Annotated in this window: 56 protein-coding genes, 2 tRNA genes and 1 pseudogene (2 of these 59 cut by a window edge); 29 read left to right on the top strand and 30 right to left on the bottom strand. The window is 71.3% G+C overall.

Annotation, left to right across the window (positions count from 1 at the left end):
* Positions 1-35, bottom strand: partial view of a GntR family transcriptional regulator gene (locus ARTHRO9V_RS01620; protein ID WP_056260688.1) — the 5' portion only. It extends 661 nt beyond the left edge of the window; 35 of the gene's 696 nt are visible here — the first part of the coding sequence; the start codon lies at positions 33-35; its stop codon lies off the left edge, out of view.
* A 90-nt stretch (positions 36-125) separates the two neighbouring features.
* Here ARTHRO9V_RS01620 and ARTHRO9V_RS01615 point away from each other — a divergent pair, with 90 nt between their 5' ends.
* Both ARTHRO9V_RS01615 and ARTHRO9V_RS01610 read left to right on the top strand, forming a co-directional pair.
* Positions 126-1,355: an MFS transporter gene (locus ARTHRO9V_RS01615; RefSeq protein ID WP_146900986.1), complete on the top strand. Its 1,230-nt coding sequence runs from the start codon at positions 126-128 to the stop codon at positions 1,353-1,355.
* A gap of 58 nt (positions 1,356-1,413) precedes the next feature.
* On the top strand, positions 1,414-1,977 hold the full coding sequence (locus ARTHRO9V_RS01610) for an SMI1/KNR4 family protein (RefSeq protein WP_159825149.1): 564 nt from the start codon (positions 1,414-1,416) through the stop codon (positions 1,975-1,977).
* 54 nt (positions 1,978-2,031) lie between these two features.
* Here ARTHRO9V_RS01610 and ARTHRO9V_RS01605 read toward each other — a convergent pair whose 3' ends face one another.
* Entirely contained in the window at positions 2,032-2,457 is a 426-nt protein-coding gene (locus ARTHRO9V_RS01605) for an ADP-ribosylation/crystallin J1 (RefSeq protein WP_159825147.1), read from the bottom strand.
* Between the two features lie 151 nt (positions 2,458-2,608).
* On the opposite strand from ARTHRO9V_RS01605, the gene ARTHRO9V_RS01600 reads away from it, so the two are divergent.
* Positions 2,609-3,115: a GNAT family N-acetyltransferase gene (locus tag ARTHRO9V_RS01600; protein WP_159825145.1), complete on the top strand. Its 507-nt coding sequence runs from the start codon at positions 2,609-2,611 to the stop codon at positions 3,113-3,115.
* A gap of 171 nt (positions 3,116-3,286) precedes the next feature.
* Here ARTHRO9V_RS01600 and ARTHRO9V_RS01595 read toward each other — a convergent pair whose 3' ends face one another.
* The 4 genes from ARTHRO9V_RS01595 to ARTHRO9V_RS01580 all read right to left on the bottom strand — a co-directional run bounded on the left by ARTHRO9V_RS01595 (position 3,287) and on the right by ARTHRO9V_RS01580 (position 5,315).
* Entirely contained in the window at positions 3,287-3,556 is a 270-nt protein-coding gene (locus ARTHRO9V_RS01595) for a DUF4190 domain-containing protein (protein WP_159825143.1), read from the bottom strand.
* A gap of 177 nt (positions 3,557-3,733) precedes the next feature.
* Positions 3,734-4,270, bottom strand: a complete 537-nt coding sequence (locus ARTHRO9V_RS01590; RefSeq protein WP_159825141.1) for a hypothetical protein — start codon at positions 4,268-4,270, stop codon at positions 3,734-3,736.
* Positions 4,271-4,340: 70 nt separating this feature from the next.
* The gene (locus ARTHRO9V_RS01585; RefSeq protein WP_159825139.1) at positions 4,341-4,802 is read right to left on the bottom strand and encodes a hypothetical protein; all 462 of its coding nucleotides are present in this window, start codon (positions 4,800-4,802) and stop codon (positions 4,341-4,343) included.
* A 156-nt stretch (positions 4,803-4,958) separates the two neighbouring features.
* A complete protein-coding gene (locus tag ARTHRO9V_RS01580) occupies positions 4,959-5,315 on the bottom strand; it encodes a putative quinol monooxygenase (RefSeq protein ID WP_159825137.1) in 357 nt (118 codons plus the stop codon).
* 168 nt (positions 5,316-5,483) lie between these two features.
* On the opposite strand from ARTHRO9V_RS01580, the gene ARTHRO9V_RS01575 reads away from it, so the two are divergent.
* The 5 genes from ARTHRO9V_RS01575 (at position 5,484) to ARTHRO9V_RS01555 (ending at position 8,077) form a co-directional block, all read left to right on the top strand.
* Complete coding sequence (locus ARTHRO9V_RS01575; protein ID WP_159825135.1) at positions 5,484-6,428, top strand: AraC family transcriptional regulator; 945 nt, start codon at positions 5,484-5,486, stop codon at positions 6,426-6,428.
* 133 nt (positions 6,429-6,561) lie between these two features.
* On the top strand, positions 6,562-7,137 hold the full coding sequence (locus ARTHRO9V_RS01570; RefSeq protein WP_159825133.1) for a uridine kinase: 576 nt from the start codon (positions 6,562-6,564) through the stop codon (positions 7,135-7,137).
* Between the two features lie 39 nt (positions 7,138-7,176).
* Positions 7,177-7,548 (top strand): ASCH domain-containing protein, encoded by a 372-nt coding sequence (locus ARTHRO9V_RS01565; RefSeq protein WP_159825131.1) that lies wholly within the window; start codon positions 7,177-7,179, stop codon positions 7,546-7,548.
* Positions 7,549-7,561: 13 nt separating this feature from the next.
* Complete coding sequence (locus tag ARTHRO9V_RS01560; protein ID WP_159825129.1) at positions 7,562-7,777, top strand: hypothetical protein; 216 nt, start codon at positions 7,562-7,564, stop codon at positions 7,775-7,777.
* Between the two features lie 93 nt (positions 7,778-7,870).
* A complete protein-coding gene (locus ARTHRO9V_RS01555; RefSeq protein WP_159825127.1) occupies positions 7,871-8,077 on the top strand; it encodes a hypothetical protein in 207 nt (68 codons plus the stop codon).
* A gap of 72 nt (positions 8,078-8,149) precedes the next feature.
* Here the strand turns inward: ARTHRO9V_RS01555 and ARTHRO9V_RS01550 are convergent, their stop codons facing one another.
* Together ARTHRO9V_RS01550 and ARTHRO9V_RS01545 are read right to left on the bottom strand one after the other, a co-directional pair.
* Positions 8,150-8,803: a DUF2625 family protein gene (locus ARTHRO9V_RS01550; RefSeq protein WP_159825125.1), complete on the bottom strand. Its 654-nt coding sequence runs from the start codon at positions 8,801-8,803 to the stop codon at positions 8,150-8,152.
* 77 nt (positions 8,804-8,880) lie between these two features.
* Entirely contained in the window at positions 8,881-9,684 is an 804-nt protein-coding gene (locus ARTHRO9V_RS01545; RefSeq protein ID WP_159825123.1) for a hypothetical protein, read from the bottom strand.
* Positions 9,685-9,780: 96 nt separating this feature from the next.
* Here ARTHRO9V_RS01545 and ARTHRO9V_RS01540 point away from each other — a divergent pair, with 96 nt between their 5' ends.
* The 3 genes and pseudogenes from ARTHRO9V_RS01540 to ARTHRO9V_RS01530 all read left to right on the top strand — a co-directional run.
* Positions 9,781-9,999 carry a hypothetical protein gene (locus ARTHRO9V_RS01540; protein ID WP_159825121.1) on the top strand — a complete coding sequence of 73 codons (219 nt, stop codon included), beginning with the start codon at positions 9,781-9,783 and terminating at the stop codon, positions 9,997-9,999.
* A gap of 198 nt (positions 10,000-10,197) precedes the next feature.
* Entirely contained in the window at positions 10,198-10,695 is a 498-nt protein-coding gene (locus ARTHRO9V_RS01535) for a helix-turn-helix transcriptional regulator (protein WP_159825119.1), read from the top strand.
* A 32-nt stretch (positions 10,696-10,727) separates the two neighbouring features.
* A pseudogene (locus ARTHRO9V_RS01530) lies at positions 10,728-11,138 on the top strand (GNAT family N-acetyltransferase); the annotation flags it as partial.
* A gap of 207 nt (positions 11,139-11,345) precedes the next feature.
* Here ARTHRO9V_RS01530 and ARTHRO9V_RS01525 read toward each other — a convergent pair.
* From ARTHRO9V_RS01525 to ARTHRO9V_RS01505, 5 genes are all read right to left on the bottom strand, one after another.
* The gene (locus ARTHRO9V_RS01525; RefSeq protein ID WP_200922590.1) at positions 11,346-12,437 is read right to left on the bottom strand and encodes an ABC transporter permease; all 1,092 of its coding nucleotides are present in this window, start codon (positions 12,435-12,437) and stop codon (positions 11,346-11,348) included.
* Entirely contained in the window at positions 12,434-14,008 is a 1,575-nt protein-coding gene (locus tag ARTHRO9V_RS01520; protein WP_159825117.1) for a sugar ABC transporter ATP-binding protein, read from the bottom strand. The genes ARTHRO9V_RS01525 and ARTHRO9V_RS01520 overlap by 4 nt, the downstream gene beginning before the upstream one ends.
* A gap of 117 nt (positions 14,009-14,125) precedes the next feature.
* Positions 14,126-15,109 carry an ABC transporter substrate-binding protein gene (locus ARTHRO9V_RS01515; RefSeq protein WP_056227458.1) on the bottom strand — a complete coding sequence of 328 codons (984 nt, stop codon included), beginning with the start codon at positions 15,107-15,109 and terminating at the stop codon, positions 14,126-14,128.
* A 170-nt stretch (positions 15,110-15,279) separates the two neighbouring features.
* Complete coding sequence (locus ARTHRO9V_RS01510) at positions 15,280-16,854, bottom strand: sugar ABC transporter ATP-binding protein (RefSeq protein WP_056261674.1); 1,575 nt, start codon at positions 16,852-16,854, stop codon at positions 15,280-15,282.
* A gap of 220 nt (positions 16,855-17,074) precedes the next feature.
* Complete coding sequence (locus ARTHRO9V_RS01505) at positions 17,075-18,112, bottom strand: LacI family DNA-binding transcriptional regulator (protein WP_159825115.1); 1,038 nt, start codon at positions 18,110-18,112, stop codon at positions 17,075-17,077.
* Between the two features lie 279 nt (positions 18,113-18,391).
* Between ARTHRO9V_RS01505 and ARTHRO9V_RS01500 the strand changes: the two genes are divergently transcribed.
* Both ARTHRO9V_RS01500 and ARTHRO9V_RS01495 read left to right on the top strand, forming a co-directional pair.
* Positions 18,392-19,018, top strand: coding sequence for an AmiS/UreI family transporter (locus tag ARTHRO9V_RS01500; RefSeq protein WP_159825113.1), 627 nt, complete (start codon positions 18,392-18,394; stop codon positions 19,016-19,018).
* Between the two features lie 24 nt (positions 19,019-19,042).
* On the top strand, positions 19,043-20,281 hold the full coding sequence (locus ARTHRO9V_RS01495; protein ID WP_159825111.1) for an acyl-CoA dehydrogenase family protein: 1,239 nt from the start codon (positions 19,043-19,045) through the stop codon (positions 20,279-20,281).
* Positions 20,282-20,435: 154 nt separating this feature from the next.
* Here ARTHRO9V_RS01495 and ARTHRO9V_RS01490 read toward each other — a convergent pair.
* Positions 20,436-20,508, bottom strand: a tRNA-Arg gene (locus tag ARTHRO9V_RS01490).
* A gap of 88 nt (positions 20,509-20,596) precedes the next feature.
* Positions 20,597-20,887 (bottom strand): hypothetical protein, encoded by a 291-nt coding sequence (locus ARTHRO9V_RS01485; protein ID WP_056047225.1) that lies wholly within the window; start codon positions 20,885-20,887, stop codon positions 20,597-20,599.
* Positions 20,888-21,069: 182 nt separating this feature from the next.
* Between ARTHRO9V_RS01485 and ARTHRO9V_RS01480 the strand changes: the two genes are divergently transcribed.
* The 3 genes from ARTHRO9V_RS01480 (at position 21,070) to ARTHRO9V_RS01470 (ending at position 24,020) form a co-directional block, all read left to right on the top strand.
* Positions 21,070-21,657 (top strand): helix-turn-helix domain-containing protein, encoded by a 588-nt coding sequence (locus tag ARTHRO9V_RS01480; protein ID WP_056047229.1) that lies wholly within the window; start codon positions 21,070-21,072, stop codon positions 21,655-21,657.
* A gap of 8 nt (positions 21,658-21,665) precedes the next feature.
* A complete protein-coding gene (locus ARTHRO9V_RS01475; RefSeq protein WP_236556833.1) occupies positions 21,666-23,087 on the top strand; it encodes an MFS transporter in 1,422 nt (473 codons plus the stop codon).
* Between the two features lie 72 nt (positions 23,088-23,159).
* Positions 23,160-24,020 (top strand): phosphatase PAP2 family protein, encoded by an 861-nt coding sequence (locus ARTHRO9V_RS01470; RefSeq protein ID WP_159825109.1) that lies wholly within the window; start codon positions 23,160-23,162, stop codon positions 24,018-24,020.
* A gap of 53 nt (positions 24,021-24,073) precedes the next feature.
* Here ARTHRO9V_RS01470 and ARTHRO9V_RS01465 read toward each other — a convergent pair whose 3' ends face one another.
* Complete coding sequence (locus ARTHRO9V_RS01465) at positions 24,074-25,252, bottom strand: VIT1/CCC1 family protein (protein WP_159825107.1); 1,179 nt, start codon at positions 25,250-25,252, stop codon at positions 24,074-24,076.
* A 33-nt stretch (positions 25,253-25,285) separates the two neighbouring features.
* Here ARTHRO9V_RS01465 and ARTHRO9V_RS01460 point away from each other — a divergent pair, with 33 nt between their 5' ends.
* From ARTHRO9V_RS01460 to ARTHRO9V_RS01450, 3 genes are all read left to right on the top strand, one after another.
* Positions 25,286-26,137, top strand: coding sequence for a DUF429 domain-containing protein (locus ARTHRO9V_RS01460; protein ID WP_056047240.1), 852 nt, complete (start codon positions 25,286-25,288; stop codon positions 26,135-26,137).
* 163 nt (positions 26,138-26,300) lie between these two features.
* Complete coding sequence (locus ARTHRO9V_RS01455; protein WP_159825105.1) at positions 26,301-26,813, top strand: GNAT family N-acetyltransferase; 513 nt, start codon at positions 26,301-26,303, stop codon at positions 26,811-26,813.
* A 16-nt stretch (positions 26,814-26,829) separates the two neighbouring features.
* The gene (locus ARTHRO9V_RS01450; protein ID WP_159825103.1) at positions 26,830-27,189 is read left to right on the top strand and encodes a hypothetical protein; all 360 of its coding nucleotides are present in this window, start codon (positions 26,830-26,832) and stop codon (positions 27,187-27,189) included.
* Positions 27,190-27,498: 309 nt separating this feature from the next.
* On the opposite strand, the gene ARTHRO9V_RS01445 is transcribed toward ARTHRO9V_RS01450, so the two are convergent.
* A complete protein-coding gene (locus ARTHRO9V_RS01445; protein WP_159825101.1) occupies positions 27,499-27,924 on the bottom strand; it encodes a YchJ family protein in 426 nt (141 codons plus the stop codon).
* 188 nt (positions 27,925-28,112) lie between these two features.
* Between ARTHRO9V_RS01445 and ARTHRO9V_RS01440 the strand changes: the two genes are divergently transcribed.
* The 3 genes from ARTHRO9V_RS01440 to ARTHRO9V_RS01430 all read left to right on the top strand — a co-directional run bounded on the left by ARTHRO9V_RS01440 (position 28,113) and on the right by ARTHRO9V_RS01430 (position 30,636).
* The gene (locus ARTHRO9V_RS01440; RefSeq protein WP_056047249.1) at positions 28,113-28,508 is read left to right on the top strand and encodes a hypothetical protein; all 396 of its coding nucleotides are present in this window, start codon (positions 28,113-28,115) and stop codon (positions 28,506-28,508) included.
* A 166-nt stretch (positions 28,509-28,674) separates the two neighbouring features.
* Complete coding sequence (locus ARTHRO9V_RS01435) at positions 28,675-29,547, top strand: metallophosphoesterase (RefSeq protein ID WP_159825099.1); 873 nt, start codon at positions 28,675-28,677, stop codon at positions 29,545-29,547.
* 72 nt (positions 29,548-29,619) lie between these two features.
* Positions 29,620-30,636 carry an NAD-dependent epimerase/dehydratase family protein gene (locus tag ARTHRO9V_RS01430; protein ID WP_159825097.1) on the top strand — a complete coding sequence of 339 codons (1,017 nt, stop codon included), beginning with the start codon at positions 29,620-29,622 and terminating at the stop codon, positions 30,634-30,636.
* Between the two features lie 99 nt (positions 30,637-30,735).
* On the opposite strand, the gene ARTHRO9V_RS01425 is transcribed toward ARTHRO9V_RS01430, so the two are convergent.
* Positions 30,736-31,389, bottom strand: coding sequence for an HAD-IA family hydrolase (locus tag ARTHRO9V_RS01425; protein ID WP_159825095.1), 654 nt, complete (start codon positions 31,387-31,389; stop codon positions 30,736-30,738).
* A 58-nt stretch (positions 31,390-31,447) separates the two neighbouring features.
* Here ARTHRO9V_RS01425 and ARTHRO9V_RS01420 point away from each other — a divergent pair, with 58 nt between their 5' ends.
* From ARTHRO9V_RS01420 to ARTHRO9V_RS01410, 3 genes are all read left to right on the top strand, one after another.
* On the top strand, positions 31,448-31,867 hold the full coding sequence (locus ARTHRO9V_RS01420; protein WP_148053722.1) for a hypothetical protein: 420 nt from the start codon (positions 31,448-31,450) through the stop codon (positions 31,865-31,867).
* 404 nt (positions 31,868-32,271) lie between these two features.
* Positions 32,272-33,204: an aminodeoxychorismate lyase gene (locus ARTHRO9V_RS01415; RefSeq protein WP_236556831.1), complete on the top strand. Its 933-nt coding sequence runs from the start codon at positions 32,272-32,274 to the stop codon at positions 33,202-33,204.
* Positions 33,205-33,470: 266 nt separating this feature from the next.
* Positions 33,471-33,740 carry a hypothetical protein gene (locus tag ARTHRO9V_RS01410; RefSeq protein WP_123571943.1) on the top strand — a complete coding sequence of 90 codons (270 nt, stop codon included), beginning with the start codon at positions 33,471-33,473 and terminating at the stop codon, positions 33,738-33,740.
* A gap of 138 nt (positions 33,741-33,878) precedes the next feature.
* Here ARTHRO9V_RS01410 and glgX read toward each other — a convergent pair whose 3' ends face one another.
* Entirely contained in the window at positions 33,879-35,936 is a 2,058-nt protein-coding gene (gene glgX / locus ARTHRO9V_RS01405; RefSeq protein ID WP_159825093.1) for a glycogen debranching protein GlgX, read from the bottom strand.
* 361 nt (positions 35,937-36,297) lie between these two features.
* On the opposite strand from glgX, the gene ARTHRO9V_RS01400 reads away from it, so the two are divergent.
* Positions 36,298-37,053 carry a hypothetical protein gene (locus ARTHRO9V_RS01400; protein ID WP_159825091.1) on the top strand — a complete coding sequence of 252 codons (756 nt, stop codon included), beginning with the start codon at positions 36,298-36,300 and terminating at the stop codon, positions 37,051-37,053.
* An 89-nt stretch (positions 37,054-37,142) separates the two neighbouring features.
* Here the strand turns inward: ARTHRO9V_RS01400 and ARTHRO9V_RS01395 are convergent, their stop codons facing one another.
* The 3 genes from ARTHRO9V_RS01395 to ARTHRO9V_RS01385 form a co-directional block, all read right to left on the bottom strand.
* Positions 37,143-39,056: an APC family permease gene (locus ARTHRO9V_RS01395; protein WP_123571946.1), complete on the bottom strand. Its 1,914-nt coding sequence runs from the start codon at positions 39,054-39,056 to the stop codon at positions 37,143-37,145.
* Positions 39,057-39,253: 197 nt separating this feature from the next.
* Positions 39,254-40,039, bottom strand: coding sequence for a response regulator (locus tag ARTHRO9V_RS01390; RefSeq protein ID WP_159825488.1), 786 nt, complete (start codon positions 40,037-40,039; stop codon positions 39,254-39,256).
* A gap of 5 nt (positions 40,040-40,044) precedes the next feature.
* Positions 40,045-42,612, bottom strand: coding sequence for an ATP-binding protein (locus tag ARTHRO9V_RS01385; RefSeq protein WP_159825089.1), 2,568 nt, complete (start codon positions 42,610-42,612; stop codon positions 40,045-40,047).
* A gap of 302 nt (positions 42,613-42,914) precedes the next feature.
* On the opposite strand from ARTHRO9V_RS01385, the gene ARTHRO9V_RS01380 reads away from it, so the two are divergent.
* Positions 42,915-43,580, top strand: coding sequence for a TetR family transcriptional regulator (locus tag ARTHRO9V_RS01380; RefSeq protein ID WP_159825087.1), 666 nt, complete (start codon positions 42,915-42,917; stop codon positions 43,578-43,580).
* A 33-nt stretch (positions 43,581-43,613) separates the two neighbouring features.
* On the top strand, positions 43,614-44,360 hold the full coding sequence (locus tag ARTHRO9V_RS01375; RefSeq protein ID WP_159825085.1) for an aminoglycoside phosphotransferase family protein: 747 nt from the start codon (positions 43,614-43,616) through the stop codon (positions 44,358-44,360).
* A gap of 77 nt (positions 44,361-44,437) precedes the next feature.
* Here ARTHRO9V_RS01375 and ARTHRO9V_RS01370 read toward each other — a convergent pair whose 3' ends face one another.
* The 8 genes from ARTHRO9V_RS01370 to ARTHRO9V_RS01335 all read right to left on the bottom strand — a co-directional run bounded on the left by ARTHRO9V_RS01370 (position 44,438) and on the right by ARTHRO9V_RS01335 (position 52,384).
* Positions 44,438-45,193 (bottom strand): glycosyltransferase, encoded by a 756-nt coding sequence (locus tag ARTHRO9V_RS01370; RefSeq protein WP_159825083.1) that lies wholly within the window; start codon positions 45,191-45,193, stop codon positions 44,438-44,440.
* Entirely contained in the window at positions 45,190-46,623 is a 1,434-nt protein-coding gene (locus ARTHRO9V_RS01365) for a bifunctional PIG-L family deacetylase/class I SAM-dependent methyltransferase (protein WP_159825081.1), read from the bottom strand. Before ARTHRO9V_RS01365 ends, ARTHRO9V_RS01370 begins: the two co-directional genes overlap by 4 nt.
* Complete coding sequence (locus ARTHRO9V_RS01360) at positions 46,617-47,801, bottom strand: acyl-CoA dehydrogenase family protein (protein ID WP_159825079.1); 1,185 nt, start codon at positions 47,799-47,801, stop codon at positions 46,617-46,619. Before ARTHRO9V_RS01360 ends, ARTHRO9V_RS01365 begins: the two co-directional genes overlap by 7 nt.
* A gap of 82 nt (positions 47,802-47,883) precedes the next feature.
* Complete coding sequence (locus ARTHRO9V_RS01355) at positions 47,884-48,216, bottom strand: hypothetical protein (RefSeq protein WP_159825077.1); 333 nt, start codon at positions 48,214-48,216, stop codon at positions 47,884-47,886.
* A 164-nt stretch (positions 48,217-48,380) separates the two neighbouring features.
* A tRNA-Ser gene (locus ARTHRO9V_RS01350) sits at positions 48,381-48,470 on the bottom strand.
* A 480-nt stretch (positions 48,471-48,950) separates the two neighbouring features.
* Positions 48,951-50,333 (bottom strand): LCP family protein, encoded by a 1,383-nt coding sequence (locus ARTHRO9V_RS01345; RefSeq protein WP_159825075.1) that lies wholly within the window; start codon positions 50,331-50,333, stop codon positions 48,951-48,953.
* Positions 50,334-50,474: 141 nt separating this feature from the next.
* Complete coding sequence (locus ARTHRO9V_RS01340; RefSeq protein ID WP_159825073.1) at positions 50,475-51,674, bottom strand: glycoside hydrolase family 6 protein; 1,200 nt, start codon at positions 51,672-51,674, stop codon at positions 50,475-50,477.
* A 239-nt stretch (positions 51,675-51,913) separates the two neighbouring features.
* Positions 51,914-52,384, bottom strand: a complete 471-nt coding sequence (locus tag ARTHRO9V_RS01335; protein ID WP_159825071.1) for an N-acetyltransferase — start codon at positions 52,382-52,384, stop codon at positions 51,914-51,916.
* 99 nt (positions 52,385-52,483) lie between these two features.
* Here ARTHRO9V_RS01335 and ARTHRO9V_RS01330 point away from each other — a divergent pair, with 99 nt between their 5' ends.
* On the top strand, positions 52,484-53,709 hold the 5' portion of the coding sequence (locus ARTHRO9V_RS01330) for an ROK family transcriptional regulator (RefSeq protein WP_159825069.1). Its footprint extends 49 nt past the window's final position; 1,226 of the gene's 1,275 nt are visible here — the first part of the coding sequence; the start codon lies at positions 52,484-52,486; its stop codon lies off the right edge, out of view.

The raw sequence follows: 53,709 nt of genomic DNA, 5'->3' as shown, positions 1-53,709 counted from the left end.
AACCCCGGGTACACGCCGCTCTCGCTCGTACTCATCCTGACCCTCCTTCGGTATACCATCCGAGGATACCATTTCGGGTTACCACTTAGGCGAAGCCTGCGAAGTCCCTCACTCTCGGAGCACCCATGACCTCACTCAGATCGGCCTCGGACACGTCAGAGATCTGGCGTCGTAATCTCCTCGTGTGCGCGCTGGGCTCGTTCACGACCATCATCGGCATGACGCTTATCCTGCCGATCCTCCCCCTCTATGTCCGCGACCTCGGCGTCGAGGACCCGGCGGCGGTGACCCTCTGGTCGGGGATCGCCTACGCGGCCACGTTCCTGACCGCGGCCCTGACTGCCCCGTTGTGGGGATACCTCGGCGACCGGTTCGGCCGGAAGCCGATGCTGATCCGGGCGAGCCTTGGAATGGCGGTCGCGATGTCGCTCATCGGCCTGGCTCAAGACGTCACGCAGCTCGTGCTGCTGCGCCTGCTCGTCGGGCTCCTCGGCGGCTACGCCTCCGGATCCACCATCCTCGTCGCAGCGCAGACCCCGAAGGACCGCTCCGCCTGGGCTCTGGGCGTTCTCTCCTCCGCGATCATGGCCGGCACCATCGCGGGCCCTTTGATCGGCGGTACCCTCGCGCAGACCATCGGCGTGCAGGGCGCGTTCCTCGCAACCGGTGGACTGATCTTCCTCGCCTTCCTCGGCACCACCCTGTTCCTCAAAGAGATCCCGCGGCAAGGCTCGAAGTCTGCGAAGTCGAAGCGGTCGGGCTCCTGGGCCGCCGTCCCGCAGAAGCCTGCGGTCCTCGCCCTGCTCAGCCTGTCGACCCTGCTGATGTTCGCGACCATCTCCGTCGAGCCGATCATCGCCGAGCACGTCCGCACCCTCACCGGCACGACCGACAACACCGCCATCTACGCCGCGGTCGTGTTCTCCCTCACCGCGTTCGGCACGATCCTCTCCGGCCCGAACCTCGGCAGACTCGCCGACCGGATCGGACACCTGCAGGTCCTCACCATGAGCCTGATCGCCGCAACCCTCCTCCTCGCCGCCCAGTACTTCGCCGATGACCTGATCACCTTCGCGATCCTCCGCTTCCTCACCGGTATCGCTCTCGGCGGCATCACCCCCACCGTCGTCGCCACCATCCGCAGGCTCCTCCCTGACACGAGCGTCGGCCTGGTCCTCGGCTACAACGTGTCAGCGCAGTACATCGGCCAGGTCGCCGGCCCCATCCTCGCCGGATGGCTCGGCGGCACCACCGGCACCAACGCCGTCTTCCTCGCCACCGCCCTCGTGACCGCGCTGGGACTCATCACCGCAATAGCCATCCGACGCCACTTCACACACCAACTCGCCAAGTAGCCCCAGCCCGGTCCGGTAGCCGATCGGCTGTCGAACAGGTCGCGTCTATGCTGGCGACGTGTCTGCCGCCGAGGTCGTCAAGCTCCTTCGAGAACGACGTGTCGCCCTCGAGGCGGGGCTTTCCGAGGCTGAGTTGCGTCTTGCTGAACGCCGATACGGCGTCCGTTTCGCCCCCGACCACCGCGAGCTCCTGACCCTCGCGCTTCCCGTGGGTGATGGCTGGTACGACTGGCGGGCCAGAGGGGGCGAGCGTGTCCGCAAGGCGATTCGAGAGCCTTTCGAAGGTGTCCTGTTCGACGTCGAGAAGAACGACTTCTGGCCTGCGTCGTGGGGCGAGCGCCCCGACTCCTTCGCGGCGCGCTCCGAGGTCGTGAAGCGACAGGTCGCCACTTGGCCGCAGCTCGTACCTCTGTACGCCCACCGCTATTTGCCGGCTGCGCCGTTCGGTCCAGGGGCCCCGGTATTCTCCGTTCACCAGACGGACGTCATCGTCTTCGGCACGAACTTGCTGGACTATGCAGCTCGCGAGTTCGGCACGACCCGGGTGCTTCCGGAAGGCGACCTGGACACGAGCGGGCTGGAGCCCTGGTCCCTCTTGGCATTCGAAGGATACGTTCCGTAGGGCCGAACACGACCTGAAGGCGTCCCGATAGGGGATCGCTCCCCGCCCACTGCCTCACGGCGCACTACGGACGGGCCACTCCTCCCGGAACTCCTTGATCTCGCCATCGGCGTCATCGAGACGGAATGTGCTGACGAGCGTGATTGGCCCCACGAGATTCGCGTTGAGTTCATCGAGGCGTTCCGCCGGAATCCAGTACTCAAGGATGCTCCGCCCACCCACCTGCTGGACGTCGAAGCCTTCGAGGAAGCTCCGACGCACGGAGAAACGAGTGACATGGCCGACGCCTGAGGCCTTCGCGTTCCATTCTCGGGCGATGCGCGCGGCGTAGTCCTCGTTCAGCACCGGGTAGAAGATCGGCTGATCCGGCAGTCTCGGGGGCCACAGTGACCAGCCACTCGCCTCGACGAGCTCGAGTTCCTCCGGGCCCGTGGGCCGCCAGAGCACAACGCTGCTGTCAGCGTCCGATCGTGTGGCCATGGGAACAGAATGCTGGATGGAACGCTCATTTCCTAGCTGTTTACCCGTCGACGTGGGCGAGCGTCGACGAGGCTCCTCCGCGGCGCCCGATAGACGATCGGTGAGCGAACAGCTACAGCATTGAGGGGCATCCTCGCGCCACACTTGATGGGTGACACGCATCGTTCAGGCCGAGACCGGCGACGCGGACGCGATCGGTCTCTTTCAGACCCGTTGCTGGGAGCAGACGTACAGAGGTATCGCCCCGGACGAGTTCCTCGACGCGACGACCACTCAGACTCGAGCCAATCGCTGGGCAGAACGGATCGCTAACGGTTCTCGTCGGGTATCAATGGCCTTGTCTGACGACGGCCTCCTCCTCGGCGTCGCCAGCACCACACGTCCCGACCAGGCCGTCGGTGGTCTGCCGGCGCTGGAGCTGTCCACGATCTATGTCGATGAGCGAGCGCACGGCACCGGTGTTGCTGCCCAATTGCTGCAGGTAGCGCTCGGGGATGAGGACGCGCACTTGCTCGTGTTCTCGTTCAACGAGCGAGCGCAGCGTTTCTACTCCAAGCACGGCTTTCACCACACCGGGGACAGCCAGACCGACCCCGGAACGGGACTAGAGGAACAACGATGGGTACGCCAAGGACTACAGCAAGCTCCGTTCCGATAGGGGATCGATCATCGGACTGGATCTTCTGCCAGACGCGCGTCGGGTAGAGGTGACGATCGCCACTACCCGCCGTGAGCTCATCCGTCGCAGGGGTGTTGAGTGCCTGTCGGGTCGGTGCCGTGGACCCTGGAAGGGGCGCGATTGTTGAACTCGCTGCGAAGGAGGAGCTGCCTAGTTGAGCCCATTGATCGCCGATGGAATGAACCGGATGATCGAGCTGAGCGTCAGGCCGTACGCAAGTATCAGGCCCACCGAGGCCAGAGCGATGCCGCGGGATCTCGTGCGCTGGATGTCCTGCAATGCCAGGTGTCCCAGCCCGGCACCAAATGCGGTCACAAGGGTCGGCGCACCAAACGCCCAGAGCAAGACCAGCGCCAGGACACCTACAGCGACGGATGCCACCGCATAACGGCTGAGACGGTCGGACGTTTCTTGGGGCATATCACTTACCTCTTCGATAGGCAACGCATGTCGTCGAGGTTCGAAGCCTATTCAGTTTCGTTCCGAAGCAGGTTGCGAAATGTGGGTCCGTCGCGAAGGCCGGGCGTCGCACTAGGGGATCGTTCAGCGCCCGGTTTCGAGCCCTTCAGGTTGGCTGGGCCGCCGGCAGGCGTCTGACTAGGCGTTGGTGTCAGGGCGTTGCGGCTGGTCGTCGGGGTTGTCTTCTTCATCGGGTGGAAAGACTTCGCGAAGGCCGACGAGGTGAGCGTTGCGCCGCCACCACTCGGCCCGGTCATCCCGCCGGCTGTGTAGTCGATCGTCCTCCAGGACCACGTGCTCGACGAATGCCGTTGGGAGACGGACGTCGTGGTCTCGGACATAGTGGGCCAGGCCTTCGGGCCAGAGGAAGGTGCCGTCCGTGAGCTCGAGGTTTCCGTTCTTGGGATCGCCGCAGATGCGACACCTCGATCGGCCCATGTAGGCCCGGGCTACTAGACCGCGAGTGAGGTAGTCGACTACCGCGAATCGCTCTTCTCGGGGTTGATCAGGGTCGATGAGTTCGTGTGGGTCTGGGTAGGGGCTGTCTGCCTTGCCTTGCTCGGCCCAGTACCCGATGACGATGAGAGGTTCGAACGGGTCTGTCGTCGTGGCTCTTGCCACCTCGGAGGGAGTGTCACCGACGTCGACGACCTTTGTCGGCAAGTTCTCTTCCATGTTGGCAGCCTAGGGACAGCCCGGGCAGTGGTGCAGATGCCGGTTTCAAAACGTCCCAATAGACGATGGGTCAGCGTGCGTCCTTGAACCGGTATCTGCGTCGAGCGATTTCTTCTTTGAACTCATAGTGCTCGTGCCAGATCGCAGGTTCAGCCTGCGCGTTCACGTTCTCGGCTGTGAATACAGTTCCCCGGAGCAAGAACTCCCCACGAGCCAGTTCAGCGAAATCCGCAGGGTCCTCGATAGGAAAGCCATCGTCCTGCCCGTAGCTTGCAGCGCCGTCAGGCCATATTTTCAGGGTGTCGAACTCTCCGTACATGACCACCCAGTCCAGACCCAGTCGCGCATTCACCCAGCGAGGGTTCCACCAAGGACCAGCCTCCGAATAGATGAAGTCTGGCATGACGGACAGGAAGCCCACGAGCTCATCCGTTCGACTCGGCTGTCGAAGGCGGTAGAGAGCGGGAAAAGCGCCTTCGGGCAGGATCTGGGCATCGGCAGGAAAGGGTTCATAGCGGGGCCAGAACAACACAGCCATAAGTTAGCCCAGCGCGAGGACAGGGACTCGCGTGTCCGATAGACGATCGCTACCCGAACGGGTTTCTGCGATGTAGCACGGGTGGACGAGCTTTTCGGGTGCCCAGCGCCGCGAGCCACAGGGGGCGACTGGCGGGGTGGACTGTCCGGTTCAGTCGCTCAGGGGCCGGAGCCATTGCGCCTCGAGGTCGCCCTCGACGAGGTCGCCCAGCTTGCCGAAGTAGTCCTGCATGTGGGGCTGCTGCACGTGACGGGCGATGTCCGGGCCGGAGGACCAGCGCTCGTAGAACGCGAACGCGCCTGGCGCCTCCTCGGTCGTGTGGACCGCGTACTGCTCGTAGCCCTGCTCGGCCCGGACCGCCGGGATGATGGCCCGGATCGCGGCCTCCAGCTCGCGCTCCTTGCCGGCCTTCGCACGGGCGAAACCGTAGACGGCGACCGGAGTCGTCGAGGCCAGGACGTCGGCTGGCATCAGGCCGTCGGGGACGGTGTCATCGGTGGTGCTCATAATGCCTTCTTCTCTCGTGTCTTCTCGCCCGGCATCCGCTCGGGGTGGGATTCACGGTAGGGGCGACCGGTGGCGCACTCAATGCGCGTGAGGTCCACGATGATGTCCGTGAGTACCAATCGCGCTTCGAGCATGGGTCCCTCGCGCGATCAGCCGTAGGGTGAGAAAATGGACGTTCTCTCCGAGGTGCTCGACGTGTCCGGGGTGCGGGGGAGCGCCGGTGCGCGGATCGCGGCGGGCGGCGACTGGGGCGTCGAGTGGCTCCGTGACCGCGACGCCGTCGTCTACGCGGTCACCGCCGGCATCGCCTGGCTGACCCTCGACGGGGAGGCCCCGCGCCTGCTCATGACCGGCGACGTCGTGATCCTCGCCACGGGCGCGGCGCATTCCCTCTCGAGCGAGCCCGGGGCCGACGTCCACTCGTGCGACGTGGCCGCCGCCGCCGAGGCCCGCCGCGAGGGCGGCGACCTGCGCCTGGGGAACGGTGACGTGCAGACCCAGGTGCTCGGCGCCTCCTACTCCCACGACCCTGCCGGGAGCACACCCGTCTTCGCGCTCCTCCCGCCGGTGGTCCACCTGGGTGCCCCGCAGCTCGATGCCACACTGACCGACGTCGTCCGGCTCCTGGGCAGGGAGATCGCCCGCCCGGGTCTCGCGACGGACCTCCTCCTGGACCGCCTGGTCGACGTGCTGCTGATCGAGCTCCTCCGTACCTGGCTGGCCTCCGCCCCGCCTGTCGACGCATCGTGGTGGGGCGTCCTCCGCGACCCGCTGCTCCTGCGTGCCGTGACGCTGATCCACGAGGCCCCTGAGCGCCCGTGGACGACGGAGGCCCTCGCGCGCGAGGTCGCGACGTCCAAGCAGACTCTCGTCCGCCGCTTCGCGACCTTCGCCGGGACCACGCCGGGCGCGTACCTGACCCGCTGGCGGATGGACCTCGCTGCGCACCGCCTCCGCGACACCGACGACACGCTCGACGAGATCGCCGCCGACATCGGCTACACGTCCGTGTACGCGTTCAGCCGAGCCTTCAGCCGCGAACGTTCAGTTCCCCCTGGGCGGTTTCGGACGACTTCGCGCGGCGGGGGCTCTTCATCCGACCACGACCGATGACGAGCTAGCCCCGCTCGGGTGACCGGCGCGCTCGAATCGAGCACGAGGTCGTGTTCCCAGAGAGGCCTCCTGGCGATCTCTACATCTTGTCCGTCAGGGCATCGTCATCGGGGTGACCTCGTAGGGTCGTTGCATGGATCAGGGCGAAGTCCTCGAGCATGTGGCCCTCAGGGCTCGATCGGCCGGCCGCCCGGTTGTGGTCGGCATCTCGGGCTTCTGTGGGTCGGGGAAGTCCACGCTTGCGCGCCACATGGTCGAGGCTCTACCCGGCGCTGTGAGGATGCGCGGTGACGACTTCCTCGATCCTGCACGCTCTCACCTCCGCTCTGCGGACTGGGACGGAGTGGACCGGCGACGTCTCGTCTCGAGTGTCTTGGAACCCTTCCGCGGCGAGCAGCAGGGCGACTTTCGACGGTACGACTGGGCGGCACGGGCACTGGGCGTTCCGGAGCCGGTTCCTCGCGCCGACGTCCTCGTCGTCGATCTCATCGGGCTCTTCCACCCTGAGGCCCTGCCTTCTCTCGACGTCACGATCTGGTGCGACGTCGAGCTCGACGTCGCTGTGAGCCGCGGCATGGCCCGCGACAGGGCGCTGGGTCGACGCCACGAGGCGCTGTGGACCGACGTCTGGGTGCCGAACGAACGCGAGTTCGCCCACGAGTTCATGCCGCGAGAGCACGCGGAGCTGTTGTACGCATCGTCTCAGTAGGTGATCGGTGGACGGACGATTCTGCGGCAGGCTGGTCCGGTGACTGACGAAGCTCGCCATGTTGTCCACTTCCATCGAAAGCACTACGACGCGATCATCGCTGGCGAGAAAGTGACCACCGTCCGCTGGGGCGAGTCGGTGCGCGTCGGAGCCGCGACGTTCGTCTTCGATGATCATCCGACTGCGCAGCCGATCGCCGGGCAGGTCGTCGCGGTCCGCCGGTACCGCCTCGACGAGCCCACAGCGGAGCAGGCTCACGAGCCTCCGGGAACGGACATGACGCTCTTCGCAGCACAGCTCCGCGAGAACTACTACACGGACATGCCAAGCGGTGCGGTCGTGGACGTCGCTGAGCTGAGTCTTGTCGAGCCGTCTCGATGGACGATCGGCCACCGGGGCGAGGTCCGGTGACTAGCCTGAGCGCGTGAGGGGTGTCGGCAAGCTGAGACGGCTCGGGGTCGTTGTCTCGGGTATGGGTCTGGTCTTGGCGACCTTCTGTTTTTCGTTAGCGGACGGCGACGAGGCCGCGATTCTCGTCGGTGTGCTCGCCGCCGCGTCAGGCCTGCTCGGCTTCGCGACGTTCTTCGGGAGCAAAAGGCCTAGATCGCCGTCTGATGACATCGATGAGACTGCCCGGTAGCCGGTCGACTGCCGGGCCATGCGCCGACGGAATGAGCTAGAAGCAGGTGGAACGAGGACGGACACGCGAGGTCACGCGAGGTAGGAGGGCACGATGAGTGCCATGGCACCCGCAGGCCTCCTCCTTGCGATCGGGCTCGTATGCGTCGTAATCGCCGTGGGGATGAACGTGGTCACGGCCGCTCAGGTCAGTGGTGGCAAGGCGATGTCGAAAGAGCGTCGCATCCGCTCTGCTGTGCTCACGGTCTTTATCGCTGTTGTGGGGCTGGTTTGCATGGTTGCTTGGTTCGTGCAGTCATAGTTGCTCTGCCGGGCAAGCACGGGGCCGTCGTGTGCCCGATGGACGATCGGTCTCCGGCACGGTGGGGACGATTCAGGGCCACGTCGCTTGGACGCCGCGATCGGTTCCGAACTGAGTCGCGATGTCGTTGTGCACGGCGAGCAACTCCGCCATGGGCACGGCCCGCTTGCTGGCGCTGCTGACGTCCTTTCCCTCTGCCATGAACGGTTGAGGGTAGAGAGACAAGCCTTGTCTCGGCTGCAGTGTGGCGATGTCGTCCTGCCACCCCGGCCACCGGAGGGACTCGTAGAAGCTCGTGGTCGCACCGGCGAGCATCCTGGTCACAAAGGCCGCGTGGCCCAACTCGAGGTCCTCCCAACTCAAGGAGTCGATCGAGAAGTGGTAAACGGAGCCGTTGCCTGTGCCGAGGGCACCGCCGTCCAGGGCGAAGACGCCGCCCAATACGTCGAACGCAACCACCAGCAGCCCCGTGGTGCCGGCACTGGCCTGGTCGAGACCAGGCAGGCCATCGGCGCTGGAACTACCTCCGAGGAGGCGCAGCCACCCGTCGTCCACCATGACGCCAGAAGTGTTGCGAGCGAACGCGCCGAGAAAGGGGCCTGTGCCAAGTCCCAGTGTTGCCGCCGTGGCTGAGGCGTCGTCTGGTGGGCACACCATGACATTCAGGGGCGAGGTGGCGATGAGTCTCGACAACTCGGACCAGGCGTCACCTCGAGAATCGACCATGCCTCGATTGTGGTCCACCGTCGGGTCTTCTCGCGGTCGGGGCGTGAGCTTCTGCCCATACAAGGGTGACCTATCGGTCACGTCGGCGTCGTGTCCTCTCCGACATGGCCCTCTTGCTCGTTCCCGTCTTCGTCGTCGAAGTCGACGACACCCAAGCCTTGACGCATCTCGCGCGTTGTCGCGCTTCGGCTCCATGAGTATGCGCCCGGCCAGCCGTTGGGAGGAAGCCAGGGTGCAAGCCAATCGGCGAGGGTCGCAGCGTCGTCTGGGTCGCACAAGACGACGTCGACGCCGCCGTCGTAAGCACTGATCGCCCAGCTCAGGTCCTCGGCCAAGAGGATGAGGTCGTCGTCTTGTTCGTGGACGAGCATGACCAAGGCGTCGAGGAGGCGATCCTCGACTGGGCCTGTCGTGAACGAGTGCGTCGGCAGCGGCCACTCCTTCCCGTCCTCGTCTTCCCCGTCCTCATCCCGGTCGGAGTCTTGCCAGTCCACGTCGGTCCCGAAATCCAAGGGCGGGTCGGTGACCCATGATTCGAGGTGGGGAAGAACTGACAGCGCCCGATCGCGCAAGGGCCCGGGCCGAGGGTCGTCGGCAAACACGATCACCATGGCGGGCAGATCCGTCAGTTGCTCGACAGCGCGGACGATTCGTCGAAAGCGACGGCGGACCGCCCGGGCATCACGACGGTGACGAATCTGTTGCCTGCCCTCTGTCAGCGTGTGGAAGCGCACCCATGCCTCCGGCCGCGCTTCTCGGGGTGCCCACCGCCAGGGCAGCACACCCTGCCATTGGACATTCCACCGGTCGAGGAGGGCCTGCGCTCGAGGGGACCCGCCGGGTGTCAGCGTGAGCGGTGGCGTCGAGTCGGTGTCGGTCACGGGGCGATCCTTCCATGGGGCGGCAGGCGGTCGGCGAGGTGGCTGCCGGTAAGTGGCCCGCGCACAGGAGTTGGTCGTATGGGCCATCCTCATCACATGCAGTTCTCGTGGTGGACCTGGTCGGGGCTCGTGATCGTCGACCTCGGGGGACTCGGGCTGATCGGACGCGCCTGTGTGATGGCCGTTCGCCGAGACGGCCTCGCGGGGGCCAGGGCGGAACGCGGTCCGAGCGCTCCGTGGTTCTGGTCCGGAATCGGGTTGCTCGTAGTGACCGGTGTCGTACTGGCCCTCTGGGTCCTCGCGCTCGACAGCTGACTGGCTCACGTGCAGCTCTGACCGGGCGGCCAGCCGTCCGGATGGACGATCGTTCATCGGACCCCATCTGAGACCGAGGTCTGCTGCGGTGGAGGTGATGATCGGGACTGGCCCCGAGGTGTTCTGTCGTGAGGGTGTCGGCTGTTTGTCGGGTCCGTGTCGTGGACCTCGGGGCTGGTCGTTCTTAGTGTGAGGTGCATGAACGAGACACGGATCGTCGATCTCCGGACCCAGATGGGTTGGACCCAGGAACGCCTCGCAGACGCGAGCGGCGTGACCGTCCGCACCGTCCAGAGGCTCGAGGCGGGCAATGACGGGAGCCTCGACACGCTGTCGCGGGTGGCGAAGGCCTTCGGCGTACCAGTCCGTGACCTCTTCGTCACCGTCACCGAGGACGACTACGGCCGCTCGGTCACCGCCCTCGACGAGCGGACGACTCGCCAGCAGGATCGGCGAGGCCGGGTCGAGGACGGCTTCCGAGCCCTGTACTACGGCGTGGGCGTGCTCTTCACGATCGCCGTGGTCGTCGCAGTCGCCACCGACGTCGTGCCGAACGTCGTGATCTTCTCGATTCCCGCCTACTGGGTCGCCGGGTGGTTGCTGTCGATGTTCTTGTTCCTCGTCGTCCTCAGCCCCCGCCTGGACCGCGCCTATCCCCTCTCCCATGCCGCCACGGATGAGGCGACGAGCCGGTAGCCACCGCGTGTCCATGGGAACTCGAAGCGCGTTACCGCCGTCAGTCGACGGGTCAGTCCGAAGAGGGACGTGCCGGGTGGCTGAACTGGATCATCCGATCTGCTGTCGGTGGGCCGGCCGTCGGATTCGTCCAGGCGACGCTCACACGCGAGGGCGCTGACCTCGTCGCTGATCTCGCGTGGCTGGTCACGGCCTCGGAACAGGGTCGCGGTCTCGCCGGGGAGGCGGCGACAGCCGTCGTGACGTGGCTGACCTCGCTGGGTGTCGGGCGCCTGCAGGCCTACGTCCACCCCGACCACGAGGCGTCAGCCCGGGTGGCCCGTCGGCTCGGGCTCGTACCCACGTCGACGGTCGTCGACGACGAGATCCTCTGGGAAGCCGTCGTCGCTCCCATGGCACAGCGGCACGAGGGCGTCCGTCAGTCGATCGTCCAGCGGGGGTAGGTGCGGATCGGCCGTCGGGCATCAGCCTCGTGGTGGAGTCGGCGCTCGTCCGGCCACCCCAACCGGCCACGGGGGCGACGGCTGCGGGCGACCCGGTGCGGCGTCCCAGCCCCGCGGCGCATCATGAGGCCATGCCGTTCGTCGGCAGCGTCAGATGTGTATACGGGACGGGCGTGGGGGTGAGGGGCGGGCGGATCGTCGTGGCGCTCATGCGGACACGGCCTCCTTCTCGGTCGGCACGGAGGTCGGCGCCGGGCGGCGGCGCCTCGTGAACAGGGCGCGGACGCGCCGGGACTGCAGCAGCACGATCGCCACGATCACGATCGCCTTGAAGGCGGGCGTCGCCGAGGAGGAGACGCCGAGGAACACGACGGTCTTGTCGAGCGTCGCGATGAGGAGCGCCCCGACCGCGGCTCCGAGCAGGTGGAACTTGCCGCCGGCCAGCGACGTCCCGCCGATGACGACCGCGAGGATGGCGTCGAGCTCGAGTTGGTAACCGGTGCGCGAGACGTCGACCGTCATGACGCTGGACGTGGCGAAGATCCCGGCCACGCCGGCGAGCAGGCCGCTCCCGATGTAGGCGGTGAACAGAAGGGCTCGGCGGTCCAGCCCCGCGAGGCGCGCGGCCTTCGGGTCCATTCCGATCGCTTCGATCATGAGCCCCAGGGCGCTGCGCCGCACGAGGGCGGCGACGCCGAGCGTGATCAGCACGGCCAGCAGGAACACGACGGGTAGTCCGACGAGGTAACCGTTGGCGACCCAGCGGAAGGGCTCGTTGGCCGCGGCCGTGTTCTGCCCTCCCGTGATGACCTTGGCCAGGCCACGGCCGGCGAGCATGATCACGAGTGTGCTGATGAACGGCTGCAGCCCGACGACCGACACGAGCATGCCGTTGACCGCGCCGAGGACCCCGGCGATGAGGAGCGCCAGGCCCATCGCGGCGAGCGCGACGCCGAGGGAGTCGGAGCCGGCCGCCTTCAGGAACTCCATCGAGACGGCACCGGCGACGACCATGATCGAGCCGACGCTCAGGTCGATGCCGCCGGTGGCGACCACGAGGCACATGCCCACCGCGATCATGAGCACGGGGGCAGCGGCCCGGAGGATGTCGACGAGGTTGCCCACGAGGTTGCCCGTGTCCGGGTTGACGGACAGTGCGAGGTAACCGGGGTCCTTCGCCACGTTGATCGCCAGCAGCAGCACGATCGCGACCGTGCCCCAGACCCAGGGCCGGTGCAACAGGTCACCGAGCCCGTGGGCGCCCAGGCGCCTGGTCATGGTGGTCGTCGGGTCACTCATCGGGTTGCCTCCTCGGGCGTGGTGCGGGGGATGGTCTCGAGGGGGATCTCGGAGACGCCCTCCTCGGCGATGGCGGCGACGATGGACTCGGCGGTGACGTCCGGTCCCGCCGCGAGCTCGGCGATCTTGCGGTGGTCCTTCAGCACGACGATCCGATCGCTGAGCCGGACGACCTCCTCGAGCTCCGAGGAGATGAACACGACGGCGACTCCCGTGTCGGCGAGGGCGGCGACCTGTTCCTGGATCTCGGCCTTGGCACCGACGTCGATGCCGCGTGTGGGCTCGTCGAGGATCAGCAGCTCCGGCTCGGTCGCCAGCCACCGGCCGAGCAGGACCTTCTGCTGGTTGCCGCCGGAGAGGTTACGGATGGGTCGATCGGGATCTGCGGGTCGCACGTTGAGCTCGGTGAGATATTTCGTCACCATGCGGTCCTTCTCCTTGGCCGAGAGCGGGCGGGCCCAGCCCCGTTTCGCCTGCACGGCGAGCACGAGGTTCTCGCGGACGCTCAGGTCGCGGATGATCCCCTCGTCTCGACGGTTCTCGCTCGAGAACGCGATGCGGTGCTTCAGGGCCTTCGCAGGGGACGAGATCGCCACGGGGACGCCGTCCATGGTCACGGATCCCGAGTCGGGGCGATCGACTCCGTAGAGGAGACGGGCGAGTTCCGTGCGGCCGGAGCCGAGGAGGCCGGCGAGGCCCACGACCTCGCCGCGACGCAGGTCGACGTCCGTCGCGTCGAGCGAGCCCTTGCGGCCGATCCCGGTGGCCCGGTAGACGGGCTCGCCCTCGGCGACCTGTCGGCTCGCCCGGTCCCGGTCGAGGGAGCGGAGGCTCTGCAGGTCCTTCCCGATCATCTCCGAGATGAGGCCGGCACGATCGATGTCTCGTGTGAGGTGCTCAGCCACGAACTTGCCGTTGCGCAGCACGGTGAGTCGGTCGCTGATCGCGAAGACCTGGTCGAGGAAGTGAGAGACGAAGAGGATGGCGACGCCTTCGTCACGAAGGCGTCGCATGACCCGGAAGAGACCTTCGACCTCGTCCGCGTCGAGGCTCGAGGTCGGCTCGTCGAGGATCAGCACCTTCGCCTCGACGACCGTGGCGCGGCTGATCGCGACGAGCTGCTGGAGGGCGAGGCTGAGCGACGAGAGGGGGGTGCGCGCGTCCAGGTGACCGAGTCCCACCCGCGCCAGGACCTCGGAGGCGGCGGCGTGCGTCCCCTTCCAGTCGATGCCGAACCGGCCGCGCTTCTCGTGGCCGAGCATGACATTCTCACCGATGGTGAGGTTTCTGCACAGGTTGACCTCTTGGTAGACCGTCGAGATCCCCGCAGCCTGCGCGTCCGCGGTGCCCGAGAGGCGACGTTCGACGCCGTCGACGACGACACGTCCGGAGTCGATGCCGTAGACGCCCGTGAGCGCCTTGATGAGCGTCGATTTACCGGCGCCGTTCTCGCCCATCAGCGTGTGGACCTCGCCGGGGTAGAGACGGAGGTCGACCCCGTCGAGGGCTTTGACCCCGGGAAAAGCGATGGTGATGGCTTGCATCTCGACGATGGGGCCGGGTGCCTGCATGCGTTTAACTCCTTGTCTGCCGATGCTCACCCGCCCGCTGCCGTGGCAGCGGGCGGGTGGCGGGGGCGGCGAGGCGGACTCGTCCGCCTCGCCGCCGGGTGTGGCCGTGCGAACGGATCAGAACTTGCGGTCGGGAAGTGCCGCGGTGGCCGCCTCGGGCGAGTCGAACGTGGCCGACTGGACGACGATCGACGAGTCGACGGTCTCTCCGTCGAGCAGCTTCTGCACGGCGTCGAGCGCGGTCTCGCCGAAGAGGGGGTTGTACTCGGCGACGAAGCTGAGCTTCGACTCGGACAACGCCTCGAGGGCGCTCTTCGTGCCGTCGATGGTGGCGATCTTCACGTCCTTGCCGGGCGTGAGACCCGCCTCCTCGACCGCCTGCACGGCGCCGAGTCCCATCTCGTCGTTCTGGGCGAAGACCATCTGGACGTCGTTGCCGTTCGACTTCAGCACCGTCTCGAAGACGCTCTTGGCCTCTTCGGTCGACCAGTTGGCGGTCTGTGCGCCGATCTTCGTGAACGCGCTGTCGGCGCCGATCACCTCGTCCCAACCTTCGTTGCGCTCGTTCACGACCGAGACGCCCGCCGGGCCCTCGAGGGTGAAGTACTTGCCACCCTCGGGAAGAGCGGACTTGGCCCACTCGGCGACGGACTCGCTGACGGCGATGTTGTCGGGCGCGATCCGGGTCGCGTAGAGCGAGGTGTCGTCCGGCTCGATGCCACGGTCGATGAGAACGACGGGGATCTCGGCTTCCTTCGCCCGCTCGAGCGAGTCCTCCCAGCCGGAGCCCTCGGTGGCCGAGAGCAGGATCACGTCGACACCCTCGTCCACGAACGACGTGAACGCGTCGATCTGCGATTTCTGGTCGTTGTTGGTCGCCGGGGCGTACTTGAGATCGAACCCGGCTTCCTTCGTGAAGGTGTCCTGGATGTTCGTCTCGTTGGCCTGACGCCAGGCGCCCTCGGGGCCGACCGCGACGAAGCCGACCGTTGCCAGGTCGTCACCGCCGCCCGTCGAACCAGTGCCGGAACTGCAGGCCGCGAGACCGAGGGCAATGGCCCCTGCGGCGGCGATGGTGGCGATGCGCCTCTTCGTGGACATGGATCTCCTCCTTGAGATGTCGGGACGTCTGCGTCTCGACTTGGCCTGGGGCCGGTCGTGCTGCGTGGGCTCGGGTGCTTCCGCGTGCTGGGAATGTTACCGGTAACAGTTACGAGAACACAAGAGTGATCGAGAACATCCGCTCGTCGGGAAGGGATCGACTGCGAGCCTCAGCGGCGTGACGGCGCCGCAGGCGGCGAGAGGGGCCCGTCATGCCACACCGGCGGGAAGTCGTCGCCCTCGTCGCTCTCGTCGTCCGGCGCGGCGATGAGCTCGACGAGCGTGTCGACCGTGACGCCCGGCCCGTTGCTGAGCTCGCCGATCTTCTCGCGGTCCTTGAGCACCACGATCCGGTCGCTCACCCGCACGAGTTCGTCGAACGCGCTGGAGATGAACACGACGGCCACGCCCTCGAGGGCGAGTTGGGCGATGTGCGCCTGGATGTCAACCTTGGCCCCGATGTCGACGCCGCGGGTCGGCTCGTCGAGGATCAGCACGCGGGGCCGGATCGCCAGCCAGCGCGCGAGCAACACCTTCTGTTGGTTGCCGCCGGAGAGTTCGCCCGCGAGCGTCCCCGGGTCGACCGGTGTGATGTCGAAGTGCTCGATGTGCCGCTCGACGAGGTCCTCGCGCTCGGCCCTGGAGAGCGGGTGCGACCAGCCACGCAGAGCCTGCAGTGCAAGGACGATGTTCTCGCGGACGCTCAACTCGTTGATCAGCCCCTCGGCCCCACGGTCCTCCGCCGAGAGCGCCACTCGGTTCCGTAATGCGTCCGCCGGCCGGTCGATGACGACCGCACGTCCGCCGAGCGTCACGACTCCGCCGTCCGCTCGATCGGCACCCGCGAGCAGGCGCGCGAGCTCGGTTCGGCCGGAGCCGCGAAGCCCCGCGATGCCCACGACCTCGCCCGCATGCAGCTCGAAGTCGACCGGCCTCAGCATCCCGCGGCGTCCCACCCCGGCGGCGCGGTACAGCGGCGGGCCGACCGGGTCCACACGATGCGCCCGACGCTCGGAACCGATGCGCTGAAGCTGGGCGATGTCCTTGCCGATCATCCGTGCGACCACATCGGCCCGGCCGATCTGGTGCGACAGGTAGTCGCCCTCCTTCACGCCCCCGCGGAGGATGGTCATGCGGTCGCTCAGCGCCAGCACCTGTTCGAGGAAGTGCGAGACGAAGAGGATCGCGACGCCCTGGTCGCGGAGGCGACGGATCACGTCGAAGAGCCGTGCCACGTCGACCGCATCGAGGCTCGACGTCGGCTCGTCGAGCACCAACACCCGGGGCCGGTCCACCATGGCGCGGGCGATGGAGACGAGCTGACGACTGGCGGGGGTGAGATCGGCGAGGATGCCGCGGGGGTCCAGTTCGGCCAGCCCGAGCTCGGCGAGCATCGCTGCGGCACGTGCGTGGGTGGCCGGCCACGAGATGCCGAAGCGACCACGCACCTCGTGGCCGAGCATCACGTTCTCGCCGACGCTCAAGCTCTCGACCAGGTGTGACTCCTGGAACGCGGCCTGGATGCCGAGGGCCCGTGCGTCGGCCGGTCCGCCGAGCCGGACGGACTCCCCATCGACGAGGACCTCTCCCGCCTCGATCGGATGGACGCCGAGCAGCGCCTTGATGAGCGTGGATTTCCCCGCACCGTTCTCGCCGAGGAGAGCGTGCACCTCGCCCGAGTGCAGGTCGAGGTCTACTCCGTCGAGAGCGACGCCGTTCGGGAACGCGACGGTGATGCCCCTCATGCGCACGGTCGGCTGCAGTGATCCGCCCTCTCGCCCGGCGCGCCCGGACGAGGTCGGGGCAGCGGCCTGGGGGCCGGCCGGGTGCATCGTCATCGATGCCCGTACGTGACGCACCTGGTGCTCCTCGGGTCGGTGGCCGGGGTGGCCTCACGTCGGACAGCGTCCGACGTGCACGACTGTAGCTGCCTGCGTGCGCGTGGGCGAACGACGACGACCAGGATTACGTCAGATGGCCATCTCGGTCGACCTGGCGGGCAGCCGCGGTGGAGTCACGCACCACGAGCTCGGCCGGGATGCGGCTGTTCTGTGGGATCTCGCGGCCCTCGATCGCGGCGATCAGGACGTCCACCACGAGAGATCCCAGCGCGGGGAAGTCCTGCCGCACCGTCGTGAGCGGCGGGAGGAAGTGGCGCGAGACGGGCAGGTCGTCGAAACCGACGACGCTGAGGTCCTCCGGGACGCGGATGCCGCGGTCGTGCAGTCCGTGGATCACGCCCAGCGCCATCTCGTCGTTCGCGACGAAGATGGCGGTGTACTCGGGTACGCCGGCGAAACCGCGCGTGAAGTCGTAGCCGAAATCGCTCGACCAGTCGCCGATCACGATCGGCCGCTCGCGCATGCCCCAGGCTCGGGTGCGCGTGTGGAAGGCCCGCTCGCGGGCGCGGGCGTCGAACCAGTCGAGGGGCCCCGAGAGGTGGAGGACGTCGCGGTGACCGAGCGACGCGAGGTGATCGACGACCAGCTTCGTGCCTGCGGCCTGGTCGACCGAGACCGTGAGGAACGCCGGGTCCTTCTCGGCCTTCACGACCAGGGTCGGCAGCCCGGTCGTGATGGTCCGAAGCACGGCCACGGACGACGAGCGCGGGGCGACCACGCAGAGCGCGTCGATGCCCTGGCCGGTGAGGTGGCGCACGGCTTCCTCGGGTGTCGCCGAGTCGTCGCGGAGCGCGAACGACGCCACGGAGTACCCGCCGTCACGCGCCGATCGCTCGATGGCCCGAAGGATGCTCGAGGGGCCGAACTCGACGGCGCTCTCGATCAGCACGCCGATCCGGAGAGCCCGCTGCGTGACGAGCTCGCGCGCAGCGCTGTTGGGCCGGAAGTCCAGCTCGGCGACGACCTCGAGCACGCGTTGGCGCGTGGACTCCTTGACCTGCGGGTGACCGTTCAGCACGCGGGACACGGTCATGTGCGACACACCCGCACGCTCGGCCACCTCGCGAAGACCGAGACGCTCACCGCCGCCTCTGACGCTCACCCAGACTCCATCCTGCACGCTCTGCAACGCAGCTTGGCGTCATCTGCGCCGGCGTGGACGTCGTTCAATGGCGCTGGCCCAGTGTACGGGGGGCCTCGCTGACTCCGCCGAACGTCGTGCTTCGATGCCTCGCTGCCTCGCCAGTTCGATCTGCTGGCTGTCCGTGGCCAGCAGATCGGCGGACGTGCCGCGAGGGGCACCGCCGTCACGGGGCGTAGCGAAGAGACTTGATCGGACACACGACAGCGGCCACGGGGCGGACGGTGTCAAGGTCGCCGCATGGCGCTCATCTGCTTGGTCCTCTCCGGGGCCGCCCTCCTGGTCAACGGCCTCACCCTGCTCGGGCGCGTGCCCGGCCGGGACAGCGGCGTGTTCAACGTCCTGGTCGGCGGTCTGCAGCTCGTCCTCTGCGTGGCCGTGGCCGTGTCAGCCGACGGTTCCCTGCCCATCCTCTTCGGGATCTCGGGCACCTTCTTGTTCGGCATCACGTACCTCTACGTCGGCGTGGACTCCCTCCTCGGCCTCGGCGCCGTGGGCCTGGGCTGGTTCTGCGGCCTGGTCGCCGCTCTCGCCGTCGCCTTCGCGATCGTCCACGTCGCGGACGACCCTTTCCTCGCCGTGCTCTGGACGGGATGGGCGGCGCTCTGGGCGCTGTTCTTCGTCCTGCTCGCCCTCGGCCGATCGGCCATCAGCACCTACACCGGGTGGGCCCTCGTCCTCGCGAGCCAGGTGACCACCACGGTCCCCGCGCTCCTCGGCCTCACCGGGCACTGGCCGACCGGCTCGGTCGCCACGACGGCTGCACTCCTGGCGCTCGTCGGGGTGTTCGGCGGCGCCGTCCTGCTCACCCGCCGAGCCGCCACACGTCCCCAGCCGGAACACACGCCTGCCCCTGCCGCTGCCTGACCCACCAGAACGGAACCGAGACCCATGACCACGACGACCACCACCTCCACCACGTCCGTCACCACGGCGTCACCCACCGACGACGCCCTGTCCGCGCGTTTCCGCCCGCTCTTCGACCGCATCGCCGCCGGTGCCGCGGAACGCGACCGTGAGCACCGCCTCCCCGTGGCCGAGATCCGCGAGCTCGCCGACGCGGGCTTCGGAGCCCTCCGTGTCCCCGTCGAGTTCGGGGGCTCCGGCGCCACCCTCCCGCAGCTGTTCGAGTTGCTCACCGAGCTCGCGGCGGCGGACAGCAACATCCCCCAGGCCTTGCGCGGCCACTTCGCTCTCGTCGAGGACCGCCTCGTCGCCCGGTCCGGACCGCGCGACGTCTGGCTCGAACGGTTCGGCCGCGGCGAGATCGCCGGGAACTCCTGGACCGAAGTGGGCACGGTGCAGGTCGGCGACGTCACGACGAAGGTCAGCCCCGACCCGGACGGCGGATTCCGCATCACCGGGCAGAAGTTCTACTCCACCGGCAGCATCTTCGCCGACTGGATCGACACGTACGCCGAACGCACGGACACCGGCGACCGGGTCATCGCGATCGTCGACGCCCACCAGGAAGGTGTCACCCACACCGACGACTGGGACGGGTTCGGGCAGCGGACGACGGGGTCGGGCACGAGCACCTTCCGAGATGCTCGTGTCGGTGGGGACGACGTCGTGCTCTTCGACGAGCGATTCAAGTACCAGACGGCCTTCTACCAGGCCGTGCTGCTGAGCGTCCTCGCCGGCTCCGTCGTGGCGGCCGAGCGGGACATCGCGTTCGAGGTCAGGAACCGCACCCGGGTGTTCTCCCACGGCAACGCCGACACGTTCGCCGCCGACGCGCAGATCTTGCAGGTCGTCGGCGAGGTCTCGGCCGCCGGCTTCGCCGCACGGGCGATCGTCGACCGCGCCGCCCAGGCCCTCCAGGGCGCCTACGAGGGCGCCTTCCTGGACGAGTCCGAGGACGAGCGGCGGAACGACCGCGCCGAACTCGCCACCGCGCAGGCCCAGGTCGCACTGACATCGCTCGCGACACAGGCGACCTCGCACCTGTTCGACGCGCTGGCGGCATCCGGCGTGAGCACCACGAAGAACCTGGACCGGCACTGGCGCAACGCCCGGACCGCCGGCAGCCACAACCCGTGGGTGTTCAAAGCACGCATCGTCGGCGACCACGCCGTCAACGACGTCCAGCCGCCACGGGTCTGGGCCATCGGCGCGACCCGCCGCTGATCTCAGCAGACGGGCACCGAGGACGAGAAAAGCCCTGCCGCATAAGGCAGGGCTTTTCGAGTTCGCGCCGAAGGCGCCCGCCGCCGGAGGCGGCCAGACAAGCACCGAAGACGAGGAAAGCCCCTGCCATGTTGGGCAGGGGCTTTCGAGACTGTGCGCCTGGAGGGACTCGAACCCCCAACCTTCTGATCCGTAGTCAGATGCTCTATCCGTTGAGCTACAGGCGCGTTTCGCTGGCCGATTGGCCAGAGGAAACATTACACGAGGGAGGCGCGGGGCGCGAATCGAGGCCGACCCGCGCCTCCTCGGGTCGTGTCAGTAGGTGTGCTTGCCTTCGCCGTCGCCCTTGTAGTCGCCGATCAGCTCGTCGACCTGGCCGGCCTCGGCCTGCCCGGGCTGGCGGGTGGGGACGGCGTCGTCGGCCGGTCCGTCGTCGAGCGAACGGGAGCCGGTGCCGCCGTCGGGGTGGTTCTCGCTGGTGATCTCGACGGGGCGGTCGTCCCGCTCGCCGACGGTGTGGTCGCCGTGACCCTCGCCACTGCTGTTGCCACGACGCTCGAGGTCGGTCTCGTCGGTGCCGTGCGGGTCGTCCGGGGTCTTCGTCATCGGGTTCCTCCTGCGCGCCGGACTGTCCGGCGGTCATGCTCCGAGCATGCGCCGCGGGTCCGACCTCCGCCCGCGACACCCACCACACTCACGGCTCGAACGGTTGGTCGGCCCGCCCACGCCCTCGTCGAGAACCACAACGACTCTTGCGCAACGGATCTTGTGCACCTATCGTCGACTCCATGTCCCCCCGAGAGACCTCCCGCAGCACCCTCACCGACGCCGCCTCGATGCGCGTGCTCGCCCATCCGACCCGGTTGCGCCTCCTCGGTCTGCTGCGCGAACGCGGCGCGCAGACGGCCGCCCAGCTCGGCGACGCCGTCGACGAGGCCCCGGGGACGATCAGCTACCACCTCTCGAAACTCGCCTCGATCGACCTGATCGAGGCGGCCGAGCCGCAGACCACCGACCGGCGCGAGCGCTGGTGGCAGGCCACCGCGCAGCTCACCAGTTGGGAGCCCGCCGAGTTGCTCGACGACCCCGACCGCCTCGTCGCCTCGTCCGCGCTGCAGAAGTCGATCGGCCAGGCCTACGCCGCCCGCTTCGGCGAGTACGTCGACGCGATGCCCACCCTGCCTCGCGAGTGGATCGCGGCCGGGGCGAGCGGCGACCGCAGCCTGCGCCTCACCACGACCGAGCTCGCCGCCCTGCGCCGCGACCTCGAGGGCGTCGTCGACCGCTGGCTCGACGTCAGCGCCGCCCACGACCCGGCGGCCGACGACGGCGCCGCGCCGGTCGTGCTCGTCTACCAGGCCTACCGCCGCCCCTGAGGCGCGTCGTGAGCGAGAGCACGCCGGCCGAGGAGGCGCGGGGCACCGACAGCGCCACTCGCGGCGGTCGTCCGGCCCGGCCCCGCGGCGGGCGCACGGGTCGCACCGAGCGCACCGACCGGGTGGCCCTGTCGTCCCTCGTCGCGGCCCACGCGATCTCACAGACGGGCAACGTCGTCACGGCCTTCGCCGTGCCCTTCTACGTCCTGGGTCTCGGCGGGTCGGGGGCCGAGGTCGGGCTCGCGGCGGCGTTCGCGACGGCCCCGGTGATCATCGGCGGCCCGCTCGGGGGCGTCGTCGTCGACCGGGTCGGGCACCGGCGGGCCGCGATCGTCGCCGACCTCGTGAGTGGCGCCTCCGTCCTCGCGATGCCCGTGCTCGCGCTCACCGTCGGGCTGCCGTTCTGGGCCCTGCTCGCGCTCGTCTTCGTCGGCGGCCTGCTCGACAGCCCCGGACAGACGGCGCGCCGGGTGATGCTGCCCGCGCTGACCGAGCGGGCCGGAGTCCGCATCGAACGCAGCGTGGGGCTCCTCGACGGGTCCGAGCGCTTCGCCAAGCTGATCGGGGCGTCGATCGCCGGGCTCCTCGTCGCCGCCGTCGGACCGGTCGCGTCCCTGTTCGTCAACGCCGCCACCTTCGCCGTCTCGGCGGCCCTGACCGGGGCACTCGTCCCGGCGTCCGGTCCAGGCGGGGCACACGGCGAGTCGGCGACCACCGTGGCACCGACCGACGGCCTAGCCCCGAGCGCGGACGAGCCGGGCGACCAGCCCGAGCCGACCCGCGCCTCCTACCGGTCCGACCTCGTCGAGGGCGCCCGCTTCGTCGTCCGCGACCCGCTGATGCGGCTGATCGTCGCGCTCGTGCTGACCACGAACCTGCTCGACGCCGCACGCGGGTCGACCCTGCTGCCCCTCTACGCGAACGACCGACTCGGAGGCGCGGCCGCCCTGGGACTGCTGGTCGCCACCATGGGCGGGTGCGCCCTCGCCGGCAACGTCGCCTTCGGCTTCGTCGCCCACCGGGTGCCGCGCCGCGTCACCTTCGTCGCCTGCTTCACCCTCGCCGGCGGGCCGTCGAGCCTGGCGTTCGCCCTCGGTGCCCCGTTGCCGGTGCTGGTCGCCGCGACCGCGCTCTCGGGTCTCGCCGCCGGCGCCCTCAACCCGATCCTCGGCACGGTGCAGCTCGAGCGCACCCCCGAGCACCTCCGCGGGCGGGTCTTCGGACTGGTCACCGCGGGAGCCTGGGCCGGCATCCCGGCCGGCGCCCTGCTCGGCGGGGTCGCGGCCGACACGATCGGACTGACGGTCGCGTTCGGCATCGTCGCCGTGGTCTACACGACCGTCACGCTCACCCCGCTCACCGGCGGTCACTGGCGACTGATGGAGCGTCGGGGCCCGCCCGGCGACCGGCCACCTGCACCCTCGCTGTGAGTCGGGACGGCCCCGGCGCATCGGCAGGTCGGACCGAGCCTGTTTCCAGGCGACGTGTAGTTAGCTCGTCCGGTGACTGCTCACCCGAACCTCTCGACGACGCCTGCCGTCCGTCGACGGGTCACGGGTCGTTGGGTGGTCGCGTCGTCGGCCTCGCTCGTCGTGCTGGCGGGCGTCTACACGATCGCGGTCCTCACCGAGACCGGCCAGTCCATCGAGGACAGCATCCTCCGCTCGGTCGACGGCACCACGTTGTTGCAGTCCGGGGTCGCGCTCGACGCCATCTCTCCCCCGGCCGTGCTGCTGGTCGTCGCCCTCACGATGGTGGTGGCGTTCCTCCGCCGCCGGCCCGGGTCGGCCGTCCAGGCGGGCGTGCTGATCATCGGCGCGACGGTCACCACCCAGGTGCTCAAGCAGCTCGCGCCCCGTCCCGAGCTGACGGGCGAGCTCTACGGCAACAGCTTCCCCAGCGGGCACGTCACGGTCGCCGTCGCCGCGGTCCTGGCGATCATGACCACCTTCGGCCGGCACGCCCGGCCCCTGTTCTACATGGTCGGTGCGGCGTTCGCGGCCGTCGTCGCCGAGCAGACCGTCGCCTTCGGCTGGCACCGCTGCAGCGACGTCGTCGGCGCCTGCGCCGTGGCCCTGCTCTGGCTCGGCCTCGTCCGCATCGCCGCCGCCCGCCTCTCACGTGACCCTCGCGGCCGCGACGACGTGGGCCCCCGGTCGCACGGGGCCACCTCGGTGGTGCTCGGCCTCGCCTTGGTCGTCTGCCTCACCCTGTCGGGCGCGATCTGGAGCATCGGCATCGGCTCCGACATGAGCCTCACGACCTCGACCGGCCAAGGGGTGCTGATGGGCGCGCGCCTCGCCGCGGCCGGCGTCGTCCTCGTCACGTGCTGGATCGCCTGGAAGCTCGACCGCAAGGCCTGACGCGCAGGTGGCCCGATCCGCTCAGCCCGCGGCGAACACGGCCCGCGGCGAGCTCAGCCCGCGGCGCCGGTCCCGAACAACAGCCCCAGCAGGTAGGTCACGGCGGCCGCCCCGAACCCGATGCCGAGCTGGCGCAGCGCCCGCCTGACCGGGCTCGCCCCCGACAGCAGCCCGACGACGGCGCCCGTGCCGAGCAGCGCGACGCCGACCAGCGCCGACGCCACGACGACCGCCACGAGCCCGGACAGCCCGAACAGGTAGGGCAGCACGGCGATGACGGCCCCGGACGCGAAGAAGCAGAAGCTCGAGGCGGCAGCGCCGAAGGCCGTGCCGAGGGTCTCGTGGGTGGCGGGCTCGTCGGCCGAGCGCGCCTCCTGGTCCGGGGCGTCCGCCCAGCCGGCCGTGGCGGCGCCCGGCGCGGCCCCCGCAGGAGGCGCGCTCGGCGACGAGGCCACTCGCCCCGCGCCCGCGAGCACCTCCCGCGCGTGGGCCTCGGCCTCGTCGGGCGACATGCCCCGTGCCCGGTAGACCAGCGCCAGCTCGTTCGCGTCGACGTCGAGGTCGGGCAGCACGTGTCGCGCCGTCGGGTCGGGGGTGGAGGCGTCGAGCAGCTCGCGCTGCGACCGCACCGAGACGTACTCGCCCGCACCCATCGACAACGCCCCGGCGAGCAGGCCCGACAGCCCGGTCAGCAGCACCACGTGGTTCCCGACACCCGAGGCGCTGATGCCGAGCACGAGCGCCAGGTTGCTGACCAGACCGTCGTTCGCCCCGAACACGGCCGCCCGGAACGACCCCGACAGGCGGTTGCGTCCACGCTCGGCCAGGCCGCGCACGACCTCGCCGTGGATGCGCTCGTCGGCGGCCATCGCGTCGGTGGCGTCCGCGTCGGTCGCGTACGGCGACCGCGCCTCCGCGCTCTGCACGAGGGCCAGCACGAAGATCGAGCCGAAGCGCCGGGCGAGCACCCCGAGCACGCGGGTGCGCAGGTCGGTGCGGGCCGGACGCCCGACGTCGGCGCCGAGCAGGTCCACCCAGTGCTGCGCGTGGCGGCCCTCGGCGTCGGCCAGGGCGACGAGGATCGCACGCTCCTCGCCGTCCCGGCGGCGGGCGAGGTCGCGGTAGGTCGACTCCTCGGCGCGCTCGTCGGCGAGGTAACGCCGCCAGCGACGCAGGTCGGCGGGGGTGCGGGTGCTCGTGCCGCCGCTGGTGCGGGTGCTGCTCGTGGGCATGGGGACAGTATCGGCCGCGAGTACGGTCGAGCGGTGACCACACCCCGGCCCCGCTACCTCGGCGTCGACCTCGCCTGGCGCGACTCGACGCCCGAGCGCCCCGCGAACGAGACCGGCCTGGCCGTGATCGACGCCGACGGCACGGTGCTCGACGCCGGCTGGGCGCGCGGCGTCGACGAGGTCGAGGCCTGGGTCCGACGCTGGTCGACGCCCGGCTCGGTCGTCGCGGTCGACGCCCCCGTGCTCGTGCCGAACGCCACGGGCATGCGGGCGAGCGAACGCCTCGTGGCGCGTGCCTACGGTCGCTGGCACGTGTCGGCCAACGCGAGCAGCGCCTCCCTGCCCTGGCTCGGCGGGCGCACCCTCGGCGAGCGCCTCGAGCGTGCCGGCGGCGTCTACGACGACGGCGTCGTGCCGGTGGCGGCCGACGCGGTGGGGCACTTCGAGTGCTACCCGTACACGACGCTCGTCGGCATGACCGAGCTCGCCTACGACGACAAGCGTCCCCGCTACAAGCGACCCGACCTCACCCTGCCGAAGGAGGCGCGGCGCGAGGCCCGCGCGGCGGCCTGCGACGAGCTGCTGCGTCGGCTGGGCGGGCTCGCCCGGGCCGAGGTGCCGTTGCGCCTCGACTCGCACCCGGTGTCGGCGGCGCTGCTCGAGGAGCCCTCGCCGCTGGTCGACCGGGCCTACAAACACCGCGAGGACCTGCTCGACGCACTGGTCTGCGCCTGGACGGCGGCGCTCCGCGCGCGGACGCCCGAGCGCCTGCAGGTGCTCGGCGTCGACACCGAGCCGGACGACCGCGGGAGGCGCGCGACGCTGATCTCACCGGCCCGCCCCGAGCAGCGCCTCGGCCCCGCCCCTGTGGCGCGGGTCGGCTGAGGGCCGCACCGCGCCTCCTGACGTGACGACCCCGGGGCGCGGGTCCGCGTCGGGACGCGACCCGCGCCTCCTGACGTGACGACCCCGGGGCCCGACCCGGCGTCGGGACGCGACCCGCGCCTCCTGCACCCGCCGCGTCCCGCCCGTGTGGCAGGGTGGCGGCATGCCCGCACGACCCGTGACCGTCCGCCGCACGACCGCCGACGACTGGCAGCGCGTCCGCGACCTGCGCCTCGCGATGCTCGCGGACACGCCGATCGCCTACGGCGAGACGCTCGCCGTCGCCCGTCGTCACGCCGAGGCCGAGTGGCGGATGCGCGGGGCCCGGGGCGAGGCCGAGCACGGCACCTCGCTGGTCGCGATCGACGACGGGACGGGCGACTGGGTCGGCGCCATGGGCGGCTTCCTGCAGGCGGCGGGGCAGCCCCTGCTGGTCGGCGTGTACGTCGCCCCGAGCCATCGGGGGCGTTCGGCCGGGGTCACCGACCTGCTGCTCGACGGCGTCGAGACGTGGGCCGCGACCGAGGGCGACACCCTGCGCCTGCACGTCCACGAGCAGAACGAGCGGGCCATCGCGTTCTACCGTCGACGCGGGTACGAACCGACCGGACACACGAACCCCTACGCCCTCGACCCCACCGCGCGCGAGCTCGAGATGCTCGCGCCGCTGCGCTGACCGCCGCACCCGTCCGGTGGCGAGCACGCACGACGTCTTCCTCGAGGGCGCACACGACGAGTCGCGACACCTCGTCGAGCAGACCCTGATCGATCACGGCTTCACCCTGTCGCTCGCGTCGGACGGCAGCACCCGGGCCGTCCGGGGCACGCTGGCCTCCACCCTCGCGCTGCGCGCCTTCGCCGGGCGGGCGCAGTTGCTGACCCTCGGCGTGCAGTGGTTCGTGGACGACCGGGGACGCCTCGTGGTGCGGGTCGTGCACGAGCCGGCCCTGTCGGTGCTCGGCGGCCCGGTCGGCGTCGTCCGGGCGCAGCGGGCCGTCGGCGAGGTGGTCCGGGCACTCGAGGCGGTCGCCCTCGGGCGCCGCGCCCCGTGACGGATTCGACCCGCGCGCGTCCTGTCCCCCGAAACACGCGTCCCGACGCCCTGCCTGTGAGGAGCGTCCACGTCTGAACCGCACCATCTCGTGCGGCCTAGCGTTCGTCGAGATGGAGGGCGCGAGCCCTGCATCGGTGTCGTCCGGACCGTGGGTCCCTGCCCGTGAAGCTCTCCCTGCGGCCCGGCGGCGTCACGGAGAGGATGCCGGGCCCGACGGACCCGCCGTCCTCTTCGTGACGCCCGATGCCGACGTCTCGCCTCCGCCCTGCCGGCCCCGGCCAGGCCGAGCTCGTTCAGTGCGGCCTGGTCAGCCCGCCGTCCCGTCGACGTAGAGCCATCGTCGGTCGACCCGGGCGAACCGGCTGACCTCGTGCTGCGACCCCGCCCCCTCGCCGTCGCGGAAGTGCGCCTCGAACTCGACCGTCCCCTCGTCGTCGAACGGCCCGCCCGACTGCGTCCGCACGACGTCGAGCCGGAACCAGCGCGTGCCCGGGTCGACCTCGAGCGTCGCAGGCCGCGTCGTCGGGTGCCACGTCTCGAGCAGGTAGGAGGCGCGGGCGAGTACGAACGCCGAGTACCGCGAGCGCATCAACCGTTCCGCCGTCGGGGCGGGCGTCGTGCCCCGGTGCAGCGGCCCGCAGCACGATCCGTAGGTCTCGCCGCTGAGGCAGGGGCACCGGGCCGAGTCGTCGAGGTCGCGGCCGGAGCCGGCGGCGGGAGCAGCAGGAAGCATCGGGCCATTCTCCGGCACGCCCCGGCGCCCCGTCCCCGGGCCTCCTCTCGGACACGCCTGCCGGCCCGAGCTACACCGTGGGCGGGCGCCGGGTACACCCGGTCGGCTCCCCAGTCCGGGTCGCACCCCAAGGGGCCGCCCCCGCACTGGGCGTCGCAGTCCGGGCCACGACCTGCCACGGTGATGCCGTGACGAACTCGCCGACCTCCACCTCGCACCCCGTCCACGAGCAAGAGCTCGTGTTCGCGCACGTGCGCGCGGTGCTGAGCGCGGGGGAGGCCGGTCCCGTCCTCCCCCGACTGTCCCGGCGCAGGACCGCACGGGCCCTGGCGTCGGCCGGCTTCAGCACCCTGACCGGCGAACCCGTCCGGGCGTCCGCCCTCAAGCACGACGGGACGCAGTTCTTCGACCGCTCCGAGACCGTCCTGGTCGAGTCGCTCAACAGCGGGCGACGGTTCTACGGCCTGTTCGTCGAACCGACCTCCCCGACCCACGAGGACTGGGCGACCGTCACCGACATGTTCGCCGAGCTCGGGCGCCGCGTGCACGGCCGCCTCGCCCCCGCCGACCAGTTCCGCGGCTGAGCCCTCCCGCCACACGCGAGGTCGCACCACGGTTGCGGCGTCGAACCACCCCCGTGCGTGGTTCGACGCCACGTGCGTGGTGCGACCCGACCGCCCGAGCCGCCCGAGCGGCCCCGGCACCCCGGGCCACGCGCACGCGCCGCCCCGCACCCGGTAGCGTCGCGGCATGCACGCCCTGCCGCCCGGAGCCCTCCGCATCGTCCACCTCAGCGATGCCCACCTGCTCGCCGACGGGACCCTGCACCAGGGTGTCGTCGACACGACCGAGGCCCTCGACCTCGTGCTGGCGGAGGCCGCGCGGGTCGAGGGGGTGCGACTGCTGGTGGGGTCGGGTGACCTGTCGGACGACGGGACCCGCGCCTCCTACCGGCACCTCCGCGAACGCACCGACGCCTGGGCCCGAGCGGCCGGTGCCGAGGTGGTGCTCGTGCCGGGCAACCACGACGTGCGCGAGCCCTTCGCCGAGGTGCTCGGCGGCGACCCGGCGAGGCCGCTCGACCTCGTGCGCGACGTCGACGGCTGGCGGGTGGTCGGGCTCGACACGTCCGTGCCCGGGGCCGGCTACGGACTGCTGCGACCCGAGCAGCTCGCCTGGTTGCGCGACGAGCTCGCGACGCCCGCCGCGCGGGGCACCGTGCTCGTGCTGCACCACCCGCCGATCGCGGCGCCGACGACCCTGCACGAGTCGCTCGCCCTGCAGGACCCGGAGGCGCTGGCCGCGGTCCTCGAGGCGTCGGACGTCCGCGTCGTCCTCGCCGGGCACTACCACCACCACATCGTCGGCCACCTGGCGGGCGTCCCCGTGGTGGTCGCGCCCGGGGTGGCGAACGACACGGACGTGCTGGCGACCGTCGGCACGGAGCGGGCCGTGCGCGGCTCGGGCTTCGCGGTGGTCGAGGTGGCGGCCGACGGGTCGGTGCGCTCGACCGTCGTGCGCGCGCACGACCCGAGCGACGGCGACGAGGTCTTCGTGCTCGACGAGGCCGCCGTCGCCCGCATCGCCGCCGAGGCCGGACCGTCGCCCAGGGGCCGCGCGTAGGCTCGGGACAGGCCTGCCGCCCACCCGGGGTCGGCGCCTGGCCGATCGTCGAGTCGTGAAAGTGAGACCCCCATGCGCGTGGTCGTCGTCGGAGCCACGGGCAACCTGGGCACCGCCCTGCTCACCCGTCTGCAGGCCGAACCCGAGGTGACCTCCCTCGTCGGCGTCGCCCGCCGGGGGCCGCGCATGGCGACGCCGCCGTACGGCGAGGTGACCTGGTTCTCGATCGACGTCGGGGCCGACGACTCACCCGTGGCCCTCGAGCGGGCGTTCGCCGGGGCCGACGCCGTCGTGCACCTCGGCTGGGCCCTGCAGCCGAGCCACCACAAGGCCGTCATGTACCGCACGAACGTGCTCGGCACGTCGCACGTCCTCGACGCCGCCGCCCGGGCCGGCGTGCCGCACGTGCTCGTCGCGTCGTCGGTCGGTGCCTACTCGCGGGGCCCCAAGGGGCGACGGGTCGACGAGACCTACAAGACCAAGGGCGTCCGCCGCTCGAGCTACTCGAAGCACAAGTCGATCAACGAGCGCGTCATGGACGCCTTCGTCGAGCAGCACCCCGAGGTCACGCTGACCCGCATGCGCCCGGGCCTCGTGTTCCAGGCCTCCGCGGCGAGCGAGATCGTGGGGCTCTTCGCCGGTCGCTGGGTGCCCACCCGCTGGATGCAGCGCGTGCGCCCCCCGTTCATCCCGCTCGCCCCGCGCTTCGTGTCGCAGGTCGTGCACGCGAGCGACGTCGCGGACGCGTTCTGGCGGGCCATCGACCGCCGCGCCGGCGGGGCGTTCAACCTCGCCGCCGAACCCGTGGTCGACCCCGACCGCATCGCCCGGGCCTTCGGCTCCCGCCTGCTGCCCGTGCCGTATCGCCTGTTGCGCGCCGTCGTCCAGCTCACCTGGCTGGCCCGCCTGCAGCCGACCGAGCCGGGCTGGCTCGACATCGCGGCCAAGATCCCGGTCATGTCGACCGAGAAGGCCCGGGACGTCCTCGGTTGGACGCCCCGTCACACCTCGGACGAGACCCTGCGCGAGTTCGCCCACGCCCTCGCCCACCGGACCAACCACGAGGGGTCGCACCCGCTGCACGGCTGAGCGGCGAGCCCGAGCTCGAACCGCGAGGCCGGGCCCGCGCCCGCGCGAGCCGCGCGCCGCGAGCCCGTGCCACCTGCCAGCCCGCGCGAGCTCCAGGCCCTACGGCAGCGTGATCTCGAGCAGCCCGTCGGCCCGCACGGTCACCGACACGTCCTCGTACCCGGCGACGCGCGGCAGCCCGTCGGCGCCCGGCCCGTCGTGGTCGCCCACGACCACGACCGAGGCTCCGGAGGCGCGGGCGGCCTCGAGCCCCGCCGCGGCGTCCTCGAAGACGACGACCTCGTCCGGGTCGACGCCGAGCAGCTCGGCAGCCAGCAGGTAACCGTCCGGGGCCGGCTTGCCCACGGCCACCTGCTCGGACGCCAGCACGACCGCCGGCCAGGGCACGCCCGCCTCGGCCATCCTCGACCGCGCCAGCTCGTAGTTTACGCTCGTCACGAGGGCCACCCGGTCACCCGGCAGGCTCGCCACGAAGGCGGCGGCGCCCGGGATCTCGACGGTCCCGTCCCGGGTGCCGGCCTCGACCGCCTGCAGCCCGTCGGTGAGGGACCGTGCCTCGCCCTCGGGCAGCCGGGGCAGGAACCGGGTGACGGTGTCGTGGGTCTGCCGGCCGTGCGCGAACGCCAGCAACTCGACGACGTCGAGCTGGTGTTCGGCCGCGAAGTCGCCCCAGATGCGTTCGACCAGGGCGGTCGAGTCGACGAGCGTGCCGTCCATGTCGAACACGATCGCGCGGCAGGTGAGGGTCGTCATCGCCACAGTCTGCCCCGGCGCACATGCGGCACGCACCCCCACGGCGTACCGTGCCCGCATGCACGAAGACGAGCAGGACACGAAGACCGGCACCACCACGGGCGACGCCACGACGGCCACGGACGGCGTCGGCTACGCAGGCACCGCCGAGACCGCACCGGACCGTCGCGACGCCGACGACCCGACCGCGGACTTCCCGCGGAGCGAGGCGACCACCGCCGAGATGCAGCGGTCGGCGACGGAGGACTCCCCCGCCGTGGACTCCGACACCGACCTGGACGCGGTCCAGGCCCTGCCCGGTGAGGGCGGGCCGGACGACGGTGGCGACATCGAGGTCGACCCGGACGACCTCAACCTCTCGGGCGACTCGATCCCCGGCCACCCCAAACCCGGCGAGCCCGATCCTGCCGACGCGCCCTCGGGTGACGGCGCCGCGCCGTCGCACCCGAAGCCCGGGCCGCCCCGGCCCCGCGGCTGACGCGTCCCGGACCGACCACGAAGGGCCGCACCGTCTCGACGGTGCGGCCCTTCGACGTGCGCGCCGTGGCGCGGGTGGTCCGACGTGTGTGGTGTGGTGCCGGGCGGGCCGCCCCGTGAAGAAGCTCCCGGCCCACCGGGCACCACGCGCCCACCGTGGGCGGGCTCGCTCACGGTACCGCTGCAGTCTGGGCGGGCAAAGAGGACCCTGCCAGGAAAACGCCTGTTCAGCGCCCGGAATTAGCTAGACGCACTAGTCACCGTGGCGAGCGGGTGCCCGATGCGCACCTCCGAGCAGCCGTCGGGCCGATCGAGATCCCGTGGACGTCTAACCTCTCGACGACGAGTGATTATCCACAGCCTGTCCACAAAGCGAAAACCCGCGCCCGAGGTACGGTCGAGGGCGTGACCGACCTCGCCGCAGACGCCTCCCCCACGACCGACACCGCGCCTCCTGCCCCCGTGCTCGTGGTGATCGACCGGGCCCGGGCCGGCGCCCGAGGCGATGGTCCCGGGTGGCACCTCGCCGACGCGGCGGAGCCGACCGTGAACGTCGTCGACCTGGGCGTGACCCGCGGCGACGGCATCTTCGAGGCGTTCGGCGTCGTCGACGGAGCCGTGCAGGCGCTCGAGCCGCACCTGACCCGCCTGGCACGGTCGGCGGCCCTGCTCGACCTGCCCGTCCTCGACCTCGACCTGATCCGCGAGGCGGTGCTCGCCTCGGCCGCCGCCCACGCGCCCGTCCCGTTCGCGTTGACCAAGCTCATCGTGACGCGCGGCCTCGAGGGCGTGCCCGACAGCGAGCCGACCGCGTGGGCCCGGACCGAGGTCTACGAGGACCACGCCGTCGAGCGCCGCGACGGCATCCGCGTCGTGGCGCTCGACCGCGGCTACCGGCACGACGTCGCGACGACCTCGCCGTGGCTGCTGCAGGGCGCCAAGACGCTCTCGTACGCCGTGAACAAGAGCGTGCTGCGCGAGGCCGCCCGCCGGGGCGCCGACGACGTCCTCTTCGTCAGCAGCGACGGGTACGCGCTCGAGGGGCCGTCGGCCTCGCTCGTCGCGCGTTTCGGCGACCGCTTCGTCACCCCGCGCACCGACCAGGGCATCCTCGAGGGCACGACCCAGGCGGCCGTGTTCGAGGCCCTGACGGACCTCGGCCACGAGACCGCGTACGAGCTGCTGCCGCTCACCCGCGTGCACGAGGCGGACGCCCTGTGGCTGCTGTCGAGCGGGCGTCAGATCGCACCCGTGTCGGACCTCGACGGCCGGCCGTTCGCGATCGACCACGAGCTGACGACGTCGCTGGTCGAGGCGCTCTGGGCCCGTCGCACCTGAGCCCCCGCCGTTCGAACAGATGTCCACCTTGCGAACGATGTGTCGGGCGATGGTGGCGATCACCCGGTGACCTGCGAGAGTCGGGAACGCGTCGATTCACGGCGACGCGACCCGCATCACCCCGTTCCGCACGCGGTCGCAGGGCCGCAGAGATGAGCTGAACACATGAACATCGTCCACGCCTCCGGGCACCACCCCCTCGCGCACGACCTGGCTCCCACCGAGCCGATCGACATCAGCGCACTCCTCCTGGCCGAGGCCGCGGCATGAGCGCCGCCGACCTCGCCCGCCTCAGCCACGACCAGCTCGTGGCGCACGTCCGTCGCTCCGTCGACGTGACCGGCCACTACGCCGCCGACCAGCGGGTGCCCGCCGCTCGCATCGAGGTCTACCCCAAGCGTCGACCCGCCGGTCGAGCCCACCGGTCGCCGGTCGACCACGGGCCCGTCGTCTGCGGCACCGTCGTCGACATCACGCCGGGACCGAGCTACGCCGACTTCTTCGCCCCCGAGGCGCAGCAGCTCGCCACCGCCTGATCCCCGTTCGGCCTCGGCCGACCCACACGACGACCGCCGTCCCCTCGGGGCGGCGGTCTTTCGCGTTCCCGGGGGACGCAGGAGGCGCGGTGCCGATCCCGAGGACCGGCACCGCACCTCCTGCGCTCGCCCCTCCGCCTAGGAGGCGCGGCTCCGCAGCAGCGTGAAGCTCGCGTCGCGCACGAGCAGCGTCGTGACGGCGCCCTCGACCTGCTGGCCGGGGTCGCTCGACGCGGCGAGCTCCCACTCGCCGTGGGGCGCGTCGGGCACGTTGAACTCGACGACCGCCGTCGAACCGTTGACGAGGTAGGCGAACGCGTCGGCGTCCTTGTGGGTCAGCACGAAGGTGATCGCCTTGTTCTCGCCCTGCTGCCAGTCACCGCTCGAGAACGAGTGGTCGTCGGCACGGCGGACCTGCACGTGGTCGTCGCTCTCGACCTCGGGGGCGTACCGGAACCAGTCGGGCCGCAGCGCCGGGTTCTCGCGACGCAGCGTGATCAGCTCGGTCGTGAAGGCGAGCAGGTCACGATCGGCGCGCTCCCAGTCGAACCACGAGATCTCGCTGTCCTGGCAGTAGGCGTTGTTGTTGCCGCCCTGGCTGCGGGCGATCTCGTCGCCGCCGAGGATCATCGGCACGCCCGCGCTGAGCAGCAGCGTGCCGAGGAAGTTGCGACGCTGGCGGTCGCGGTACTCGTTGACCGCGGGGTCGTCGGTCGGGCCCTCGGCGCCGCCGTTGAACGACTTGTTGTCGCTCTCGCCGTCCTGGCTGTCCTCGCCGTTCTCCTCGTTGTGCTTCTCGGCGTAGCTCGTCAGGTCGGCGAGGGTGAAGCCGTCGTGCGCGGTGACGAAGTTGACGCTCGACAGCGGCGAGCGACGGTCGCCCTCGTAGACGTCGGGGCTGCCGAGCACGCGGTCCGAGAACGTCGAGAGGACGCCGGGCTCGCCGTTCCAGAACTCGCGCACGTCGTCGCGGAACTTGCCGTTCCACTCCGACCAGTCGGCCGGGAAGCCGCCGACCTGGTAGCCGGCGGTGTCCCAGGGCTCGGCGATCATCTTGACGCTCTGCAGCACCGGGTCCTGGTGGATCAGCGTGAGGAACGCGCTGTGCTCGCTGGCCTCGCCGCCCTGACGGGTGAGGGTCGTGGCGAGGTCGAAGCGGAAGCCGTCGACGTGCATCTCGGTGACCCAGTAGCGCAGGCTGTCCATGATCAGGCCGAGCGCCGCCGGGTGGCTGACGTTCAGGCTGTTGCCGGTGCCGGTCGTGTCGAAGTAGTTGCCCTCGTCGCCCTCGACCAGTCGGTAGTAGGCGGCGTTGTCGATGCCCTTGAACGAGATGGTCGGGCCCATGTGGTTGCCCTCGGCCGTGTGGTTGTAGACGACGTCCATCCACACCTCGAGGCCCGCGGCGTGGAGGTCCTTGACCATCTGCTTGAACTCGGCGACCTGGCCGCCGGCCGTGCCCGCGGCCTTCGAGGCGTACTCGTCGTGCGGGGCGAAGAAGCCGATCGAGTTGTAGCCCCAGTAGTTGCGGAGGCCCTTCTCCTCGAGGTGGCTGTCCTGCACGAACTGGTGCGTCGGCAGCAGCTCGACGGCGGTGACGCCCAGGTCGGTGAAGTGCTTGATCGCGGCGGGGTGCCCCATGCCGGCGTAGGTGCCCCGGATGTCCTCGGGGACGTCGGGGTGCGTCTGCGTGAAGCCCTTGACGTGCACCTCGTAGACGACCGTGTCCTCCATCGGCGTGAGCGGACGCTGGTCGTCGCCCCAGTCGAAGTCGCGGTCGGCGATGACGTTGCGGGGCATGGCCGCGGCGGAGTCGGACTCGTCCATCGTCTCGGGCTCGTCCATGTCGTGCCCGAAGACGGCCTGACCCCAGTCGAACGTGCCGTCGAGGGCCGTCGCGTACGGGTCGAGCAGCAGCTTGTGCTCGTTGTGGCGGAGGCCGGCGGCCGGGTTCCAGGGGCCTGCGACACGGAGGCCGTAGCGCGAGCCGACCCGCGCCTCCTCGACCACGGCGTGGAAGACGTGGCCGGTGCGGTTCGTCAGCTCGAAGCGGCGCTCGGTGCCGCCGTCGGCCTCGTCGTCGAACAGGCAGAACCAGACGTGGTCGGCGGTCTCGGAGTACACCGCGACGTGGGCGCCGCCCTCGGGCAGGGGCGTCACGCCGAGGGGGTAGGGCAGGGAGCGGGAGTCGTTCATGATCCCAGCAGTACAGGAGGAGCGCCGCCGGCGGCCAAGCTGAGCGCCGTACCCCGCCGAACCGTCCCGCCCGACCAGCACCGCGCCCCACCTCTGCCCGCTCGTCTTCACCTCGACCCACGGGGGCACGACACGCGAGGCGCGACGCCTGCAGCTCGAGGCGCGGCGGGGATCGCTGGTCCGCGTCCATCGGGGCACCTACGCCGCCGCCGCCGACTGGGACGACCTCGACGCGCGAGGGCGGCACGTCGTCCTGACCAGGGCGGTCACCCGAGGGCTGGACCGACGGTGCACGGTCTCCCACGACTCGGCCGCGGCCCTGTGGGGTCTGCCGCGGGTCCACGACGCCTACGCGGACGTGGTGACCGTCATCGATCCTCGGCGGACGACCACGAGGCGTTCGACCGACCTCCTGCGCCGCCCCGGCTCGGTTCAGGCGGCCGACCGCGACGAACTCCACGGAGTGTGGCTCACGAGCCTCGAGCGGACCGCCGTCGACGTGGCTCGGAGCGCCTCGTTCGGCGATGCCGTGCTGTGTGTCGACGCCGTCCTGCGCCGCCTGGTCCTGCCCGACGGACACCGGACGGGCGCTGCCGTCGAGGCCGAGTTCCTCCGCCGACGCACTCGACTCATGTCCCGACTGGGCCCGTCCTCACACCCGGGCGGACGGATGGCCCGTCGCGCCGTCGAGTTCTCGTCCGCGTGGGCCGAGAACGGAGGCGAATCCCTCCTGCGTGTCGTGCTGTTCGAACTGGGCTTGTCGTCGGTCGAGTTGCAGAAGACCTTCATCCTCGGCGACCGGTTCCTCGGACGCTGCGACGTCTTCCTCCGGACCTTCGGCGTCGCGGTCGAGTTCGACGGGCACATCAAGCTCACCGACCCCGAGATCCTCGCCGGACGGACTCCCGCGGAGGCCATCAGGCTTCGGGGACGTCGCGACCGCCGCCTCCTGCGCCATCCCGAGATCCGTCACGTGGTGCACTGCGAATACGCCGATCCGGTGTTCCCGGAGAGGCTGGTCGAACTCCTCCGGGCGGCCGACGTCCTCATCGATCCACGTCGGGTGACGCACGCTGCACGGGTCGCTCGACGGCGCTTCGTCGGGGCGTCCGGATGAACCCCGTTCACGAAGATGAACCCCGTTCAATCGGGGTTCATCTTCGCAAACGGGGTTCGCGCGCGTGCAGAGGGTCGGGGCAGGGGCGGCTAGCTGACGTGCACGTCGGGGCGGCGGCTGCGCGAGGGCTCGGCCCGGCGCAGCACCTCGCGGGTCACCGGTGCGACCTCGCCCACCCCGGTCAGGAAGAACCGCCCCATGTTGGACAGCGGGTTGCCCTCGGTCCACTCGAAGTAGATGTCGGGCACGACGCCGGTCTCGTCGCGGATCGCCAGCAGCACGCTGGCCACGGCGTTCGGCACCGCGCCGCTCGTCGTGCGCAGCACCCGGTAGCCGTGCAGTGCGTGCCCCGTCACGACGAGGTCCTCCTCGAAGTTCGACGAGTCCCCCTTGTGCACCTCGAGGAAGATGACCGGCGAGCGCTGCGGGATGCCGCTGTACTTCCGCTCGGCCGTCAGCTTCTTCTTGTAGATCTCGGCCACCTCGCGCCCCGGCTCGTGGGCGATGACGCGGATCGTGCCGTACTCGTCGGCGTCCTCGCGCACGTACGCGAGCGCGGTGTCGTCCAGGGTGACCGAGGTCGCCCGCAGCTGGAACGACCGCTGCACGCGCGAGACGAGCGACACCGCGATGATGCCGATGATGAAGATCGCGGCGATGCGCACGCCGTCGGGACGCTCGACGACGTTGGTGATGGTCGTGTAGACGAACACGAGGGCGACGACGCCGAAGCCGATCGTGCGCTTCCGCTGGCGCGCCCGTCGCGCCGACAGCGTCACGGCCACGGAGGCGCTGGTGATCAACACGAGGACCCCCGTCGCGTAGGCCCCGCCCTGGGCGTCGACGTCCGCCTCGAACACGATGGTGATGACGAAGGCGATCACCGTGAAGACCAGCACGAGGGGACGGACGGCCCGGGCCCACTGCGGCGCCATGCCGTAGCGCGGCAGGTAGCGCGGCACGAGGTTGAGCAGCCCGGCCATGGCCGACGCCCCGGCGAACCACAGGATGCAGATGGTGCTGACGTCGTACAGCGTGCCGAAGCCGTCGCCGAGGTACTGGTGCGCCAGGAACGCCAGGGCTCGGCCGTTGGCCGACCCGCCGGCCTGGAACTCGGCCTGGGGGATCAAGAGCGTGGTGACGAAGCTCGACAGGATCAGGAACGAGCTCATGATGATCGCGGCCGTGGCGAGCAGGCGACGGGCCCCACGGATGCGTCCCACCGGCTTGGCCGGGGTGTCGGTCGGGTCGCCGGTGATCTGGGGCATGACGGCCACCCCGGTCTCGAAGCCCGACAGGCCGAGGGCCAGCTTCGGGAAGACGATCAGGGCGATGCCGACCATGACGAACGGGTTGCCGTGCTGCACGGTCAGCGCTTCCCACCAGTTGCCGATGACCACCGGGTTCTCGCCGATGTGGAAGAGCGACACGGCGATGACGACGAGGTTGAGCGTCAGGAAGATCGCGACGAGCACGACCGCGATGCCGATCGCCTCGCGGAAGCCCCGCAGGAAGACGGCGGCGAGCAACGCGACCAACACGAGCGTCAGCGGCACCTCGGCCCCGTGGAACCACGACGGGGCGAACGGGTTCTCGACGGCGTGCGCCGTGGCGTCGGCCGCCGACAGGGTGATGGTGATCATGAAGTCCGTGGCGGCGAAGCCGAGCAGGACGAGGACGAACAGCTTGCCGCCCCACCAGGGCAGCAGGCGCTCGAGCATCGCGATCGAGCCCTCGCCGCGCGGGCTCTCACGGGCGACGCGGCGGTAGACGGGGAGCGCGCCGAACAGCGTCAGCAGCACCAGCACGATGGTCGCTAGAGGCGAGAGCAGCCCCGCCGCGACGGCCGCGATGGCCGGTTGGTACCCGAGGGTCGAGAAGTAGTCGACGCCGGTCAGGCACATCACCCGCCACCACGAGTGCGTCTTCTCCGGGGTCTCGGCGTGCGGACCCTGGTGCGTCCCCGCGGTCTCGGTGAGGCCGTGCAGCAGCCAGCTCCGCATCCGTCGCGTGGTCGGGTGCGAGGTCGGCGGTGCGACCCTGGCGGGTGACTCGGGCTGCGCGGACACGGGTTCCTCTCGGACGTGCGGGGCGCACCGACCGGGAGGCGGGCACGCGCCCTGCAACGTTAGGCCTCGCGCGCCTCCCGGTGGTGACGTCCGGCGTTAGGAAACCGTGAGGATCCCGACGGCGACCGCGGTCACGCCTCCTCGACGACCTCTGCCCCGGCGTCGGGTACGAAGCGGTAGCCCATGCCGAGCACCGTGACGAGGTGTCGCGGTGCGGCCGGCACGGGTTCGAGCTTCTTGCGGAGTTGCGCGAAGTAGAGCCTCAGGTAGCCGGTGTCCTTCGCGTGGAAGGGGCCCCAGACCTCGGTCAGGATGGTCTCGCGCGTGATCAGCTTGTCGGGGCTGTGCAGCAACAGCTCGAGGATCTTCCACTCGGTCGGCGTCAGCCGGACGGCCGTGCCGCCGCTGCCCGCGCCGCCGCTCGCACCCGCGCCGCCGCCCGCACCCGCGGCACCGCCCGCACCTGGGCCGCCGCCCGGACGACGGACCACGGTCTTCGCCGCGAGGTCGACCTGCACGTCGCCGAACGTGACCACGGGCTGCTCGTCGTCGGTGCCCGACGGCAACCGGCGGGTCTGCGCCCGGATGCGGGCGAGCAGCTCGTCCATCGAGAAGGGCTTCGTGACGTAGTCGTCGGCGCCCGCGTCCAACGCCTCGACCTTGTCGGCGGCGTCGGTGCGGCCCGACACGACGAGGATGGGCACGGTCGACCAGCCGCGCAGACCGGTGATCACCTCGACCCCGTCGAGATGGGGCATGCCGAGGTCGAGCATGACGAGGTCGGGGTGCCGGCTGGCCGCGAGGTCGAGCGCCTCCCGCCCGTCGGCGGCCGTGACGACGTCGTAGCCGCGCGCCCCGAGGGTCACCTTGAGCGCCCGCAGGATCTGCGGGTCGTCGTCGGCGATCAGGATCTTCACGGCGCTCACGTGGCCGACCGTACCCGATCGGCCTCGCCTGCCCCGCCCGGCCCGGCCTCGCCTGCCCCGCCCGGTCCGGGCACCACCGGCAGCCCGACCACCATGGTCAACCCGCCGCCGGGGGTGTCGTCGAGTGCGAGCGTGCCGCCCATCGCCTCGACGAACCCCTTGCTGAGCGCCAGCCCGAGCCCGAGCCCCGTGCCGTTGTCGGTGTCGCCCAGCCGCTGGAACGCGACGAGGATCTCGTCCCGCCGTTCGACCGGGACCCCGGGTCCGCGGTCCACGACCCGCAGCTCGACCCGGTCGCCGAAGGCGCTCGTCGAGATGCGGACGCTCGCGTCCGGCGGCGAGTGGCGCAGGGCGTTGTCGAGCAGGTTGACGACCACGCGCTGCAACAGCACGGCGTCGGCCCGCACGGGCGGCACCGTCGCCCGCAGCGCGAGCTCGACGTCGGCCGGCCCGAGGCCGAGCTCGTCGAGGGCGCCGAGCACGACCTCGTCGACGTCGACGTCCGCGGGCGTCACGGCGAGGGCCCCGGCCTGCACGCGGCTGACGTCGAGCAGGTCGGTGACCAGGGTCGAGAGCGAGTCGAGGCTCTCGTGGGCGGTGGACAGCAGCTCGTCCCGGTCGGAGTCGCTCCAGGCGACGTCGGTCTGCCGCAGTCCGCTGACGGCGGCCGTCGCGGCGGCCAGCGGACGACGCAGGTCGTGACCGACGGCGGCGAGCAGGGCGCTGCGCATGCGGTCGACCTCGGCGAGCGGGGCGACCTGGCCTGCGGCCCGGCTCAGCTCGGAGTGCTCGAGGGCCGCCTCGACCTGCGCCGCGACGACGTCCAGGAGGCGCCGGTCGGCCGCCTGCAGTTCGGGTCCGGTCAGCTCGAGGGTCGCGTCGGCGCCCGCGGCGATCGACGTGGTGGTCCCGGCCGGGGACCCGGCTCCGGGACGGCCGTCGTCGGCGAGCCGCGCCTCCCCGATCTCGACCCCGCCCTGGACGACGCGCACCCGGGTCATGCCCAGGGCCTCGCGGGTGCGGCCGATCAGGGCCTGCAGGGCGTCCTGGCCGCGCAGCACGCTCCCCGCGACCGTGGCGAGCAGCTCGGTCTCGGCGAGCGCCCGGGCGGCGGCACGGCTGCGTCGTGCGGCCTGGTCGACCACGTAGCTGACGATCGCGGCGTTGAGCACGTACAGCACGAGTGCCGCCAGGTGCAGCGGCTCGGCGATGGTCAGCTGGTAGATCGGCGCGATGAAGAACAGGTCGAGCGTCACGCCCGAGAGCAGCGCCGCGAGCAGGGCCGGCCAGATGCCGCCCGTGACGGCGACCACCACGACCAGCAGCTGGAAGACCAGCACGGTGCCCGCGATGCCGTCCTCCGAGCGGTGCCCGGCCAGCAGCCCGGTGAGCAGCGGCCCGGCCACGAGGGCGAGCACGAACCCGGCGATCACGCGGCGTCGCGACAGGGCCCCGCCGAGTCGCGGCAGCACCCGGTCGCGTCCGGCCGAGGAGTGGGTGACGATGTGCACGTCGATGCGTCCCGACTCGCGGATCACCGTCGAGCCGATGCCGGGCCCGGTCAACGCCGCGGCCAGGCGCCCCCGCCGGCTGACGCCGATGACGAGCTGCGAGGCGTTGACCCCGCGGGCGAAGGCGACGAGCGCGCGGGGCACGTCCGAGCCGACGACCTGGTGGTACGTGCCGCCGAGCTTCTCGACCAGGGCCCGCTGCGCCGCCAGGGCACCCGGCGCTCCCTGCCGGAGACCGTCCTGCGCACTGACGTGCACGGCGACGAGTTCCCCTCCGGAGGACCGGGCGGCGATGCGGGCGCCCCGCCTGATCAGCGTCTCGCCCTCGGGGCCGCCGGTCAGGGCGACGACGACGCGCTCCCGGGCCTCCCAGGTGCTGTCGATGCCGTGCTCGTCGCGGTACGCCTTCAGCGCGCTGTCCACCTCGTCGGCCAGCCAGAGCAGCGCCAGCTCGCGGAGGGCCGTCAGGTTGCCGAGGCGGAAGAAGTTCGAGAGCGCCGCGTCGACCCGGTCGGCCGGGTAGACGACGCCCTCGGCCAGTCGGTCCCGGAGGGCCTGAGGGGCGAGGTCGACGAGCTCCACCTGGTCGGCCGCCCGCAGCACGGCGTCGGGCACCGTCTCGCGCTGCGTCGCCCCGGTGATGCGCTCGACCACGTCGGTGAGCGAGTCGACGTGCTGGACGTTGACGGTCGAGACGACGTCGATGCCGGCGACGAGCAGGGCCTCGACGTCCTGCCACCGCTTCTCGTGGGTGGAGCCGGGGGCGTTCGTGTGGGCGAGCTCGTCGACCAGCGCGAGCTGCGGTGCCCGCGCGAGCACCGCCTCCAGGTCGAGTTCGTCCAGCGCGACGCCGCGGTGGACGACCGCCCGGCGGGGCACGACCTCGAGGCCGCCGACCAGCGCCGAGGTCGCGCGCCGCCCGTGCGTCTCGACGACGGCCACGACGACGTCGACCCCTTCGGATCGCAACCGTGCCCCTTCTTCGAGCATCGTGTACGTCTTGCCCACGCCGGGCGCCGCCCCCAGCACCACCCGCAACCGCCCTCGCTTCATGGGCTCAGCCTGTCACCCCTGCGGACCCGAGCGTGCCGGACGGGGACCACCCGCCGGGCACACGGGAACGCCCCGTGACCACGGGGGCCACGAGGCGTATGTCTCGAGGGGACCTGGCCCCCTCCGTGGTTCAGCTGGAGGGTCGCACCCGACGCGACCCTGCGCGATCTCACAGGGGGTTGTGTGCCTGGTGCCTCTCGAGGCCGTCCGACCCGAATCGGACTCTTGCAGGATACGCGATCCGGAGGCTCCGTTGCCCATTGGGCATGGAAATTCTCAGGAAGCCCCGGCACGATGGTCCGATGCAGCAGACTCCGGCGCGTGGGGACCTCACCCGATTCGGCACGGAAGCGGTCGGCGGGCGCGACGAGAAGCGTCGGGCGACGAGCCGTGGGCTCGCCGACGCGGCCTTCCGACTGGCGACCGAGAAGGGCTTCGACGGCTTCGTCGTCGAGGACGTCACCGCCCTGGCCGGTTACTCGAGGCGCACCTTCGCGAACCACTACTCGTGCAAGGAGGACGCCGTGGCCTCGGTGCTCCTGAACAAGGCGGGCGCGGCGGTCGACGCCTCCGACCTGTCGATGCTGGCGTCCTTCCAGGGCACCGACATCGACCTGCTCGAGCTGCTGCTGCTCTCGGCCGTCGACACCCAGCTCGTGGACTACATGATCAGCCTCCGCCACCTGCTCCGGACGCACGAACCCCTGCTGCCCTACGTGCTCGCGGTCGGCGTCCCCATGACCGAACGCGTCGGCGACGTGATCGGCCTGGCCGTCGGCCCCTCGCGGGACGACCTGACCACGTCCTTGCTGATCCACTCGACCTGGGGTGCCGTCATCGCCGTGCTGCGCGGCGTCTACGACCCCTGGGCCGACACGACCACCGACGACGAACGCGTCGACGCCCTCCGCGCCTACTGGGCGACGACGTTCGAACGCTTCCGCACGGGCTTCGGGCCCGTCGCCTGAGCCGTGGACGCGGCGACTCCGGCCGACGAGGACATGGCCGACGAGACCCCCACCGGCGAGGTCCTGGCCGGCGGGAACATGAACGCGGTCGTCCGACAGGGTGACACCGTCCTCCGCGTCGCCGGCCCCTGGACCCCCACCGTCCATCGCTTCCTGTCGTACCTCGCGTGCGCCGGCGTCGGCGGCATCCCCCGGCCGTTGGGCGTCGAGGGCGGCCGTGAACGCCTGAGCTTCGTCGACGCCGACGTGCCCGTGTACCCGCTGCCCGACCACGTCTTCACCGACGAGGCACTGGTCGAGGGTGCGCGCCTGCTGCGCCGCCTGCACGACGCGAGCATCGGCTTCGGCCTCGACGGCGCCGTCTGGCAGGCCCCGGCGAAGGTGCCGTCCGAGGTGATCTGCCACAACGACTTCTCCCCGCACAACCTCGCCTACGACGCCGCCGGCCACGTCGTCGGGGCGATCGACTTCGACTTCGCCTCGCCCGGCCCCCGCCTGTGGGACCTCGCCTACTACGCGACGCGCGCGGTGCCCCTCACCGACCGCACACCCCCGAACGCCCCCGGCATGGCCGACGCCGAGCGGCGGGTGCGGCTGCTCCTCGACGCCTACGGCAGCGAGGCGACCTGGTCCGACGTGCTGCGGGTCGCGATCATCCGGTTGCACGACCTCGCCGACATGAGCCGTGACAAGGCGGTCGAGCTGGGCAACCCGCGCCTCGCCGACGACGCGGACGGGTACGAGCGCGAAGCCGCCTACCTGGCGACCCTGCGCGACTGACCCGCACGCGCCTCCTGCGCTCGTCACGACGGCGGTCACCGGACCGCAGGCGACGAGGAGGCGCGGTGCCGGCCTCGTCAGGCCAGCAGGTCCACGGCGAGGTAGCCGGCGTAGCCGCCCGACGTGCGTCCGTCGCGCCGTCCCGAGGTCAGCACCTCGCCGACGTCCGAGGCGACGAGCGTCGCACCGGCGTCGCGCAGCCGGTCGACGAGGACGTTGTCCTCGTGCAGGTCGACGGGCGCGAACCCGCCGACGGACCGGTACGACGACGCCCGCACCCCGAGGTTGGCGCCGTGCACGTGGCCGTTCGGCCGCCCGGGCGTGTGCCGGGCCGTCCAGGCCGCGATCTGACGCGGCGAGAGGTCGGCGAAGTCCGGGCGCACGGTCCCGATCACGACGTCGGTGCCCGAGGCGGCCCGGTCGAGCTGGTCGTCGATCCAGCCCGGCGGCACGACCGAGTCGGCGTCGGTGCAGGCGAGCCACACCGCGTCGAGCGGCAGGTCGTCCGAGGGCGCGCCGAGCTCGTCCAGGGCGACGTCGACGCCGACGGCCCGTGCGACGCCGACCCCGCGGGCCTCGATCTCGACGACGGTCACGCGGGCGTGCGCACGGGCGGCCGCCACCGTCCCGTCGGTGCAGGCGTCGGCCACGAGGACGACGACGACCCGCACCTCCGGATGGGTCCTGGCCGTGTGCCGCCGCGCGACGTCGACGCCGTCGAGGGCGCGCGAGACGAGTTCCTCCTCGTCGTGCGCGGGAACGACGACCGCGACGGCCCGCACGGGGCGGGCCGGGGGCAGGGCCGCAGTCGGGCGTGCGGGCGCGTCGTTCATCGCAGGCCCGTCCGCTGGGCGACCGACCGGGGGTCGCGCGAGAAGACGTCGAGCACGAAGTCGCCCTCGACGTGGTGCGAGGCCCGGTGGAGGCGCGGGTCGGCGCCCAGCCGGGCGTGGACGTCGTCCGCGCCCTGCCGGAAGTCCCCCTCGGGCTGGGTCCAGTGGCAGGCCACGACGTCGCCGTCGTCGGCCAGACCGTCGACGATCGAGTCCACCAACCGCCCGAACGCCTCCGGGGCCAGGTAGTAGCCGACCTCGCTGAGCACGACGAGGTCGAAGGTGCCCGACGGGTAGTCGGCGGCGGCGTCGGCCTGCTCGACCGTGACGTGGGGCAGGTTCGCGAGCCGCTCGCGGGCGGCTTGCACGGCGACCGACGACACGTCGAGGGCCAGCAGGCGGTCCGCCGCGGGGGCCAGGTCGCCCGTCAGCACGCCGATCGAGCAGCCCACCTCGAGCACGCGGCCGTAGCGCTCGCGCGGCAGCGACGCCACGGTGAGGGCGCGCTTGCGGCGCTCGTACCAGCGCGTCGTGACCCGCCACGGGTCGGCGCGGCGGGCGTGCGTCCGGTCGAACGTCGCCTCGGTCGCCGGGACCGACGCCGCGGCGCCCGCGTCCTGGCCGCCCGCGTCCTGGCCGCCCGCGTCCCGACCGTCCGCCTCCGACCCGGCCACGACGAAGACCTCGCGCCCGCGGGTGAAGTGCCGCTCGAACACCGGGTGCAGCACGGGTGCGTCCTCGGCCGCGGTCGAGAGGGGTCGGCGCTGCGAGACGTACGCCGCGAGGGCCGAGCGCTTCGCGGCGTCGGCGACGGCGTCCAGGGACGAGAGCCGCAGCGACGGCCAGGGCACGTCGGGGTGGTCGGGCGAACCCCAGTGCCACAGCCAGATCGGGTACTCGAGCACCGTCGTGCCGGCCTGGTCCGCCTCGGCCGCCAGCTCGGCGGCGATCTCGCCGAGCACGCGGTGGTCCCGGTGTCCGTCGCCGCGCCAGGGCGCGACGAGCAGGCCACCCGGCCCGGGCAGCAGGGGACGCAGCCGCTCGGTGATCTCGGCACGGGCCTCGCGGACGGTCCCGTCGGCGATGCTCCAGTGCACCAGCTCGACGTCGTGACCCAGCAGGTCGACCGCGACCCGCGCCTCCTCGGCCCGCGTCGCGACGAGGTCCTCGGCGCTCGTGGTCGAGCCGGGGTGCGAGGCCGCGCCGTCGGTCACCACGACGACCGTGACCGGGATGCCGCGGGCGGCCGCGTGGGCGATGAGCCCGCCGGCGCCGAGGGTCTCGTCGTCGGGGTGGGCGGCCAGCACGACGACGCTCGACGCGCTGGTCGGGACGACGGCGCCGTCGAGCGGCGGCAGGTCGAGGAGGCGCGGGTCGGCCTCCCAGGTCTCGACCGGAGTCCCCGGCGCGCGACCGTCGAAGCTCACCACGTGGGACGACCGTCGGCCACGGCCCGACGCAGGACCGTCTGGCCGAGCGACGCGTCGTCGCGTTCGCCGTGGTGCTGGCGGAGGTAGAGCTCGAGGTCGGCGACGCGCTTGGCGTGGGCCGCGTCGGTGGCGAGCGGGGCCGGACCGAGGGCACGGGACGCCCGCGCGAGGACCTCGTCGCAGGCGTGGGCGACGGTCCCGCGGACGCGCTTGGCCAGCAGCCGCCCGGCGTCACCGGTCGCCTCACCGGCGTCGACGAGGTCGGCGGCCTCGACCAGCGCCCGGCGGGCGTCGGCCAGTCGCGTGTCGACGAGGCCGAGGGCCTGCAGGAGGTGCGGGTCGGCAGGGCGCTCCGGCGTGCGCGACGAGGCGGTCACCGCCGCGGCCAACAGTGTGCGGGCCACGCCGACCGCGCCGCCGTACCAGCACGCCGCGACGCCGATCCCGCCCCATGAGAAGCCGGGACGCTCGAGGTACCACCCGGGAGCGCCGACCTCGCGTGCCTCGACGTCGTCGAAGTCGACCGGGCCGGAGGGGATCTCGACGAGGCCCCTGGCGTGCCAGGCGTCCGCCGTCACGGTCACGCCCGCCTGACGGAGGTCGACCGAGAACAGCCGACGCTCGTCGCCGACCCAGGCGGTGACGAGCGCGCCGTCGAGGGTGCCCGCCAGGGAGCACCAGGGCTTCGTGCCGGCCAGCGACCACGGACCCGACCCGTCCGGGCCCCGGGTCGCCGTCAGACGGACGCCGGGCCCCTCGGCGGCGAACACGCCCCAGGTGAACGGGTCGGCGGTCCGAGCGCGCGGGGGGACGGAGGAGCGGTCGCCGTCATCCTCGTCGGACAGGGTCTCTATGGCGGTCGCGGCGCCGGCCTCGGCGTGCTGGTCGAGGATGGCGAGGGCGTCGAGGTGTGGTTCGGCCGCTCGGGCCGCACCGAGATCGTGCGCGGCGAGCGTCGCCAGGGCCTGCCAGAGGTCGGCCGTCGAGCCGAGTCCGGGCAGGGCCCCGTGTCGACCGAGCTCGACGGCGAGGTCGAGTGCGTCGCCCACCGAGGGCGCCGGACGGGATCGCAGCCCCTCGACGACGAGAGCGGTGGCCGTCCCGACGACCGGACCCGAGCCTCCCAGGGTGACCGGCTCGATGGGGTCGGTCGAGCGCGGGGGCGCGGAGGGACTCATGGTCTCGACGCTAGTCGGTCGTCCGATCGAGCATGGGGGTTGACAACGGGGTGGACGACAGGCGTCGGGCAGTGCCGAAGGCTCAGAACTCGTCGCTGTCGAGCGGGATGCGCTCGGCCGCTTCGGCGGTCTGGGGCTCGATTCCGCGGAGGCGGCCGATGCGCCCCTCGATGTCGTCGACCAAGGCGTCGTCGTCGATCTCCGCCTCGTCGGTCTGCTCTTCGGAGACCAGCATCTGGCTGGCCGGACCGAGCAGCACCTGGAACCGCTGGTGCACCCCGCCGCGATCCATGCCGGGCAGGTCGACCATGTCGGACTTGTTCTGCATCGCCAGCGCTCGCGCGTACTCGACGACGGCCGCCGCGATCGCGTCGCCGGTGACCAGGTACTCGTCGGTGTAGTGGATGCGTTTCACCCGTGGTTCTCCCTGCAGTCGAGACGACTCGTCGTCACCGATCACGCTACGCGCGACGGGGCGGGAAGGCCCCGTGCCGGGCGACGTCGGTGGCCCTCGAGCGGGCAGAAGAAAAGCCACCCCGGAACATCTCTGGCGAGAGAGAGAACCGACGTGGCTTTCCGCGGAGCCGGTGGGATTTGAACCCACGGTTCCCACAAAGGGAACTCCACCTTAGCAGGGTGGTGCACTAGGCCGAACTATGCGACGGCTCCATGCGGCTCGCGAGCGAACGCGCAGGGTCAAGCATAGCGGCCCGGAGGCCAGATGCCGAACCGGGGCCAGGGGCCGGTCGGACGTGCGGCCGGGACGGGCGTGGACAGAACCACCCGTGCCCCACCCGCTCTGGGGGGCGTGATCGGCTTGTCGGCATTTGTGCCGACACATAGAGTACCCCCTGACGCCGACGACGGCCGAGGGGCCGGGGCCCGACAGCACGGGCCCGTTCACCCTTGCCGAACACGCCCCCCGACGGTCGCCGCGTCACGTGCCCCACCATCGAGCGCCGCACCCGAACGGCTGCGCCCGAGGGGCTCGCCGCCGGCACCGACGCCGGCCTCCACACCCCCCACGGTGCCGCACCCCTGATCCCGGCATCGCGGGGTTCTCATGCGTGCCGGTTCGGGCCGCCGCTTGAGGTCACCGGTCGTCCCGGCGAGCTGGTTACTCGCCGGGGCGACTTCTCGGCGGAACGCCTAGTTCGAGCCGAACGCCACCGAGCAGGTCTGGTCGGCCGCCGTCTGGCCGGTGAGCCCCTCGATGACCTCGGTCGTCGGAGGCGCGGTCGACGCCCCCGCGCCGGGATCGGTGGGTGCCGCCGTGTCGGCCGGAGCAGCGGTCTGGGCCGGAGCAGCCGTCTCGGCCGGAGCGGCCGGGGCCTGGGTCGCCGCCGAACCGTCACCCGTGCCGGTGTTCTCGGAGCCGATGCCGGTGCTGCCCTCGGGGATCGAGAACGGGACGTCGTTCGCGATCGCGTCGAAGAGCTGGGTCGCCACGGCCTCGTCGGGCTGCACCTTGTTCTCGTAGACGCCCGAGCCTCCGGTCGTGCCGGGGTACTGGACGAAGTTGACGGCGTCGAGCGGCAGGTCCCGGAGCGCGAGACCGATCTGCACCATGGTGTCGATCTTGGTCAGCTGGTCGGACAGGGTCATGTTGCTCGCCGCGGCGCGGGCCAACGAGTAGAGCTTCGTGGGGTTGCTGAGGGTGTCGGCGCTCTTCACCGTCCGCAACAGCGACGAGAGGTAGACCTGCTGGCTGCTGATGCGGCCGAGGTCGGACCCGTCGCCCACGCCGTGGCGGGTGCGCAGGAAGGCCAGGGCGTCGGCACCCGACAGCACGGTCTCGCCGGCCGGGATGTCGAGACCCGTGTAGCGGTCCTTGATGGGCGTCGCGGCACACACGGGGACGCCGCCGATGGCGTTCGACATCTCGATGACGCCGTTGAACGAGATCATGCCCGCGAAGGGGATGTCGAGACCGGTCAGGCTCGAGACGGTCGAGGCGACGCAGCTCAGCCCGCCGTACGAGTAGGCCTCGTTGATGGGTCGGGCCGACATCGCCGAGTAGTACCCCGAGCCGTCCTCCTTCGCGCACGACGGGATCGGCACGACCATGTCGCGGGGGATGCTGACGGCGGTCGCGTTGGTGTGGTCGGCCGACACGTGGAGCAGGATGTTGACGTCGTTGAGGGTCGCGTCCCGCTCGCCGAACGCCCCCTGGTCCTGGCTGGCGTCGTTGTCGGTCCCGACGACGAGGATGTTGAAGCCGCCTTCGTACTCGCTGATCGACGGGGGCGCGGGCTTGGTGGTCTCGCCCTGGGCCGCCTGCAGCTCGACCCCGTCACCGAGGTCGCTGCGCACCTGGTACGCCGCGATGGCGCCGACCGAGGCTCCGCTCACGAGCAGGACGGCCACCGAGGCGGCCACCACCTTCGTGACGGCCCGCACCGCGCCTCCGCTCTTGAGCCGGCCGTGTCGGGCGACTCCCGTCGTCGCGGGGGCGGAACGGCGTCCGGAGGCGGTCGCCTCGGGTCGGGCAGCTCGTCGGCCACGGCCGGATCGGTCGCGAAGGTCGCTCACGCGGTGTCCTCTCGGTCATCGAGGGCGACCCTCGCTCGCGCGGCCTCGGGATCGTTCGAGGATCGAGCGGGCAGAAGGGCACCGTTCGGTGTACGGGCAGATGGAGATACTACCCAGGCGGTCCTGGGCCGATGCCGGGACTCAGCCGGTCGCACGGTTCGCGACGAGCTGGACGGCGTACGAGGCGTGCCACTTGCCGGCGGCCGGTCCCCCGTTGCACTCGCCGTCGCTCGCTCCCGGCGTCTTGATCCAGAGCAGGGCGTCGAGCTTCGTCGTGCCGGTCTCCACCGAGGGCACGACCCCCAGGCCGGCCCCGGGCGCGTTGCACCACGTGCCCTTCCAGCCGCGACCGTTGCGCGACGTGTCGATCACGTACCGTGCGCCTCCCGTCGCCTGCGACACCTTCTCGGCGTAGGCACGCTCGGATTCGACCGGGTAGTAGTTCGACACGTTGGTCGCGAAGCCGCGCGCGCGGTCGACACCGGCCGCCTTGAGGCGCGCGGCCATGGTCTGCGGCGGCACCCAGTTCGAGTTGCCGGCGTCGAGGTAGGCCGGGACGCCCGCGTCCGCCAGGGTCGCGACCGCCGAGGCGATGGTGGCCTCCCGCCCGCTCGTCTGCTCGGGGCAGTTGCTGATGAGCGTGAGGGCGTCGGGCTCGACGACCACGACGACCCGGTGGCCCGCCAGCCGCGAGGCGACGAGGGAATTCCAGCGCAGGTACGCCGCGTTGTCGGCCGACCCGCCCGCCGAGTGGCTGCCACAGTCGCGGTTCGGGATGTTGTACGTGACGAACAGGGGGGTCGCGCCGACCTTCTCGGCGGCGGCGACGGTGCCGTCGATCTTCTTCACGAGCTGGGCGTCGGTCAGCCAGCTGCCGAGCCAGGTCGCCACCGGCTGCTTCGAGATCGTGCGGGCCGCCGCGGCCTCGGCGGTCCGACCCTCGGACGTCAGCGTGGTCGCGGCGCGCGCCGCCTCACCGGCGGGGTCGACGTACAGACCGCCCCGGAACAGCGTCGTGGTGGGCGTGGAGCGGATGGTCTGCGAGACCGCGGCAGGCGTCGTCACCGTGGGGACCGACGTCGAGGCCGGGTCGGGCGACACGGGCGACCCGGTCGACCCGCGCTCCCCGCGCGAGGTGAAGGCGGCGATGGCGCGCTCGGCCGACTTGGACGACCGTGCGGGCGGGCTCGACGCCGTGGTCGGCGAGGCCGTGACCGAGGTCGACGAGGGGTCGACGGGGGCCGCGTGCGCTCGCGCGGGAGCGACCGCGAGGCCGGCCGTCAGGGCGACGGCGACGCCGAGGACGACGGCGGCGCGGGTCGTCGGGGTCATGTGGGTCATGGCTGGGGTCCTGGTGTCGAGGGGCCCGGGCGGTGTTCGGCCCACCCGGGGTGCCGACCGGTGCGGGACCGCAACGGGGGGCTCGATCAGTGCAACACGGGGGTGCCTCGGCGTTCAGTCCCTGTTCGGGGGGACGGAGCGTTCGGCCGGGCCCGGGGTCGGGGCCGGGGTGCGGCGCGGGCTCGCCGCCGTGGGGCGAGGCGCCCGGGGTCACGACGTCGGCCTCACGCGGTGCCGGCTCAGACCTGCGACGACGCCAGGGTCAGCCCCGCGACGTGCTCGCCGTAGGGCGTCTCGCCGATGACCTCGAAGCCGATGTGGTGGAAGAAGTCCTCGGGCCCGTCGTCACCCGGCTCGTAGATGACGGTGACCCGGTCGAAGCCGCGGCTGCGGGCCTCGTCGGCGAGGGCGTGCACGGCGAACCGGCCGATGCCCCGGCCCTGGGCGTCGGCCTCGACGTTGATGCGCCAGATGCAGCTGCGCAGCGCCTCGTCGTCTGCCTCGGCGTCGAAGTTGCCCATGATGAAGCCGACCACCGTGCCGTCGTCGTCGACCACGACGCGGGGCCAGGCGGTGGTCGGGTTGACGTACGCCTCGGCGATGGAGTGCGAGACGGGGGCGACGAACTGCTCTTGCCCCGGCTTGAGGGTGAGGTTGTTGGCCGCGACGACGGTGGCGGCGGACAGTTCTTCGAGGCGCAGTCCAGACATGCGTTCAGGGTAACGGGGCGTCCCGACGGGCACCACCGTCGGGCGGATGACCGGCGGTGGTGCGCGCGCGACCCCCCGACGTCGTGGATGATGACGAGAATGAACCGCGGGACGAACCTGCCGGCGATCGGCGGCTACAACCGGTCGGTCGTGCTCGACGCCATCCGGCGGGAGAGCGCGGGCCTCAGCCGGACCGAGATCGCCGGGCGCACCGGACTCAGCCCCCAGGCCGTGACCAACGTCTCGCGCCGACTGATCGAGGCGGGGCTCATCCGCGAGAGCGGCACCGTCATCAGCGGTCCCGGCAAGCCCCGCACCATGCTGCAGCTCGAGTCCCGCGGGCGCTTCGCCGTGGGCGTGCACATCGACCCCGCCGTGCTGACGTTCGTCCTGCTCGACCTCGTCGGCACGGTCGTCGCCCACGCCCGAGAGTTGACGCCCTCCGCCAGCGAACCCGACGAGGTGGTGGCCCTGATGGCACGGGCCATCGACGGGCTGGTCGTCACGAGCGGCGTCGACCGCGACCTGCTGCTGGGGGTCGGCATCGCCTCGCCCGGCCCGGTCGACATCGGGCCCGGCCTCGTGCTCGACCCCCCGATGATGCCCCTCTGGCGGCACGTGCCGTTGCGTCGGGCGCTCAGCGAGGCGACCGGTCTGCCGGTGCTGCTCGAGAAGGACGTCACGGCCTGCGCGGTCGCCGAGCTCTGGCTCAGCGACGGAGGCGCGGGTGAGCGCAGCGACTTCGCCTTCGTCTACTACGGCACCGGTTACGGCACCGGGCTCGTGCTCGGCGGCGACGTGCTGCGCGGGGCCAGCGCGAACGCGGGGGACTCGGGGCACGTGATGGTCGACGACCACGGCCACCGCTGCACCTGCGGGCGCATCGGCTGTGTCGGGGAGCTCATCACGCCGCACGCCCTCGTGCGGGAGGCCGCGGCCACGGGAGTGCTGCTCGAGGGGGACGTCTCGGACGAGGCGCTCGCCGAGGCGGCTCGCAGCGGGGACGACGTCGACATGCGCCGCATCGACGAGGCGTTCGGCGCTCTGGTCGGCAAGGCCGACCTGGGTGACGCCGGCGCCCTCGGGGTGCTGCACGGCGCGGGCCGACACCTCGCGCGTGCCCTCGTGACCATCGTCAACCTGCTCGACCTCGACGAGGTCGTCTTCGGCGGCCCGTTCTGGGCGCCGCTGTCGCGCCACGTCCTCGCGGTGCTGCCGGCCGCGCTCCGCGACGACCCGGCGCTGATCCCGAAGCACCCGATCCGGCTCGTCGAGTCGTCGATCGGCATCGACGTCGCGGCCGTCGGAGCCGCCTGCCTCGTGCT

Source organism: Frigoribacterium sp. 9N (assembly GCF_902506305.1).
GTDB lineage: Bacteria > Actinomycetota > Actinomycetes > Actinomycetales > Microbacteriaceae > Frigoribacterium.
The sequence above is the reverse complement of the archived record's forward strand: the minus strand, read 5'-3'. Positions and strand labels throughout refer to the sequence as shown.

What these genes read in the sequence shown, in the direction of transcription:
- ARTHRO9V_RS01540 (WP_159825121.1), top strand. Translation starts at nt 9,781, where the DNA reads ATGCAGTTCTCGTGGTGGACCTGGTCGGGGCTCGTGATCGTCGACCTC.
- ARTHRO9V_RS01575 (WP_159825135.1), top strand. Translation starts at nt 5,484, where the DNA reads ATGGACGTTCTCTCCGAGGTGCTCGACGTGTCCGGGGTGCGGGGGAGC.
- ARTHRO9V_RS01580 (WP_159825137.1), bottom strand. Translation starts at nt 5,315, where the DNA reads ATGAGCACCACCGATGACACCGTCCCCGACGGCCTGATGCCAGCCGAC.
- ARTHRO9V_RS01425 (WP_159825095.1), bottom strand. Translation starts at nt 31,389, where the DNA reads ATGACGACCCTCACCTGCCGCGCGATCGTGTTCGACATGGACGGCACG.
- ARTHRO9V_RS01520 (WP_159825117.1), bottom strand. Translation starts at nt 14,008, where the DNA reads ATGCAGGCACCCGGCCCCATCGTCGAGATGCAAGCCATCACCATCGCT.
- ARTHRO9V_RS01370 (WP_159825083.1), bottom strand. Translation starts at nt 45,193, where the DNA reads ATGAACGACGCGCCCGCACGCCCGACTGCGGCCCTGCCCCCGGCCCGC.
- ARTHRO9V_RS01385 (WP_159825089.1), bottom strand. Translation starts at nt 42,612, where the DNA reads ATGAAGCGAGGGCGGTTGCGGGTGGTGCTGGGGGCGGCGCCCGGCGTG.
- ARTHRO9V_RS01340 (WP_159825073.1), bottom strand. Translation starts at nt 51,674, where the DNA reads ATGACCCACATGACCCCGACGACCCGCGCCGCCGTCGTCCTCGGCGTC.
- ARTHRO9V_RS01485 (WP_056047225.1), bottom strand. Translation starts at nt 20,887, where the DNA reads ATGACGAAGACCCCGGACGACCCGCACGGCACCGACGAGACCGACCTC.
- ARTHRO9V_RS01515 (WP_056227458.1), bottom strand. Translation starts at nt 15,109, where the DNA reads ATGTCCACGAAGAGGCGCATCGCCACCATCGCCGCCGCAGGGGCCATT.
- ARTHRO9V_RS01500 (WP_159825113.1), top strand. Translation starts at nt 18,392, where the DNA reads ATGGCGCTCATCTGCTTGGTCCTCTCCGGGGCCGCCCTCCTGGTCAAC.
- ARTHRO9V_RS01445 (WP_159825101.1), bottom strand. Translation starts at nt 27,924, where the DNA reads ATGCTTCCTGCTGCTCCCGCCGCCGGCTCCGGCCGCGACCTCGACGAC.
- ARTHRO9V_RS01435 (WP_159825099.1), top strand. Translation starts at nt 28,675, where the DNA reads ATGCACGCCCTGCCGCCCGGAGCCCTCCGCATCGTCCACCTCAGCGAT.
- ARTHRO9V_RS01455 (WP_159825105.1), top strand. Translation starts at nt 26,301, where the DNA reads ATGCCCGCACGACCCGTGACCGTCCGCCGCACGACCGCCGACGACTGG.
- ARTHRO9V_RS01535 (WP_159825119.1), top strand. Translation starts at nt 10,198, where the DNA reads ATGAACGAGACACGGATCGTCGATCTCCGGACCCAGATGGGTTGGACC.
- ARTHRO9V_RS01570 (WP_159825133.1), top strand. Translation starts at nt 6,562, where the DNA reads ATGGATCAGGGCGAAGTCCTCGAGCATGTGGCCCTCAGGGCTCGATCG.
- ARTHRO9V_RS01375 (WP_159825085.1), top strand. Translation starts at nt 43,614, where the DNA reads ATGGCCGACGAGACCCCCACCGGCGAGGTCCTGGCCGGCGGGAACATG.
- ARTHRO9V_RS01380 (WP_159825087.1), top strand. Translation starts at nt 42,915, where the DNA reads ATGCAGCAGACTCCGGCGCGTGGGGACCTCACCCGATTCGGCACGGAA.
- glgX (WP_159825093.1), bottom strand. Translation starts at nt 35,936, where the DNA reads ATGAACGACTCCCGCTCCCTGCCCTACCCCCTCGGCGTGACGCCCCTG.
- ARTHRO9V_RS01420 (WP_148053722.1), top strand. Translation starts at nt 31,448, where the DNA reads ATGCACGAAGACGAGCAGGACACGAAGACCGGCACCACCACGGGCGAC.
- ARTHRO9V_RS01480 (WP_056047229.1), top strand. Translation starts at nt 21,070, where the DNA reads ATGTCCCCCCGAGAGACCTCCCGCAGCACCCTCACCGACGCCGCCTCG.
- ARTHRO9V_RS01525 (WP_200922590.1), bottom strand. Translation starts at nt 12,437, where the DNA reads ATGAGTGACCCGACGACCACCATGACCAGGCGCCTGGGCGCCCACGGG.
- ARTHRO9V_RS01430 (WP_159825097.1), top strand. Translation starts at nt 29,620, where the DNA reads ATGCGCGTGGTCGTCGTCGGAGCCACGGGCAACCTGGGCACCGCCCTG.
- ARTHRO9V_RS01595 (WP_159825143.1), bottom strand. Translation starts at nt 3,556, where the DNA reads ATGCCCCAAGAAACGTCCGACCGTCTCAGCCGTTATGCGGTGGCATCC.
- ARTHRO9V_RS01550 (WP_159825125.1), bottom strand. Translation starts at nt 8,803, where the DNA reads ATGGTCGATTCTCGAGGTGACGCCTGGTCCGAGTTGTCGAGACTCATC.
- ARTHRO9V_RS01590 (WP_159825141.1), bottom strand. Translation starts at nt 4,270, where the DNA reads ATGGAAGAGAACTTGCCGACAAAGGTCGTCGACGTCGGTGACACTCCC.
- ARTHRO9V_RS01555 (WP_159825127.1), top strand. Translation starts at nt 7,871, where the DNA reads ATGAGTGCCATGGCACCCGCAGGCCTCCTCCTTGCGATCGGGCTCGTA.
- ARTHRO9V_RS01360 (WP_159825079.1), bottom strand. Translation starts at nt 47,801, where the DNA reads ATGAGTCCCTCCGCGCCCCCGCGCTCGACCGACCCCATCGAGCCGGTC.
- ARTHRO9V_RS01605 (WP_159825147.1), bottom strand. Translation starts at nt 2,457, where the DNA reads ATGGCCACACGATCGGACGCTGACAGCAGCGTTGTGCTCTGGCGGCCC.
- ARTHRO9V_RS01510 (WP_056261674.1), bottom strand. Translation starts at nt 16,854, where the DNA reads ATGAGGGGCATCACCGTCGCGTTCCCGAACGGCGTCGCTCTCGACGGA.
- ARTHRO9V_RS01495 (WP_159825111.1), top strand. Translation starts at nt 19,043, where the DNA reads ATGACCACGACGACCACCACCTCCACCACGTCCGTCACCACGGCGTCA.
- ARTHRO9V_RS01465 (WP_159825107.1), bottom strand. Translation starts at nt 25,252, where the DNA reads ATGCCCACGAGCAGCACCCGCACCAGCGGCGGCACGAGCACCCGCACC.
- ARTHRO9V_RS01335 (WP_159825071.1), bottom strand. Translation starts at nt 52,384, where the DNA reads ATGTCTGGACTGCGCCTCGAAGAACTGTCCGCCGCCACCGTCGTCGCG.
- ARTHRO9V_RS01615 (WP_146900986.1), top strand. Translation starts at nt 126, where the DNA reads ATGACCTCACTCAGATCGGCCTCGGACACGTCAGAGATCTGGCGTCGT.
- ARTHRO9V_RS01410 (WP_123571943.1), top strand. Translation starts at nt 33,471, where the DNA reads ATGAGCGCCGCCGACCTCGCCCGCCTCAGCCACGACCAGCTCGTGGCG.
- ARTHRO9V_RS01395 (WP_123571946.1), bottom strand. Translation starts at nt 39,056, where the DNA reads ATGCGGAGCTGGCTGCTGCACGGCCTCACCGAGACCGCGGGGACGCAC.